The 57671-nt window shown below is 71.9% G+C and carries 45 protein-coding genes (2 of these 45 cut by a window edge); 23 read left to right on the top strand and 22 right to left on the bottom strand.

Going from position 1 to position 57671, the window contains the following annotated elements; genetic code table 11:
* Nucleotides 1–827 carry the 5' portion of a glucosidase gene (locus AB0C25_RS27205; RefSeq protein ID WP_357377024.1) on the bottom strand. Its footprint begins 1840 nt before the window's first position, so 827 of the gene's 2667 nt are visible here — the first part of the coding sequence; it begins with the start codon at nucleotides 825–827; its stop codon lies beyond the left edge, outside the window.
* An 81-nt stretch (nucleotides 828–908) separates the two neighbouring features.
* Between AB0C25_RS27205 and AB0C25_RS27210 the strand changes: the two genes are divergently transcribed.
* From AB0C25_RS27210 to AB0C25_RS27270, 13 genes are all read left to right on the top strand, one after another.
* The gene (locus AB0C25_RS27210; protein WP_357377025.1) at nucleotides 909–2849 is read left to right on the top strand and encodes an amylo-alpha-1,6-glucosidase; all 1941 of its coding nucleotides are present in this window, start codon (nucleotides 909–911) and stop codon (nucleotides 2847–2849) included.
* Between the two features lie 138 nt (nucleotides 2850–2987).
* Nucleotides 2988–4322 carry a glycosyltransferase family 4 protein gene (locus tag AB0C25_RS27215; protein WP_357248534.1) on the top strand — a complete coding sequence of 445 codons (1335 nt, stop codon included), beginning with the start codon at nucleotides 2988–2990 and terminating at the stop codon, nucleotides 4320–4322.
* Between the two features lie 84 nt (nucleotides 4323–4406).
* The gene (locus tag AB0C25_RS27220; protein ID WP_357377026.1) at nucleotides 4407–6305 is read left to right on the top strand and encodes a serine/threonine-protein kinase; all 1899 of its coding nucleotides are present in this window, start codon (nucleotides 4407–4409) and stop codon (nucleotides 6303–6305) included.
* A 119-nt stretch (nucleotides 6306–6424) separates the two neighbouring features.
* Complete coding sequence (locus AB0C25_RS27225) at nucleotides 6425–8047, top strand: serine/threonine-protein kinase (protein WP_357377027.1); 1623 nt, start codon at nucleotides 6425–6427, stop codon at nucleotides 8045–8047.
* Between the two features lie 103 nt (nucleotides 8048–8150).
* A complete protein-coding gene (locus tag AB0C25_RS27230) occupies nucleotides 8151–8960 on the top strand; it encodes a metal-dependent hydrolase (RefSeq protein ID WP_357377028.1) in 810 nt (269 codons plus the stop codon).
* Nucleotides 8961–9707: 747 nt separating this feature from the next.
* Nucleotides 9708–10739 carry a LacI family DNA-binding transcriptional regulator gene (locus AB0C25_RS27235; protein ID WP_357377090.1) on the top strand — a complete coding sequence of 344 codons (1032 nt, stop codon included), beginning with the start codon at nucleotides 9708–9710 and terminating at the stop codon, nucleotides 10737–10739.
* A gap of 77 nt (nucleotides 10740–10816) precedes the next feature.
* Nucleotides 10817–12121 (top strand): extracellular solute-binding protein, encoded by a 1305-nt coding sequence (locus AB0C25_RS27240; protein WP_357377029.1) that lies wholly within the window; start codon nucleotides 10817–10819, stop codon nucleotides 12119–12121.
* A 67-nt stretch (nucleotides 12122–12188) separates the two neighbouring features.
* Nucleotides 12189–13157 carry a sugar ABC transporter permease gene (locus tag AB0C25_RS27245; RefSeq protein WP_357377030.1) on the top strand — a complete coding sequence of 323 codons (969 nt, stop codon included), beginning with the start codon at nucleotides 12189–12191 and terminating at the stop codon, nucleotides 13155–13157.
* A gap of 1 nt (nucleotide 13158) precedes the next feature.
* A complete protein-coding gene (locus AB0C25_RS27250) occupies nucleotides 13159–14043 on the top strand; it encodes a carbohydrate ABC transporter permease (protein ID WP_357377031.1) in 885 nt (294 codons plus the stop codon).
* Nucleotides 14040–16271, top strand: coding sequence for an alpha-xylosidase (yicI, locus tag AB0C25_RS27255; protein ID WP_357377032.1), 2232 nt, complete (start codon nucleotides 14040–14042; stop codon nucleotides 16269–16271). The genes AB0C25_RS27250 and yicI overlap by 4 nt, the downstream gene beginning before the upstream one ends.
* Complete coding sequence (locus AB0C25_RS27260; RefSeq protein WP_357377033.1) at nucleotides 16268–17677, top strand: GH1 family beta-glucosidase; 1410 nt, start codon at nucleotides 16268–16270, stop codon at nucleotides 17675–17677. The genes yicI and AB0C25_RS27260 overlap by 4 nt, the downstream gene beginning before the upstream one ends.
* Nucleotides 17678–17836: 159 nt before the next feature.
* Nucleotides 17837–18790 (top strand): helix-turn-helix domain-containing protein, encoded by a 954-nt coding sequence (locus AB0C25_RS27265; protein WP_357377034.1) that lies wholly within the window; start codon nucleotides 17837–17839, stop codon nucleotides 18788–18790.
* Between the two features lie 42 nt (nucleotides 18791–18832).
* On the top strand, nucleotides 18833–19480 hold the full coding sequence (locus AB0C25_RS27270) for a DJ-1/PfpI family protein (RefSeq protein ID WP_357377035.1): 648 nt from the start codon (nucleotides 18833–18835) through the stop codon (nucleotides 19478–19480).
* Nucleotides 19481–19521: 41 nt separating this feature from the next.
* Here AB0C25_RS27270 and AB0C25_RS27275 read toward each other — a convergent pair whose 3' ends face one another.
* Nucleotides 19522–20721 carry an MFS transporter gene (locus tag AB0C25_RS27275; protein ID WP_357377036.1) on the bottom strand — a complete coding sequence of 400 codons (1200 nt, stop codon included), beginning with the start codon at nucleotides 20719–20721 and terminating at the stop codon, nucleotides 19522–19524.
* Between the two features lie 16 nt (nucleotides 20722–20737).
* Between AB0C25_RS27275 and AB0C25_RS27280 the strand changes: the two genes are divergently transcribed.
* Complete coding sequence (locus AB0C25_RS27280) at nucleotides 20738–21799, top strand: LacI family DNA-binding transcriptional regulator (protein ID WP_357377037.1); 1062 nt, start codon at nucleotides 20738–20740, stop codon at nucleotides 21797–21799.
* An 80-nt stretch (nucleotides 21800–21879) separates the two neighbouring features.
* Here AB0C25_RS27280 and AB0C25_RS27285 read toward each other — a convergent pair whose 3' ends face one another.
* The 4 genes from AB0C25_RS27285 to AB0C25_RS27300 form a co-directional block, all read right to left on the bottom strand.
* Nucleotides 21880–22638, bottom strand: coding sequence for a hypothetical protein (locus AB0C25_RS27285; RefSeq protein WP_357377038.1), 759 nt, complete (start codon nucleotides 22636–22638; stop codon nucleotides 21880–21882).
* Between the two features lie 57 nt (nucleotides 22639–22695).
* The gene (locus tag AB0C25_RS27290) at nucleotides 22696–23289 is read right to left on the bottom strand and encodes a nucleotidyltransferase family protein (protein ID WP_357248579.1); all 594 of its coding nucleotides are present in this window, start codon (nucleotides 23287–23289) and stop codon (nucleotides 22696–22698) included.
* Nucleotides 23290–23494: 205 nt separating this feature from the next.
* Nucleotides 23495–23986: a hypothetical protein gene (locus AB0C25_RS27295; RefSeq protein WP_357377039.1), complete on the bottom strand. Its 492-nt coding sequence runs from the start codon at nucleotides 23984–23986 to the stop codon at nucleotides 23495–23497.
* Nucleotides 23987–24136: 150 nt separating this feature from the next.
* The gene (locus tag AB0C25_RS27300) at nucleotides 24137–25846 is read right to left on the bottom strand and encodes a bifunctional 3'-5' exonuclease/DNA polymerase (RefSeq protein WP_357377091.1); all 1710 of its coding nucleotides are present in this window, start codon (nucleotides 25844–25846) and stop codon (nucleotides 24137–24139) included.
* Nucleotides 25847–25966: 120 nt separating this feature from the next.
* Here AB0C25_RS27300 and AB0C25_RS27305 point away from each other — a divergent pair, with 120 nt between their 5' ends.
* Together AB0C25_RS27305 and AB0C25_RS27310 are read left to right on the top strand one after the other, a co-directional pair.
* Complete coding sequence (locus AB0C25_RS27305) at nucleotides 25967–27694, top strand: ABC transporter ATP-binding protein (protein ID WP_357377040.1); 1728 nt, start codon at nucleotides 25967–25969, stop codon at nucleotides 27692–27694.
* Nucleotides 27695–27744: 50 nt separating this feature from the next.
* The gene (locus AB0C25_RS27310) at nucleotides 27745–29442 is read left to right on the top strand and encodes an ABC transporter ATP-binding protein (RefSeq protein WP_357377092.1); all 1698 of its coding nucleotides are present in this window, start codon (nucleotides 27745–27747) and stop codon (nucleotides 29440–29442) included.
* Nucleotides 29443–29446: 4 nt separating this feature from the next.
* On the opposite strand, the gene AB0C25_RS27315 is transcribed toward AB0C25_RS27310, so the two are convergent.
* The 5 genes from AB0C25_RS27315 to AB0C25_RS27335 are packed head-to-tail and all read right to left on the bottom strand — an operon-like array spanning nucleotide 29447 to nucleotide 34466.
* Entirely contained in the window at nucleotides 29447–30379 is a 933-nt protein-coding gene (locus tag AB0C25_RS27315) for a carbohydrate ABC transporter permease (protein WP_357377041.1), read from the bottom strand.
* Nucleotides 30379–31287: a sugar ABC transporter permease gene (locus AB0C25_RS27320; protein ID WP_357377042.1), complete on the bottom strand. Its 909-nt coding sequence runs from the start codon at nucleotides 31285–31287 to the stop codon at nucleotides 30379–30381. The genes AB0C25_RS27315 and AB0C25_RS27320 overlap by 1 nt, the downstream gene beginning before the upstream one ends.
* Before the next feature lie 16 nt (nucleotides 31288–31303).
* Nucleotides 31304–32740: an N-acetylglucosamine/diacetylchitobiose ABC transporter substrate-binding protein gene (ngcE, locus tag AB0C25_RS27325; protein WP_357377043.1), complete on the bottom strand. Its 1437-nt coding sequence runs from the start codon at nucleotides 32738–32740 to the stop codon at nucleotides 31304–31306.
* Nucleotides 32741–32766: 26 nt separating this feature from the next.
* Nucleotides 32767–33516 carry an SIS domain-containing protein gene (locus tag AB0C25_RS27330; RefSeq protein WP_357377044.1) on the bottom strand — a complete coding sequence of 250 codons (750 nt, stop codon included), beginning with the start codon at nucleotides 33514–33516 and terminating at the stop codon, nucleotides 32767–32769.
* Nucleotides 33513–34466, bottom strand: a complete 954-nt coding sequence (locus AB0C25_RS27335; RefSeq protein ID WP_357377045.1) for a MurR/RpiR family transcriptional regulator — start codon at nucleotides 34464–34466, stop codon at nucleotides 33513–33515. Before AB0C25_RS27335 ends, AB0C25_RS27330 begins: the two co-directional genes overlap by 4 nt.
* A 207-nt stretch (nucleotides 34467–34673) precedes the next feature.
* Here AB0C25_RS27335 and AB0C25_RS27340 point away from each other — a divergent pair, with 207 nt between their 5' ends.
* Together AB0C25_RS27340 and AB0C25_RS27345 are read left to right on the top strand one after the other, a co-directional pair.
* The gene (locus AB0C25_RS27340) at nucleotides 34674–35660 is read left to right on the top strand and encodes a BadF/BadG/BcrA/BcrD ATPase family protein (protein ID WP_357377046.1); all 987 of its coding nucleotides are present in this window, start codon (nucleotides 34674–34676) and stop codon (nucleotides 35658–35660) included.
* Between the two features lie 884 nt (nucleotides 35661–36544).
* On the top strand, nucleotides 36545–37441 hold the full coding sequence (locus tag AB0C25_RS27345; RefSeq protein WP_357377047.1) for a glutamate cyclase domain-containing protein: 897 nt from the start codon (nucleotides 36545–36547) through the stop codon (nucleotides 37439–37441).
* On the opposite strand, the gene AB0C25_RS27350 is transcribed toward AB0C25_RS27345, so the two are convergent.
* A complete protein-coding gene (locus tag AB0C25_RS27350; RefSeq protein WP_357377048.1) occupies nucleotides 37425–38246 on the bottom strand; it encodes a hypothetical protein in 822 nt (273 codons plus the stop codon). The two genes, AB0C25_RS27345 and AB0C25_RS27350, sit on opposite strands and share 17 nt — an antisense overlap.
* Before the next feature lie 32 nt (nucleotides 38247–38278).
* Nucleotides 38279–39142 carry a hypothetical protein gene (locus AB0C25_RS27355; protein WP_357377049.1) on the bottom strand — a complete coding sequence of 288 codons (864 nt, stop codon included), beginning with the start codon at nucleotides 39140–39142 and terminating at the stop codon, nucleotides 38279–38281.
* Between the two features lie 87 nt (nucleotides 39143–39229).
* Between AB0C25_RS27355 and AB0C25_RS27360 the strand changes: the two genes are divergently transcribed.
* A complete protein-coding gene (locus AB0C25_RS27360; RefSeq protein ID WP_357377050.1) occupies nucleotides 39230–40186 on the top strand; it encodes a hypothetical protein in 957 nt (318 codons plus the stop codon).
* Between the two features lie 7 nt (nucleotides 40187–40193).
* On the opposite strand, the gene murD is transcribed toward AB0C25_RS27360, so the two are convergent.
* Nucleotides 40194–41540, bottom strand: a complete 1347-nt coding sequence (murD, locus tag AB0C25_RS27365) for a UDP-N-acetylmuramoyl-L-alanine--D-glutamate ligase (protein ID WP_357377051.1) — start codon at nucleotides 41538–41540, stop codon at nucleotides 40194–40196.
* 82 nt (nucleotides 41541–41622) lie between these two features.
* Here murD and AB0C25_RS27370 point away from each other — a divergent pair, with 82 nt between their 5' ends.
* Nucleotides 41623–42969 (top strand): hypothetical protein, encoded by a 1347-nt coding sequence (locus AB0C25_RS27370; RefSeq protein ID WP_357377052.1) that lies wholly within the window; start codon nucleotides 41623–41625, stop codon nucleotides 42967–42969.
* Between the two features lie 253 nt (nucleotides 42970–43222).
* Here AB0C25_RS27370 and AB0C25_RS27375 read toward each other — a convergent pair whose 3' ends face one another.
* Genes AB0C25_RS27375 through AB0C25_RS27385 form a run of 3 tightly spaced genes read right to left on the bottom strand, consistent with a single transcriptional unit; the run spans nucleotide 43223 to nucleotide 47510 of the window.
* The gene (locus tag AB0C25_RS27375; RefSeq protein ID WP_357377053.1) at nucleotides 43223–45073 is read right to left on the bottom strand and encodes a PucR family transcriptional regulator; all 1851 of its coding nucleotides are present in this window, start codon (nucleotides 45071–45073) and stop codon (nucleotides 43223–43225) included.
* Between the two features lie 38 nt (nucleotides 45074–45111).
* A complete protein-coding gene (gene argG, locus AB0C25_RS27380; RefSeq protein ID WP_357377054.1) occupies nucleotides 45112–46563 on the bottom strand; it encodes an argininosuccinate synthase in 1452 nt (483 codons plus the stop codon).
* Nucleotides 46564–46610: 47 nt separating this feature from the next.
* The gene (locus AB0C25_RS27385) at nucleotides 46611–47510 is read right to left on the bottom strand and encodes an RNA methyltransferase (protein WP_357377093.1); all 900 of its coding nucleotides are present in this window, start codon (nucleotides 47508–47510) and stop codon (nucleotides 46611–46613) included.
* A 40-nt stretch (nucleotides 47511–47550) separates the two neighbouring features.
* On the opposite strand from AB0C25_RS27385, the gene AB0C25_RS27390 reads away from it, so the two are divergent.
* Nucleotides 47551–49398, top strand: a complete 1848-nt coding sequence (locus AB0C25_RS27390; protein ID WP_357377055.1) for a thiamine pyrophosphate-requiring protein — start codon at nucleotides 47551–47553, stop codon at nucleotides 49396–49398.
* A 115-nt stretch (nucleotides 49399–49513) separates the two neighbouring features.
* On the top strand, nucleotides 49514–50257 hold the full coding sequence (locus tag AB0C25_RS27395) for a hypothetical protein (protein WP_357377056.1): 744 nt from the start codon (nucleotides 49514–49516) through the stop codon (nucleotides 50255–50257).
* 67 nt (nucleotides 50258–50324) lie between these two features.
* Here the strand turns inward: AB0C25_RS27395 and AB0C25_RS27400 are convergent, their stop codons facing one another.
* From AB0C25_RS27400 to AB0C25_RS27415, 4 genes are all read right to left on the bottom strand, one after another.
* A complete protein-coding gene (locus AB0C25_RS27400; protein WP_357377057.1) occupies nucleotides 50325–52526 on the bottom strand; it encodes a transglycosylase domain-containing protein in 2202 nt (733 codons plus the stop codon).
* 421 nt (nucleotides 52527–52947) lie between these two features.
* Complete coding sequence (locus AB0C25_RS27405; protein ID WP_357377058.1) at nucleotides 52948–53715, bottom strand: hypothetical protein; 768 nt, start codon at nucleotides 53713–53715, stop codon at nucleotides 52948–52950.
* A gap of 171 nt (nucleotides 53716–53886) precedes the next feature.
* Nucleotides 53887–54993 carry an SPFH domain-containing protein gene (locus AB0C25_RS27410; protein ID WP_357377059.1) on the bottom strand — a complete coding sequence of 369 codons (1107 nt, stop codon included), beginning with the start codon at nucleotides 54991–54993 and terminating at the stop codon, nucleotides 53887–53889.
* Between the two features lie 5 nt (nucleotides 54994–54998).
* The gene (locus tag AB0C25_RS27415; protein WP_357078026.1) at nucleotides 54999–55472 is read right to left on the bottom strand and encodes an NfeD family protein; all 474 of its coding nucleotides are present in this window, start codon (nucleotides 55470–55472) and stop codon (nucleotides 54999–55001) included.
* Nucleotides 55473–55580: 108 nt separating this feature from the next.
* Here AB0C25_RS27415 and AB0C25_RS27420 point away from each other — a divergent pair, with 108 nt between their 5' ends.
* Nucleotides 55581–56894 (top strand): serine hydrolase domain-containing protein, encoded by a 1314-nt coding sequence (locus tag AB0C25_RS27420; RefSeq protein WP_357377060.1) that lies wholly within the window; start codon nucleotides 55581–55583, stop codon nucleotides 56892–56894.
* A 706-nt stretch (nucleotides 56895–57600) separates the two neighbouring features.
* Here AB0C25_RS27420 and AB0C25_RS27425 read toward each other — a convergent pair.
* On the bottom strand, nucleotides 57601–57671 hold the final stretch of the coding sequence (locus AB0C25_RS27425) for a DUF3097 domain-containing protein (protein ID WP_357377061.1). The gene runs 742 nt beyond the window's last position; only the last 71 of its 813 coding nucleotides appear in the window; its start codon lies off the right edge, out of view; the stop codon is at nucleotides 57601–57603.

The following is a 57671-nucleotide window of genomic DNA, read 5'->3' on the forward strand; positions in this document are numbered from 1 at the left end:
CCCCAGAGCCGCTCGGCGTTCGTGTCGTTGTCGCAGAGCAGCGGCACCGGGCCGCCGTCACCCTCCAGCAGCAGTTGGCCGAGCACGCGGTGTTCGCCGACGAGTCGGGTGCCCTGCCCGGTCAGCGTCGGGATGCGGTCACCACCGGGCAGGCCCCAGGCCCACGTGTTGCGGAACCACAGGGTGGGCAGGACGTGCAGGGTCGCCGCCCGGTCGCCCCGGTTGGCCACGGTGATCACCATGCACAGGTCGGTCGGTGACGCCTTGGCGTAGTCGACGGTCACCGCCCAGTACCTGTCGTCGTCGAAGATCCCGGTGTCGACCAGCTCGTACTCGGTGTCGTCGCGGCCGCGCAACGCGTTCACCGCGACGAGTTCGTCGTACGGGAAGGCGGCCTGCGGGTAGTGGTAGCGCCAGCGCATCCAGGAGTGGGTGGGCGTGGAGTCCTCGTACCACCAGTATTCCTTGACGTCCTCGCCGTGGTTGCCGGTGTCGCCGCCGAGGCCGAACATCCGCTCCTTGAGGATCGGGTCCTTGCCGTTCCACAGTGCGAGGGCGAACGCGAAGGTCTGCCGTTCGTCGCAGACGCCGGCCATCCCGTCTTCGTTCCACCGGTAAGCTCTGGACCGCGCGTGGTCATGGGGGAAGTAGTCCCAGGCCGTACCGTGCTCGCTGTAGTCCTCCCGTACCGTCCCCCACGCCCGTTCGGACAGATAGGGACCCCATGCTCGCCAGTCCTGCTCCCCCGAGTCGGCCTGGGCGAGCCGGAGCCGCTCAGCGTCGGGTGGCGAGGCGTCGGAGGACGATCGGTCAGTGATCACGTGCATATCTTTGACGTCGCCGCGGTACTTGACCACAGCGGCCATTCTCGTCGTGGCGTGTTACACCCCGCCGCCGGTGGAGGAAAGTTGATTGACATTCACTTCGGCCCGCAGCTTTGCGGCGATCTGACCAGCGCGGCCAGCCGGGAGTGGCTGGTTCCCGACGGTCTCGGCGGCTATGCGATGGGCACCGTCGCCGGGCTGCGGACCCGCCGCTACCACGGTCTGCTCGTGGTCCCCGGTGAAACCCCGGCGTCCCGTCAGGTGGGACTGGTCAGTCTGGACCCGGCGGTCACCCTGCCGTCCGGGGCGCGGGTGCGGCTCGGCGCGCACGAGTGGTCCTCCGGCGACGTGGACCCGCGCGGCTTCGAGCTGTTGGAGCGCTTCGACCTGGTCGACGGGCTGCCCCGGTGGCGGTGGCGGATCGGGTCGGTGGTGATCGAGCGGGAGGTGGCGATGCTGCCCGGCCGCTCCTGCGTGGCGGTGGTGCACCGGCTGGTCGCCGGCGGCCCCGTCCGGCTGGAGCTGTCCGCCGCCTGCACCTGGCGCGACGCGCACGGCGAGCGGCGGGCCGACGGCCCGACCCCGCAGGTCGAGTCGGTGGCCGGCGGCGCGGTGGTCGAGGGCGCGTACCGGTTGGCCGGGCCGGGCTGGACGCCCGAGGGGCAGTGGTGGCTGGGCGTGCACCACCGCGAGGAGGCCAAGCGGGGTCTGCACCCGGACGAGGACCTCTGGTACGCGGGGCGCTTCGTCGGCGAGTTGGAGCGCCCCGGCGACACGGTGTCGGTGCGGGCCTGGGCCGATCCGCTCGACCAGGAGCCCATGGCGGCGGAGGAGATCGTGGCGACGGCCCGGCGGCGCAACCGAGACGTGGTGGCGGCGGCGAAGCCGGCCGACGACGTGGAGGCCACCCTGGTGCTCGCCGCCGACGCGTTCGTGGTGCGCGCAGGCGAGGCGGCGGACGTGGTCGCCGGCTACCCGTGGTTCGGGGCCTGGTCCCGGGACACGATGATCTCGTACGAGGGGTTGTTCCTCTGCACCGGCCGGGCCGCCGAGGGGCGCGAGCTGCTGCGGTCGTACGCGGCGACGCTGTCCGAGGGGATGCTGGCCAACACGGCCGACACCGGTCGGGTGGAGTACAACACCGTCGACGGCACGCTGTGGTTCCTGCACGCGGTGAGCCGGCACGTCACGGTCACCGGTGACACCGATCTCGGCGACGAGTTGCTGCCCGCACTGCGTGCGGTGATCGACGCCCACGTGGCGGGCACCCGGTACGGGATCGCCGTCGACCCGGCCGACGGGCTGCTCAACCAGGGCGCCGCCGGCACCGCGCTGACCTGGATGGACGCCCGGGTGTACGGGGTGCCGGTCACGCCGCGTACCGGCAAGCCGGTCGAGGTCAACGCGTTGTGGATCAACGGGCTGGCCGGGCTCGCCGAGCTGACCGAGCTGGCCGGGCAGGACGCGGACGAGCTGTGGCGCCGGCACGGGCAGGCGACCGCCTCGTTCCGGGAGCGGTTCCCGGCGCCGACCGGCTGGCTGCACGACGTGCTGGACGCGCCCGCGCCGGCGTACCCGCTGGGTGGGGCCGCCCTGCACGACGACGACGCGCTGCGTCCCAACCAGTTGCTGGCCTGGTCTCTGCCGTTCGCGCCGTTGGAGCCGGACGAGGCGACGTTGCGCCGCGTCGCGGACGGGTTGTTCACCCCGCTCGGGCCGCGCAGCCTCGCCCCGGATTCGCCGGAGTTCGTGGGCCGGCACCGGGGTGGCCCCGCCGAGCGCGACGGGGGCTACCACCAGGGCACGGTGTGGCCGTGGCTGCTCGGCCCGTACGTCGACGCCGCCCGCCGAGGCAAGATGTCGGTCGATGACACGTTCGTTGGGATTGAGTCTCATCTGACCGAATATGGATTAGGCTCGGTAAGTGAGACGGCCGACGGCCTCGCGCCGCACGCCGCGACCGGCTGCCCATTCCAGGCGTGGTCGGTGGCCGAGCTGCTGCGGGTGCGCCGAAAGGGCCAGTAGCGCTTTACACGACCGCAACGGTGGTGTCGCCGCCGGTTATCTCGGTCCCGGCAGGATTGGCCCCGATCCAGACGCGACGGCGACATCGACTTCCGGTGTCGGTCGGCGCGCGCCCGGGGACAACTCAAAGGGGGCCGCATGTCACCCGACGCCCACGTGATCGACATTCACGCCGCCCGGCAACTGCGGGTGCTGATGCTGTCCTGGGAATATCCGCCGGTGCTCGTCGGCGGTCTCGGCCGCCACGTGCACGCGCTCTCCGTCGCCCTCGCCGCCGCCGGCCACGAGGTCACCGTCGTCACCCGCCACACCGACGGCGCACCCATGGAGGAGTACGCCGACGGCGTCCGCATCCTGCGCGCCCCCGAAGACCCCGTCGCCTTCCCCCTCGCCACCAGCTCCCTGCTGGCCTGGACCATGGCCTTCAACCACACCCTCACCCGCACCGCACTGCGCGCCACCCAGGCCGGCTCGTACGACGTCATCCACGCCCACGACTGGCTCGTCGCCCACACCGCCGTCTCCCTGGCCGAGCACCTGGACCTGCCCCTGGTCACCACCATGCACGCCACCGAGGCCGGGCGGCACCAGGGCTGGCTGCCGGAGGAGATGAACCGCACCATCCACGGCGTCGAGCAGTGGCTCAGCAACGAGTCCGGCCGGGTGATCGTCTGCTCCGGGTACATGCGTGAGCAGGTGAAGGCCCTGTTCGACGTCCCGGCCACCCAGGTCGACGTGGTGCCCAACGGGGTCGACGGCCGGGCCTGGCGGGCCCGTCCACGCGCGGTCGCGTCGGCCCGGGCACGGTTCGCCGGGGACGGCCCGTTGATCGGGTACGCCGGACGGCTGGTCTACGAGAAGGGCGTCCAGCATCTGGTGCACGCGGTGCCCCGACTGCGTGAGCGGCACCCGGGTCTGCGTGTCGTGATCGCCGGTGACGGCCCGTACCGGCCCGAGTTGGAAGCCCAGGCTCGACGGCTGGCGCTCGGCTCGACCGTCCGGTTCACCGGTTTCCTCGACTCCACCCAACTGCCGGCGATGCTCGGCGCCACCGACGCGACAGTGGTGCCCAGCCTCTACGAGCCGTTCGGCATGGTGGCGCTGGAGGCGGCAGCCGCCGGGGCGCCACTGGCGGTGGCCCGCACCGGCGGCCTCGCCGAGATCGTGGAGTCCGGCGTGACCGGAGTGACGTTCCCGCACAGCGACCCGGACGCGCTCGCCGGCGCGGTCGGTCAACTGCTCGACGACGAGGTCTTCGCCCGGCGGGTGGCGCGACGGGCCCGCACGATGGTCGGCGAACAGTACGGGTGGGCCACGATCGCCGCCCGCACGGCCGCCAGCTACGCCGCGGCCCGCCGGGAGCACGACCCGCTGCAGGCGCGGCGCGCCTCCGCCCGACTGGCTGGTGGACGTGCCCGGATCGCCATCCCGGAGGGCAATCTGCTGGCGCGGGTCGACCACGCCGCCTGCTGAGCCGAGTCGGACTACCGATAGGTGACTTCCGATCCGCTGGTTAGGGTGTAGCCCGGACCAGCGGCTGAGGAGGAGCGTGCGCAGGTGCTGATCGCCGGTCGGTACCGGCTGCTCGACCTGGTGGGGCGCGGGGGCATGGGTCGGGTGTGGCTGGCCCGCGACGAGATGCTGCACCGCGAGGTCGCGGTCAAGGAGATCGTGCCGCCGACGTGGCTGGCCGACCACGAACGAGCCGAACTGCGCTCGCGCACCCTGCGGGAGGCGCGTGCCGCGGCCCGGCTCAACCATCCCGCCGTGGTCCGGCTCTACGACGTCATCCCGGTCGACGGCAGCCCGTGGATCGTGATGGAGTACGTCCCGTCCCGCACGCTCCAGGACGTGGTGGACGCCGAAGGGCCACTGGAGCCGTCCCGCGCCGCCCGGATCGGCCTCGCCGTCCTCGACGCGCTGCACGCCGCGCACACCGCCGGGGTGCTGCACCGCGACATCAAGCCGCAGAACGTGCTGGTGGCGCACGACGGACGGGTGATGCTCACCGACTTCGGGCTGGCCACCTTCGACGGCGGCGACGGCGTGACGACCCGCCCCGGCATGGTCCTCGGCTCCCCGCAGTACGTCGCCCCGGAGCGAGCCGCCGAGGGGGCGTCCACGGTCGCCGCCGACCTGTGGTCCCTCGGAGCGACCCTGCACGCCGCGGTGGAGGGCCGCTCCCCGTACGCCCGCAGCACCCCGATGGCGACCCTGAGCGCACTGGCCGCCGGACCGCCGGACCCGGCCCCGCACGCCGGGGCGCTCGCGCCGGTACTCGCTGGGCTGTTGCGCCGCGACCCGCGCGATCGTCTCGACCACGAGGCGGCCCGCCGGTTGCTGGTCCGGGCGGCGACCGGCCACACCGATGCACCGCCGGCGTCGAGTTCGGGGCCGGGTTCGGGTTCGGGGCCGGGTTCGGGTTCGGGGCCGGGTTCGGGTTCGGGGCCGGGTTCGGGGCCGGGGCCGGGTTCGGGGCCGGGACCGGGGCCGGGGCCGGGTTCGGGGCCGGGGCCGGGTTCGGGGCCGGGACCGGGGCCGGGGCCGGGGCCGGGGCCGGGTTCGGCTACGGCGTCGGGGCCGGGGTCGGCGGGCCGGCACGGGTCGCCGACGGGAGACCCGACCGCCGGGGCCGACGGGTCGGCCGATCAGGAGCCGACCAGCGCGCCACTTCAGCCCGATCGGGCCGCGGGTGATGCGGTTGCGGTGCCCAGCGGATCGAAGGGGCGCCGCACGTCACGGCGGGTCGCGCTGGTCGCCGTGTCACTCCTGGTGGCCGTGGCCGCCGGCATCGGCACCGCGCTGGCCGTCACCGCTGACCAGCCCACCGACACCGTCGCACGGCCCTCCGACCCACCGCCGTACGCCCCGCCGAACGGCGGCGGCCGGGACGGCCCGTACGGTCCCGGCCCCGACCGACGCCGACCGCCACCCGGCGGTCCCGGCGTGGCCCCACCACCGTTCGCCTGCGTGCGCCCGGACATCGGCGGTGCACCGGTGGCGGCCCGCGCGCCGGCTCCCAGCGAGCGGTTCCGCCCGCCGCCCGGATGGGTCTGGCACGCCGACACCGCCGGCTTCCAGGTCTCCGTGCCGGCGACCTGGCACTACTCCCGCGACGGTGTGGTGGCCTGTTTCCAGGACCCGGCGACCGGCCGGGCGTTCAGCGTCGCCGCAGGTGGTGCCGCCGACCCGCTGGCCGCGCTGCGGGCGGTCCGCGACGCGGCGGCCGGGGGCGGGGCACTACCGGAGTACGACGAGATCCAACTCGCCGCGCGCGACGGTGGCGCGGAGTGGGAGTGCCGCTGGCGGGCACCTGACGGTCCACTGCTGCACGCCCGACAACTCGTCGTCGGCGCCACCCCCTGGACGCTGGGCTGGATCACCGCCGACGAGGACTGGGCGGCGGCCGACACCGACTGGTCAGTGGTGCGAAAGAGTTTCCGACCACCCCGCTGACCTGCACCGTACGGCCATGATCCGGACCACCGTCCGGCGTGGATCGAGGCCGCTCAGCGGATGAGAATGCCGGCAGCTGTGGCTATCGTGTAACCCGGGGTGACCAAGGGGGAGCGACCGTGCATCAGTTGCTGATCGCGGGTCGGTACCGGCTGCTCGACCTGGTCGGCACCGGCGGGATGGGTCGGGTGTGGCTTGCTCGCGACGAGATGCTGCACCGCGACGTCGCCGTGAAGGAGGTCGTGCCGCCGTCCTGGCTGGCCGAGGCCGAACGGGAGGAGTCGCGGCTGCGGACGCTGCGCGAGGCCCGCACCGCTGCCCGGCTCAATCACCCCAATGTGGTCCGGATCTACGACGTGGTGCACGACCGCGAGAGCCCCTGGATCGTGATGGAGTACGTGCCGTCCCGGTCCGTGCAGCAGATCATCAGCGACGAGGGACCCCTGAGCCCGCAGCGCACCGCCCAGATCGGGTTGGCGGTGCTCGCCGCGCTGCGGGCCGCGCACGCCGCCGGGGTGCTGCACCGCGACGTGAAACCCCACAACGTACTGGTCGCCGACGACGGGCGAGTGGTGCTCACCGACTTCGGGCTGGCCACCTTCGACGGTGGCGAGGGTGCGATGACCGGGCCGGGCACGGTGCTCGGCTCACCGCAGTTCGTCGCGCCGGAGCGGGCCCGCGAAGGGGTGTCGGATCCGCGTACCGACCTGTGGTCGCTGGGTGCGACGCTCTACGCGACGGTCGAGGGGCAGTCACCGTACGCCCGGTCCAGCGCGATGGCGACCCTCAGCGCGCTGGCCACCGACCCACCGGACCCGATGCGCCGCGCCGGTCCGCTGCGCCCCGCGCTCAACGGCCTGCTGCAACGCGACCCCTGGCGGCGGTTGACCGCCACCGAGGTGGAGCCGCTGCTCCGCAGTGCCGCGGCGGGCCACGACCAGCCCCTCGGGCCGACGCGGTCCTCGGCGGTGACCGCGGTACGCAGCGCGGGCCGGGCCGTCCGGCCCGTCCGGGTCGACCCGGACGCCGTACCCGACGATGTGCCGGCACCGCCGCGCACGACGGGCACCCGGCCCGGCCGGCGGCGTCTGCTCGTCCTGGGCGGAGCGGCCACCGCCCTGCTCGTCGCCGCGGGTGTGACGCTGGCACTTGTCGACCACAACACCGAGCGCACACCCCCGTCGGGGTCCGGAGGCAGCGCGCCGACCCCCCGGCCGGCCGCGTTCGCCTGCGCGGCACCACCGCCGACGGCCACTCCGGTGGCCTCGAAGTCACGCCCGGCGGACGCGCCGTACCGGCTGCGCGTGGGCTGGACCTGGCACGACGACCCGGCCGGGTTCCGGATCGCCGTGCCGGTGGGCTGGACACGCTGGACCGAGGGGGCGGTGACCTGCTTCCGGGAGCGCGACGGCGCCCGGGTGCTCAGCGTCGAGGCAGGGCCGGCGCGGGCCGACCCGGTCGCGTACTGGAAGGCCGAGGAGGCGCGACTCACCACCGGCGACGCGCTGCTGAACGGCTACCTCCGGGTGGACATCTCCGCGATGGACATCTTCGAGGGCGGGGCGGTCTGGGAGTGCGGCTGGAGGAACGCCGCAGGTGAACAACTGCACAGCTTCCGGTTGCTGGCCAACACCTCGGCCAACCGTTCCTACACCGTCTCGTGGATGACAAAAGAGTTCGACTGGCAGGTCAACGCGGCATACTTGCCGATGATCCGGCAGAGCTTCACCCCAGCTCTCTGACGCCGTCCGATGTGGACTCTCCGGGTGGTGCCCCTGCGACGCCGACGCTGACTACAGTGGCGTAGCTTTGGGCGCTCAAGATCCCTGGGGAGGGTGAGCCGACATGATGGGACCACAGCACGCGTTGTCCGGCGCGGCGGCGTGGTTGGCGGGGTCCTGGGCACTGGACCAGTTCGCCGACTATCACCAGTCGCCGCTCGCCTTGGCGGTGGGCACCGCGGTGTGTGCCGGCGGCGCGCTCTTTCCCGACCTCGACATGTCCGGCAAGGTGACCAAGAACCAGGGTGGCGCCACGGTGGCTCGCACCTTCGGCGTCTTCTCGCTCTTCGCCGCCGAGGTCATGGAGAAGATCTCACTCGGCGTCTACTACGCCACGAAGCTCAGCAGGGACCCCCGCCGCAACAACGGGCACCGGACGCTGACCCACACGCTGCCGTTCACCCTGCTGGTCGGCTGGGGCACCACCGCGCTCTGCGCCGCGTACGGCAAGTGGGCCGTCATCACCATCCTGTTCTTCATGTTCGGCCTGGCGCTACGCGGGCTGTTCGACGAGTGGGCCGAACGCGCCGGATGGGTGATCATCACCCTCGCGTCGGCCGGGGCCGCCTGGTTCACCTTCGCCAACCTGCCGGGAGGTCGCGGCTATCCGCTGATCGGCACGGCCCTGGGCGTGGGCTGCTTCGTGCACATCCTCGGTGACATGATCACCAGGGCGGGCGTACCGATCCTCTGGCCGATCCCGATCAAACGGCGGATGTGGATGATGATCGGCCTACCGAACAGCATCGCCCTGCGGGTCGGCAGCAAGGCCGAGGTGGTCGGGATGCGCATCGCACTGACCGTCGTCTCGGCGCTCGCCACCGTCGGCCTGATCGCACCCTCGGTGCTGAGCCGGTTCGACATCGACCTCTGACCAGCCTGGCCCCGCACACTCCCCGCACCGCGCACCGCGCGGGAGCCCGGCGAGCGCGGCGAGCCCGGCACGCGCGGCGAGCCCGGCACGCGCGGCGAGCCCGGCACGCGCGGCGAGCGCGGCGAGCAAGATCCGCTCAAGATCAGGGATGTTGCTGCCTCCCGCGCGCCAGAGGCAGCAACATCGGTGAAGTTGCGCGGATCTTGGCAGGCGCCGGGGCGCGCGGTCCGCGGCGCACGGTCCGCGGCGCGCGGTCCGCGGCGCGCGGTCCGCGGGTACGGGGTACGGGGTATGCGGCGCGCGGTGCACGGTACTCGGTGAGGTGCGGGGTGTCTGGGGGCGATGCCGCCGCGCCCTTGCCCTTGCCCTTGCCCTTGCCCTTGCCCTTGCCCTTGCCCTTGCCCTTGCCCTTGCCCTTGCCCTTGCCCTTGCCCTTGCCCTTGCCCTTGCCCCCAAGATCGTGCTCAATCCTTGTTGTAGTGGCCTCCGTGCGGGCCGAGGGGACTACAACCAGGATCGAGTGCGATCTTGAAAAGCGCGCCCCCTCCGGGACCCACCAGCGCGGCCCGAGGCGCCGTGGACGGGCGGGCGCGGGGCCTCGCGTGACCGCTGAATTCTTTTCGACATCCGCTATTGACGTCGCCGTAACAGGTGGCCTAGCGTCCTGTCGAACCGCTTCGACGAAGCGGTTCGACGCCCCGGCGGGAGCGATCCCAACCCCGGCCTGAGGAGGTACGCGTGGCAACCATGCACGATGTCGCCCGCCTCGCGCAGGTCTCGGTCAGCACCGTCTCGTACGTGCTCACCGGCGCCCGGCCGATCTCCCAGGCCACCCGGGACAGGGTGCTCGCCGCGATGGCGGAGCTCGACTACCAGCCCAACGCGATGGCCCGTGGTCTGGCCAGCCGGCGCAGCCGGATCCTCGGCCTGCTGATGCCGATGGACGAGCGTGGCCTCGGCGCCACCGAAACCGCCTTCGTCACCGGTGCCGCCTCGGCGGCCAGCGCGGCCGGCTACCACCTCGTACTCTCGCCGGTCGGCGGTGGCGACCTCGACGACCTGCGGCGGCTGGCCACCCAGCGGATGCTCGACGGCGTCGTGCTGATGGAGGTCCAGCTCGCCGACGAGCGGGTCACCGTGCTCCAGGAGGCCGGCGTGCCGTTGGTGTTGATCGGTCGGACCGGCGACACCAGCGCGCTCTCCTACGTCGACATCGACTTCGACCAGACCGTCCGGGAGGCCGTCGCGCACCTGGTCGGTCTGGGGCACCGGCGGATCGTCTACGTCAACCACTCGGCCGCGACGCTGGCCAGCGGATACGGCCCCGCACTGCGTACCCGGGATGCTTTTGTCGCGGCGATGACCGGACACGGTCTGGACCCGCTGATGATCACCGCCGAGGACAGCGCCGCGGGCGGCCGTGCGGCCCTGGCCGACGCGTTCGCGCAGGCCCCGGAGCTGACCGCGGTGCTCGCCATGAACGAGACCGCGATCTTCGGCATTCTCGGCGAGTTGACCGGCCGTGGGTTGTCGGTGCCCGACGACGTCTCCGTCGTCTCGATGGTCACCTCGCCGCAGGTGGCCGAACTGGCGACGCCGGCGCTGACCGCGATGACGTCGCCCGGTTCGGCCCTGGGTCGGATCGCGATCGAGGCGCTGGTGCGCCACCTGGACGGTGCCGGCAATCGGCTCCACCAACAACTGCTGCCGTGCTCGCTGGAGGTCCGGGGTTCGACAGCCGCACCACGAAGCCGCCAACTCATGGGGGCTGACCAGTAGAAACGGCCCGCCGCCGCGCGGCAACGCGACGACGGGCCCGATGCAGTACCGCTAGATACTCAACGAGGAGGATAGTAATGCAGCGATTCCGCCGGATCGTCGCCGCGCTCGCCCTGGCGGCGACCGCGACGACCACCGTGGCCGCCTGCGGCGGTGGCGACAACGGGGACGACAGCGACGCCAAGGTTCTCAAGCTCTGGCACTACGAGAGCGCGAACAGCGCCATGGGCGTCGGTTGGAACCGGGCCATCGAGCTCTTCAAGAACGAGCACCCGGGCGTCGAGGTGCGCTTCGAGCGTAAGGCGTTCGAGCAGATCCAGCAGAACGCCGGCATGATCATCAACTCGTCCGAGGGCCCGGACATCATGGAGTACAACAAGGGCAACGCGACCGCGGGCCTGCTCTCCACCCAGGGCCTCCTCACCGACCTGAGCGGCGAGGCCGACAAGCGCGGCTGGGCCGGCAAGCTCAGCCCCAGCCTGCAGACCACCGCCCGGTACAGCGACAAGGGTGTGATGGGCTCGGGCAAGTGGTTCGGTGTGCCGAACTACGGCGAGTACGTCACGGTCTACTACAACAAGGACCTGTTCCAGAGCAACGGCGTCAAGGTGCCGACCAGCATGGCCGAGATGACCGCCGCGATGGACACCTTCGTCGGCAAGGGCATCACCCCGCTGGGCATGGCCGGCGCCGAGTACCCGGCCGGGCAGCTCTTCTATCAGCTCGCCCTCTCCAAGGGCGACCGGCAGTTCGTCGACAACTACCAGCTCTACAAGAACCCGGTGGACTTCAAGGCCGACCCGCTCAAGTACGGCGCGGACACCTTCGCCCAGTGGGTGCGGAAGGGCTACGTCGCGAAGAACTCGGCAAGCCTCAAGGCCGAGGACATGGGCACCGCCTTCATCGGCGGCAAGGTCCCGATGATCGTCTCGGGTAGCTGGTGGTACGGCCGGTTCAAGACCGAGATGAAGGCCAACTGGGACACCTTCCTCTTCCCCGGTAACACCCTGCAGGCCGGCTCCTCCGGCAACCTCTGGGTCGTCCCGGAGAACAGCAAGGCCAAGAGCCTGGCGTACGACTTCATCGACATCACCCTGCGTCCGGAGATCCAGGACCTGATCGGCAACAACGGTGGTGTCCCGGTCGCGGCCGACGCGTCGAAGATCAGCGACCCGAAGGACCGCAAGCTGATCGAGGACTTCAACACGGTCAGCAAGGCCGACGGGCTCGCCTTCTACCCGGACTGGCCGGTCCCCGGCTACTACGACGTGCTGGTCTCCGGTTTCCAGGGCCTGATCAACGGGTCCAAGTCTCCGGACCAGGTCCTCGACACGATCGCCAAGCCGTACGCCGATGGCGTCAAGGAGATCACCGGCAAGTGACACGGCGAGCGGCGGGCGTGACCGGCACGACCGGCGCGCCCGCCCGCCCCGCCGGGAAGGATCTTCCATGGCAGTCTCCGAGACCGTCGCCGCCACACCGCCGGCCGCGACGCCCACCCCGCCCGTGCCCAGCCGCAGACGCCGCGGCCGCGACGCGGCGTACTGGCTCTACCTGCTCCCCGGAGCGACGCTCTTCGTCCTGGTCATCGGCGCGCCGCTGATCGGCACCCTCTACCTGTCGCTGACCAAGTGGTCCGGCATCGGCGACCCCCGGTGGGTCGGCCTGGACAACTACCGGCAGTTGCTGCAGGACGACGTGTTCTGGGCGTCGTTCCGCAACACCGTCTGGATGCTCGTCGCGATGGTGGTGGTGCCCACCGTGCTCGGGCTGCTGCTCGCCGCGGTGCTCTTCGACGTCATCGGCCGCCGGTTCAAGCCGCGTACCGCCGCCGCGCTGCGGGCCGCGTTCTACCTTCCGCAGGTGCTGCCCGTCGTGGTGGCCGGCATCGTCTGGGGCTGGATCCTGCGCCCGGACGGGGCGTTCAACAGCCTGCTCGACGCGGTCGGTCTCGGCGCGCTGCGCCACGACTGGCTCGGTGACCCGGGCACCGCCCTGCCGGCCGTGATGGCGGTGATGATCTGGGTGCAGATCGGCTACCCGGTGGTCGTCTTCATGGCGGCGTTGCAGCGGGTCGACCCCGAGTTGTACGAGGCGGCCGAGGTCGACGGAGCGAACTGGCTGCACCGGTTCCGGGCGATCACCCTCCCGCAGATCCGGCCGGAGACGTTCGTGGTGGCGCTGACCTGCACCATAGCCGCGCTGAAGGTGTTCGGGCCGATCTTCGCCCTGACCCGGGGCGGCCCGGACAACGCGACAAACGTCCCGTCGTACTTCGCCTACTACACGTTCTTCAAGAAACTGCAGGTCGGCTACGGTTCCGCGATCTCCACGGTGCTGACGTTGATCATCGTCGTCGTGGCCGTGGTCTTCATCTGGATGCAGGCCCGCAGCGAGCGCCGGGACCGGGGGTTCTGAGATGGCCGTCATCACTCCGACCGCCGCCCCGGTGACGCCACGGCGGCCCGTACCCGATCGCCACCACCGCGGCGTCAGCCGCTGGGTGGTGCTCGCCCTGGTCGTCGTCGGCGCGCTGGTCATGCTCGTGCCGTTCGCGTTCATGCTGCTCAACGCGTTCAAGTCGCCCGGTGACTACTCGTCGGGTGGCCCGCTGAGCTGGCCGAGCGAGTTCTACACCAAGGGTCTGCGCACGTACTGGACCGAGGTGAACTTCCCGCTCAAGCTCTGGAACTCGGCGCTCATCGCCGGTTCGGTGGCGGTGCTCGGCGTCGCCGTGTCACTGCTCAACGCGTACGCCCTGGGCATCGGCCGGGTCCGCGGCCGGCTCTGGATCGTCGGGTTGTTCCTGCTGGCCAACATGCTGCCGCAGGAGGCGTTGATCTACCCGTTGTACTACGCGGCCAAGGAGGTCGGGCTCTACAACACCCGACTCGCGGTGATCATCATCTTCACGGTGATCCAGAGCGCGTTCGGCACCTACCTGCTCGCCTCAGTGCTGGGGACGTTCCCCCGCTCGCTGTTGGAGGCGGCGGCGCTGGACGGCGCCGGCAAGTGGACGGTGCTGTGGCGGGTGGTCTTCCCCAACCTGCGCCCCACCCTCTCGGTGCTGCTCATCTTCTTCTTCATCTGGACCTGGAACGAGTTCCTCATCCCGCTGGTCATGCTGATCGACAACCAGACGCAGACCATCCCGGTGGCGCTCGCGTCCCTGCAGGGTGACCGGCTGATGGACGCTCCGACCACGAACGCCGGCGCCCTGATCAGTCTGGTGCCGGCCATCCTCTTCTTCCTCATCTTCCAGCGCACCCTGGCGCGCGGCATCACGGCAGGAGCCGAGAAGTGAAGTTCACCGACGGGTACTGGCAACTGCGCCCCGGTGTCAGCGTCCTACGCCCCGGCGCCGTCGAATCGGTCGAGCCGGACCAGCGCGGCTTCACCGTCTTCGCGCCGGCCGGCCAGATCACCGGTCGCGGCGACACCCTGAACCGGCCCGTGGTCACCGTCCGGTTCTTCTCCCCCGCGCCCGGCGTCATCGGGGTGACCATCGCCCACCACACCGGTGGACTGCCCCGCGAGCCGCACTTCGGGCTGAGCACCGACGAGACGCACCCGGTCACCGTCGACGTCACCGGGCTCAGCGCGACGCTGACCACCGGTGAGCTGACCGCGCGGGTCGCGCTCGTCGACGGGTGGCGGGTCGAGTTCCTGCACGGCGACCGGCTGGTCACCGCGTCCACCGCGCGCAGCATCGGCGTCGTCACCGACGCCGAGGGCCGCCCGCACGTGCACGAACGGCTCGCCCTCGGGGTCGGCGAGACGGTGTACGGGTTGGGCGAGCGCTTCGGCCCGTTCGTGAAGAACGGGCAGACCGTCGACATCTGGAACGCCGACGGCGGCACCGCCAGCGAGCAGGCGTACAAGAACGTGCCGTTCTATCTCAGCAGCGCCGGCTACGGGGTGTTCGTCGACCACCCGGAGCACGTGTCGTTCGAGGTCGGCTCCGAGGTGGTCGCGCAGACCCAGTTCAGCGTCGAGGGGCAGTCGCTCACCTACCACGTCATCGACGGCCCCACGCCGAAGGACGTGCTGCGCCGCTACACCGCGCTCACCGGCCGCCCGGCCCGGATCCCCGCCTGGTCGTACGGGTTGTGGCTGTCCACCTCGTTCACCACCTCGTACGACGAGAAGACGGTGACCGAGTTCGTCGACGGGATGGCCGAGCGCGGGCTGCCGCTGTCGGTGTTCCACTTCGACTGCTTCTGGATGCGCCAGTTCCACTGGGTCGACTTCGTCTGGGACCCGGCGACCTTCCCGGATCCGGAGGGGATGCTGCGCCGGTTGCACGAGCGTGACCTGAAGGTGTGCGTCTGGATCAACCCGTACATCGCGCAGCGCTCGTACCTCTTCGAGGAGGGCCGCGAGGCCGGCTACCTGGTCCGTAACCCGGACGGTTCGGTCTGGCAGTGGGACAGGTGGCAGGCCGGCATGGCGCTCGTCGACTTCACCAACCCGGACGCGGTCCGCTGGTTCACCGGCAAGCTCAAGGCGCTGCTGGACATGGGCGTCGACTGTTTCAAGACCGACTTCGGCGAGCGCATCCCGACCGACGTGGTGTGGCACGACGGTTCGGACCCGCAGCGGATGCACAACTACTACTCGTACCTCTACAACAAGGCGGTCTTCGAGCTGCTGGAGACCGAACGGGGCAAGGGCGAGGCGGTGTTGTTCGCGCGCTCGGCCACCACCGGCGGGCAGCAGTTCCCGGTGCACTGGGGTGGCGACTGCGAGTCGACGTTCGTCGCGATGGCCGAGTCGCTGCGCGGTGGGTTGTCCCTGGCCGCGTCCGGCTTCGGCTACTGGAGCCACGACATCGGCGGCTTCGAGGGCACCCCCGATCCGGCGGTGTTCAAGCGGTGGGTCGCCTTCGGGCTGCTCTCCTCGCACTCGCGGCTGCACGGCTCCGGCTCGTACCGGGTGCCGTGGGCGTACGACGAGGAGTCCGTGGACGTGCTCCGGCACTTCACCCGGCTCAAGCTCGGCCTGATGCCGTACCTGGCGGCCGCCGCACAGGAGGCGCACCGCGACGGTACGCCGGTGATGCGCCCGATGTTCCTGGAGTTCCCGGACGATCCGGCCACGGCGCACCTGGACCGGCAGTACATGCTCGGCCCGGACGTGCTCGTCGCACCGGTGTTCAGCGCCGACGGCACCGTCACCTACTACGTGCCCGCCGGCACCTGGACGCACCTGGTCAGCGGTGCCCAGGTCACCGGCCCGGCGTGGGTCACCGAGAAGCACGCGGTCGACAGCCTGCCGGTGTTGGCCCGGCCCGGCGCGGTCATCCCGTTCGGCTCCCGCACCGACCGACCGGACTACGAGTGGGCCGACGACGTACGGCTGCGGCTGTACGCACCGGCCGAGGGGCAGCGGACCCGGGTACGGGTACCGTCACCCGGGGACGGGCCGGGCGCCGAGTTCGACGTGCGCTACGAGGCGGCGACGGCCAGTGTCGAACTGGTCGCCGGTACCTCGACGGGCTACAGCTGCGAGATCCAGGGGACGGAACGATGACGCGACACCACTTCCCGGAGGACTTCGTCTGGGGGTCGGCGACGGCGGCGTACCAGATCGAGGGTGCGGTCACGGAGGATGGCCGCGGACCGTCCATCTGGGACACCTACAGCCACACACCGGGTCGGACGTTGAACGGCGACACCGGCGACGTGGCCGCCGACCACTACCACAGGTGGGCCGACGACCTCGGTCACATCGCTGACCTGGGGCTCAGCGCGTACCGGTTCTCCGTCTCCTGGCCGCGGGTGCAGCCGGGCGGCTCGGGCCGCTTCAACCAGGCCGGCATCGACTTCTACGCGCGGCTGGTGGACGGTCTGCTGGAACGGGGCATCCGTCCGGTGGCCACCATGTACCACTGGGACCTGCCGCAGGAGTTGGAGGACGCCGGCGGCTGGGCGGCGCGGGAGACCGCGCTGCGCTTCCAGGAGTACGCGGCCGGCATCGTCGGTGCGCTGGGCGACCGGGTGCACACCTGGACGACGCTCAACGAGCCGTGGTGCTCGGCGTACCTGGGCTACGCCTCCGGCGTACACGCTCCGGGTCGCACGGAGCCGGCGGCGGCCCTGGCCGCGGTGCACCACCTCAACCTCGCGCACGGGCTGGCCGGTCGGGTGGTCCGGGAGTTGGCTCCCGCCGCCGAGCTGTCGGTGACGTTGAACCTGCACGTCATCCGAGCCGCGTCGGACTCGGAGGCGGACCGGGACGCGGTACGGCGGATCGACGCCCTGGCCAACCGCGCGTTCCTCGGCCCGATGCTGGACGGGGAGTACCCGGCCGATCTGCTGGCCGACACCGCGTCCGTCACCGACTGGTCGTTCGTCCGCGCGGGTGACGAGAAGCAGATCGCGGTGCCGCTGGACGTGCTCGGGGTCAACTACTACTCGAGCACCCTGGTCCGGGCCTGGGACGGCGTGTCGGCCCGCTCGGACGCCGACGGGCACGGTGCGTCGACCTCGACGCCGTGGGTCGCCGCCGACACCGTCGACTTCCTTCCGCAGCCCGGCCCGTACACGGCGATGGGTTGGAACATCGACCCGCCGGCCCTGACCGAGTTGCTGCTGCGCCTGCACCGCGAATACCCCAGCCAGCCGATGATGATCACCGAGAACGGCGCGGCGTTCGACGACGTGGTGTCGGCCGACGGCCGGATCCACGACGACCGACGGATCGACTACCTGCGTCGGCACATCGGTGCCATGGCCGATGCCCGCGCGCAGGGCGCGGACGTGCGCGGTTACTTCGTCTGGTCGCTGCTTGACAACTTCGAGTGGGGCTACGGCTACGACCGTCGCTTCGGGATCATCCGGGTCGACTACGACACCCAGGTCCGCACCTGGAAGGACAGCGCCCACTGGTACCAGCGGCTCGCCGCCACCGGGAAGTTGGACCAGGCGCAGGACTGACCGGGCCTCGGTTCCCGACCTGGCGTCGGTGGGTCCAGGACCTTCCCTGGACCCACCGACGCCGGCTGTCAGCTTCTCGAACAAGACGTCACGCGCCGTGTCATATTTCGTGGGTACGGCGTCATGGCGCCACGATGACTCCGCCGACAGACTCAGGGCATGGTCGAGCGCGTCACCGTCGTCGCCTTCGCGGGCATGCAGTCCCTCGACGTCACCGGGCCGTGGGAGGTGCTGGCGGGAGCGAACCGCTACCGGGCGGCACATGGTGAGCGCCACGCGTACGAGCTGAGGCTGGCGGGCGCGGAGGCCGAGGTGGTGTCCGAGAGCGGCCTCGTCCTGGTGGCCGACGCGCTGGGAGAGCCGGTCCGGGCCGGCACCCTCGTGGTGCCCGGCGGCCGAACGGCAGCCCGGGATGGGCACGCCGACCTCGTCGCCTGGTTGCGAGAGTGCCGCCCCACCCGATTGTTGTCGATCTGTTCCGGGGCGTTCCTGTGCGCGCGGGCCGGGTTGCTCAGCGGTCGTAGGGTGGCCACCCACTGGGCCCTGTCGGGGGACCTCGGTCGGCGATTCACCGACCTCACGGTCGACCACGACGCCCTCTACGTGCACGACGGCCCGGTCTGGACGTCGGGTGGTGTCACGTCAGGAATCGATCTGGCGCTGGCCGTCGTGGCGGCCGACCACGGAGCACGAGTCGCCCAGGAGATCGCCCGCTGGCTCGTGATGTTCCTCCACCGGCCCGGCCAACAGGCGCAGTTCTCCGGCCCGGTGTGGTTGGAACGTGCCACCGAGAAACGGGTGGCTGCCGTGCAGCGTGCCCTGGACGCCGATCCGGCCGCGAAACACCGCGTCGACGACCTTGCCGCGCGGCTCGCCCTGTCGCCCCGGCACTTTCAACGTCTCTTCGTCCGTGAGACGGGGCTCACCGTCGGGCGGTATCTCAGCGAGCTTCGCCTGGAGTCCGCCAAACGTCTCCTGGTGCAGTCCGACCTCGCCCTCGACGTGGTGGCGGCCAGGTCCGGGCTCGGGTCCGCCGAGTCGCTCCGACGTGTCTTCGGCGAACGGCTCGGCACGACCCCGGGCGCCTTCCGCGCACGCTTCTCGATGCTCTGACCGCCTTCGACAGCCCGTCACCGTGAACCGAAGGGACCTCCGTTGACCCACGTCGTCATCCCTCTGTACGAGCGTTTCACCGCGCTGGACGTCATCGGCGTCTACCAGCCGCTGGCCCTCACTCCAGGTATCGACGTCGTCCTGGTCGCCGAACGCCCCGGTCCCGTCCGGGACGACTGCGGGATGCTCTCCCTGGTGGCCGAGATCGCGCTCGAAGACGTGGAAGCGACAGACGTTCTCGTCGTCCCGGGAGGACCAGGGACCGTTCAGGCTCTCACCGGGCCGCTGCCGGGCTGGATCAGACGGATCCACGAGACGACGACGCTCACGACCTCCGTGTGCTCCGGATCGATCCTGCTGGGGGCCGCCGGGCTGCTTCGGGGTCGACGGGGCACCAGCCACTACCGCGCGGTCCAGGAGTTGGTCCGCTTCGGCGCCGAGCCGACGGACCAGCGGGTCGTCGAGGAACCGGACGCCCGCATCATCACGGCGGCGGGCGTGTCGAGCGGCATCGACATGGGACTGAGACTCGTCGAGCTCCTCACCGACCGGACGACCGCCGAGGCCGTCCAGCTCTGGATGGAGTACGACCCGCAGCCGCCGTTCGACAGCGGCCACCCGTCCCGCGCGACCCCCGAGGTGCTCGCCCGAGCGGCGGCGTACGACAGCGCGGCCAGATTGGCCAGGTGACCTGTCGGGCACGCGGCTCGTCGGCGCGGCGGGCGTTCGGCTCACGTGCTGGCGCGGCGGGCACGGAGCCCGCCCCACAGCAGCAGCACACAGCAGCCGATCAGCACCGGCTCCAGGGCGAAGGCGGTGACCAGCCCGTACCGGTCCGCCAGGCCGCCGAGCAGGAAGGGGGACACGCCGGCGACCACGCCGAGGATCAGTTGCGAGCGGGCATTGGCCCGGTCCTCCTGTCCGCCGGCCGCGCCGAGGGTGAGCGAGAGCGCGAGCGGATAGAGGTTGGCGATGCCCACCCCGCACAGGAACAGCCCGAGGACGGCGAGGGCCGCCTGGTCGGTCAACCAGAACAGCACGAAGCTGGGGCCGGTGACCGCCAGCGAGGCGTACAGCAGCGCCACCGCGCGACCGGGACGGCGGGTGAGCCGCGCGCCGAGCAGGCGTCCGATCAGGATGCCGAGGTAGTTGCTGCTCAGCGCGGTGCTGGCCGCGGCGGCGGACATGCCGGCGTGGATGAGCAACTGGGGACCGAAGTACACCAGGCAGAACTCGATCGCCGAACTGACAGCGGTCAGCATGGCGAACAGCCAGCAGGCCAGCGGTAGGCCCCCGGTCTTCTTCGCGGTGGCGGGTCGCGGCGCCGCCGGTAGCGGTTGGCGGCGGTGACGCAGGTAAAGCAGCACGAGGACGACGGCCGGCAGCACGAAGGTGGCGCGCCAGCCCACCGCGCTGGCTGCCAGCGCGCCGAGGACCAGCGGGGCGAACACCGCGGACGCGCCGGCGCCCACGTTGGCCTCGGTCAACGCCCGGTCGCGCCGGTCGCCGTGTCGGTCGGACAGCACCGCCTGGACCACGGTGAGCATCGTGGTCCCGGCCAGACCGAACACGACGGCTCCGAGCAGGGTGGGCGCTGTGCTGCCGCCCAGGGTGAACAGGCCGGCACCGACCGCGGTGGCGAGGGCCGAGCACCACAGCAGCGCACCCCGGGCCAGGCGGCGAGCCGCCCAGACGAACCCGACCGCGGACAGCGCCGCGCCCCCCGCCCACAACAGCTCGTAGACGCCGAGCAGCGTGTAGGAGAAGCCCAACTCCGCCCGCAGGAGGGTCAGCGCCGGCCCGAAGGCGTACAGCCAGAACGTCCAGCAGGCCAGGACGGCGTACGCCAGCCTGGTCGGCGCGTCCCGCACGAAGGTCTCGGTCCCCGGGCGTGACGTGGTCGGCCGCTGCCGCGTTGTGTATCGATACACAGATAGAGTCTGTGCCATGAACCGCCCCGCGGACAACCCCAGGCGGCCGACTCTGCGCCAGGTGGCGACGGCCGCCGGTGTCTCGCCGATGACGGTTTCCTACGCGTACTCCCAGCCGGGGAGGGTCTCCGCCGAAGCTGCGGCGAAGGTGCGCGCGGCGGCGCGCGAGCTGGGCTATCCCGGGCCGCACCCGGCCGCCCGCTCGCTGCGTCGCGGGCGCACGGGCACGCTCGGCGTCGTACTCGGAGAGCGGTTGAGCTACGCCTTCGACGACCCGCAGGCGGCGCGCTTCCTCGCCGGGGTATCCGACGTGTGCGCGGCTGAGGGCGTCGGACTCACCCTGATACCGATCACCGGCGCACCCTCCGACGCCCAGCGCGTCGCGCAGGCGGCCGTGGACGGCTTCGTCGTCTGGACCACCAGCGACGACGATCCCGTCCTGGACGCCGTGGCCGACACCGGCCTGTCCGCGGTGGTCCACGCCGGCCCGCACCGACGGGAGCTGCCGGTGATCGGCATCGACGACCGGGCTGCCGCCGCTGCGGTCGGACGGGTGGCGTTCGCCGAGGCGCGACACCCGCTCGTGCTCGGCTTTCCGCTCGACCGGAGTCGCGCCCGCCGACTGCTCACCGGCGACCAGGAACCCGCGGTGAGGTTCCCGGTGACCCGGCACCGGTGGGAGGGATTCCGGGACGCCTGGACACACGCGGGTCGGCGGGCCGCGGACCTGCGACTGGCAGTCTGCCCGGTCAACCACGTCGCCGAGGGCGAGACCTTCGCCGCCGAACTGCTGCGGGGCACCGACCCGCCGGACGCCATCGCCGCGATGAGCGACGAACTCGCCCTGGGCGCCCTGCGCGCCGCGGCGAGCGCCGGCCTGCGCGTTCCCGACGACGTCGCGGTGACGGGCTGGGACGACGCGGACGCGGCCGCGGCCGCCGGCCTGACCACCCTGGCGCAGTCACTGCGCGAGCAGGGCGCGCACTGCGCCCGTGCGGCGCTCGGAGGCCCCACCATGGCATCGACGCACCACGAATGGCACGTGGTGGTGCGCGCGAGCACCCGTCGCCAGCCCTGATCCGGGCCGTGCCCAGGCAGTGCTGGGGAGGGTGTTGGCCGATCGGCTCGGCCCGGAGTCACCGGAGAAGCTGACCCCGATCACGGCCTGGGCAGGTCGGCGCAGAGCTTCCTCGGGAAGGCCGTTGCGGTGGTGTGGACACGTCCGCAGCCGGCCTCCGTCGAGCTGGCGATCGTCTCCCAGCCGCCCGGGCCGGCCCACCGCAGAAAGTAGCGGCGCACGTTTACCGACGCATCGCAGCCGGGCCGTGCCTCGACGCCGCACGGCACCGGATCGAACGGCACCGTCATGACCAACCAGGTGCCGTCGCAGCCCTCGACCGAGCCGACCGAGTGCCGCGACACGTCCATGCCGCGGACCACGACATCGACCCACTTGTGGTCGCAGTGGTCCTTCGGCATCGGACCGCAACCGAACGTCGGGTCGCAGCGGTCGTACTCCGCGCCGTCGAGTTTCCACGGCTTCTGGTTGAGCACGACGGTCCGGCCGGCGATCGGCCCCGGCGCCGTCAACGTCACCTCGCCCGGTGTGTGGGTGGGGCAGGCCCCGACCACCGCGGACAGGCGCGAATCCTGCACCACGTTGGCGTAGATGAGGTTGTTCTCCTCGACGAAGTATTCGACTCGTGGGTTCCGGGAGCAACCGTCCGCGTCACCCGGCAGCGCCACGGTCAGCACGAGCGAGCGCGGGTCCTTGCTGACCGTGACGGCCGTGACATCGGCCTGGTAGGTGCTCCAGTCGGTGTCCGCCGGAGGGCCGTCCTGCACGGGCGTTTCGCCCGGCCTGGCGCAGCCGACGAGCGTGGCCAGGCACAGCAGGGCGGTGGCGAGTCGACGCATGGCAACGAGTATCGCCGCTGGGCGGCCCGGCACATCGGTACGGATACTCAGTCCACCTCAGACTCCGACGCGCTGGGGTGGGACGGTCAGGCCGTACAGCGCCATCAGCTCGGGGGTGTCGACCCGGCTGCCGTCCGCCACCGAGTCGCAGGCGATGTCGACGATCTGGTCCTTGTGCGCCAGCAGGTACGGCCGGGCACCCACGTCCGCGCTGGCGAGGGTCGCGATGCCGGGCCAGTGCCGCCGGCCGAAGAGCATCGGGTACCCGCGCAGGCCGTCGTAGGTGGCGCAGACCAGCACGTCCGGGTACGGCAGCGCGGCCACCCGTCGGACCGCGACGGCGGTCAGGCCCGGCATGTCGACCGGGACCACCACCACCGCCTCGATCCCCTCGTCCCCCATGGCGGCCAGGCCGGCCCGGATGGACGAGCCGACCCCGGTGCCCCACGCCTTGTTGATCACGACGGTGGCCCGGCCCAGGTCGGCGGTTTCCCGTACCTGCTCGGCGGCGGCACCCAGCACGACCACGATCTGCTCGCAGCCCGCCTCGGTCATCGTGTCGATCATCTGGTTGACCAGCGGCTTCTCGCCGTGGTGCAGCAGCGCCTCGGGACCACCGATCCGTCGTCCCCCGCCCGCGGCGATGATCATTCCTGCGATCCCGTTCAGCTGCGCCCCCTCAAGCATGGGAGCGACCGCGACCGATCCGCCCCCTCCTACGGACACTGCAACGAGGACGGCGGGCCGAGAGTAGCGGGGCGAAAAGGAGAAATAGCACAACCGTTACACGCCCGGCATCTCTGCCGTCACCCCGATGCGGTCCGCCACGAGGGCGACGCCGAGCGGCGAGCGGCGGTCAACCCACCTCCGGGGACAGCGGGACCGCCGAGCCGCCCCACTGCCGGGGCACCCGTCGGGCCACCCAGCCGACGCCGCGCGCGGTGAGCGCGTACGACACGACCGGAGCGAGCACGACGAGCGCCGCGATCGCCGCGACCAGGGGCACATATTCGGCGGGCACCTGCGTGGCAACCGCCCCGGCCACGGCGTACGTGGCGGCCAGCACGACCGCGACGGGCGCGGCCACCGCGACCACCCGGCCGGTCCCCCGCCGTCGACCGGCGGCCTCCCCGACCGCCACCGCCGGCAGGAAGAGCAGCGGAAGCAGCGCCACGCCGAGCACCGCGGCGATCACCACGAGCACCGGCCCGGCCAGCGGGCCGCCCACGTCGGACCCGGTGGCCACCGCGTACGCCAGCAGACCGAGGTAGCCCACGACCGCCTCGGCGACGAGGACCAACCAGGCGACGGCCATTCCGGCCAGGTGACGGGCGATTCCGGCGACCATGGCACACCTCCCCGTTGCGACAACCACGCGACGCGCGCCAGTGAGGCTAACCGAGCCGGTGTCCCGGCGCGGTCCCCTTGTCGCGCGGTGCCACCGATCCATCCGGGGGGCGACGGCGCGGACGCCCGGCGGCCCGCGCCCCGCCGTCGGTCAGGTCGCGTCGGCGTAGCAGTCCACGATGGACACATCAAGCGGAAAGCGGACCGGCGTCGCACCGAAGAGCAGTGCGGAGGCCCGCTCGCCACACCGGTTCACGGCCTCGGCGACCGCATCCGCCTGCGCGGCGGGCGCATGCACGACCACCTCGTCGTGCTGGAAGAAGACCAGCTCCGCATCGGTGCCGACCAACTCGGTACGCAACGTGGCCAGCAACGTGGACGCCCACTCGGCGGCTGTCGCCTGGATGACGAAGTTGCGCGTGAAACGACCCCTCGACCGCGCGGCCCGCGCCCGGGGACCCTGCGGATCGGCCCCCGCGTCCGGGTCGGAGGGCGCGTCGTCGGGATCACCGAACCCCACCGCACCGGGCGGACACGTCCGCCCCAGCCACGACCGCACCAGCCCACCCGCCTCACCGGTACGCGCCGCCGCCTCCACGAAGGCGAACGCCGTCGGGTAACTGCGCTTCAGCACCGCCAACGCGGGCACCGCCGCACCGCCGGTCTGCCCGTACATGGCACCGAGCAGGGCCACCTTGGCCTTGGCCCGGTCACCGCCGAACGAGTCGCGCGCCAGCGCCGCATAGAGGTCACCGGCCCCGCCCGCCGCCGCCAGCCGCGCGTCGCCGGACACCGCCGCCAGCACCCGCGGCTCCAACTGGCCGGCATCGGCGACCACCAACCGCCAGCCCGGATCGGCCACCACCGCCCGACGGATCACCTTGGGAATCTGCAACGCGCCACCACCGCGGGTCGCCCACCGGCCGGAGACGACACCGGCCGGCACGTACTCCGGTTGGAACCGGCCGCCCCGCACCCACTGATCGAGCCAGCCCCAACCGTGCGCCGTCCAGATCCGGTAGAGCTCCTTGTATTCCAACACCAGCGGCACCGCCGGATGGTCGACCCCGCGCAGCACCCAGGCCCGGGTGTTGGGCAGCTCCACCCCGACGCGGGCGAACGCCTTGAGCAGCTCCGTCGGGGAGTCGGTGTGCAGGCCGCGGACGCCGAGCGCGTCGGCGATCCGGGCGGCCAGCTCGGCGAGTCGGCGGGGCGGACCACCGACCGGAGACGCCTCGCCGAGCAGCTCGTGCAGGATCTCGTTGTGCACGTCGGCGCGCCAGGGCAGCCCGGCGGCACCCATCTCCGCCGCGACCAGCGCGCCGGCCGACTCGGCGGCCACCAGCAACCGGAACCGGCCGGGGTGCTCGGTCGCGGCGATGCGGGCGAGCTGGTCGGCGTACACCCGGATCAGTGCGTCGATGCCCGGCCCCGACGGGCCGGGCATCGTGTCGAAGAGCGCGCCCTGGCCGTGCCCGGGGGGCGCGGCGGCGCGCGGCGGTGGGTCGGGCGGCACCGGCGCGCCGCTCAACCGCGCCCAGGCCGCGGCCAGCGAGCGGGGCTCACCCCAGCGGCCCGCCTGCCCGAGCAGCAACGCCTCGGTCAACTCCACGTCGTGACACCTGTCGACCCGGACGCCGGCACGCAGCAGCGGCGGGTAGACGGAGGTGGCCGTGGACCAGACCCAACGCGGGTGCTGGGCGGCCTCGCGGGCAGCGACCGCGGCGACCAGGTCGACGACGACCTCGGGCGGGCCGGCGGGCTGGCCGCCGGCGCCCAGAGGGCACAGCACTCCCCCACCTCGCTCGTCGGACACCACCGCCACCAGCACGAACGTGATTCTGCCTCTCCCTTGCGACAGAAACGGAGGCGCACCTCACCGGTGTCGGGCCGGTCGGGCGTCGGAGGCGCTCGGTAGCGTGGTCGAGTGCCCCCGCAGATCCCCCATTCCGATCCTGGCACCCCCGACACCCGGGGACCGATGCGATACCTGTGGTGGCTGGTCCGCTGCCAACCCTGGCGGGTGCTGCGCGGCAGTCTGCTCGGCACGGCCTGGATGGTCGGGCTCTCCGCGCGGCCCTACCTGATCTACCGCGCCGTCGACGACGGGCTGCGCACGGCAGACACGCGCGCCCTGGTGTTCTGGGTCGCGACGATCGTCGTCGCGGGGGTGGCCCTGTCCTACCTCGGCATCATGCGGCACCGCACGATGACCTTCATCCGGGAGGACGCCAAGGCGCGCTCGGCGGAGGTGCTGCTGCGCCACCTGTCCCGGATCGGCGCGGTGCTGCCGCGCCGGGTCGGCGCGGGCGAGGTGTCCACCATCGGCGGCTCCGACATCGACTGGGCCGCGCAGGTGCTGACGCTGACCGGGCCGGGCGTCGGCGCGGTCGTCGCGTACGTGATCATCGCCGTGGTGCTCTGGTCGATCTCCCCGCTGCTGGCGCTCTGCGTGCTGCTGGGAGTGCCGGCGGTCGGCCTGGTCGTCGGGCCCCTGCTGCGCCGCCTGGAACGGGCCGAGTCGGTCTACCGCCGGCAGCAGGGTGCGCTCACCGCCCGCTCCGGGGACATCGTGGCGGGGCTGCGGGTGCTCGCCGGCGTGGGTGGCCGGGACCTGTTCGCCAGGCGGTACGCGGCCAGATCCCAGGACCTGCGCGCCGAGGGCTACCGCGTCGGCGCGGTGAACAGCTGGATCGACGCGGCGACCGTCGCCATCCCCGGGTTGTTCCTGGCCGCGGTGGTGTGGCTGACGGCCCGGATGGCGGTGACCGGCGCCGTCACGATCGGCGAACTGGTCGCCGTCTACGGCTACGTGGCGACCCTGATCGTGCCGGTCTGGTTCCTGCTGGAGGGCAGCCACCAGCTGATCCGGGGACGCGTCGCCGCCCGACGGATCGCCGACCTGCTCAACGTGACCCCGGACGACGTCGGTGGCCCGGGTCGTCGGTGGTCGGGCTCGGTGCCCGGCGCCCGCCGGCCGGATGCCCTGGCCGCACCGCTCGGCCCGGCCGACCTGCACGACCCGGAGACCGGCCTGACCGTGCCCGCCGGGCGGCTGACCGGGGTGGCCGCCGACGACCCGGCGGCGGCCGTGGCGTTGGCCGACCGGCTCGGCCGGTACGCAACCAGCGACACCACCTGGGGTGGCGTGCCGTTGGCCGGGGTCGCCCTGGACGAGGTCCGCTCCCGGATCATGGTCGCCGACCACGACTCGTACCTGTTCGCCGGGACACTGCGGGACGTGCTGTGCCGCGGGGGCGACGACCAACGGATCCGGGCGGCCCTGCGGACCGCCTCGGCGGACGACATCGTCGACGCCCTGCCCGGCGGGCTGGACACCCCGCTGGACGCCCGAGCCCGGACCCTCTCCGGCGGTCAGCGCCAACGGGTCCGCCTGGCCCGGGCGCTCCTCGCCGAACCGGAGGTGCTGATCCTCGTCGACCCGACGTCGGCGGTGGACGCGCACACCGAGGCGCGGATCGCCGAGCGGCTGCGGACCGCACGGGCCGGACGGACCACCGTGCTGCTCGCCACGTCGCCGCTCCTGCTCGGCCGGGCCGACCTGGTCGCACACCTGAGCGCCGGCCGGATCACCGCCACCGGCAGCCACGCCGACCTGATCGACTCCGACGCCGGCTACCGGCACCTGGTGGCCCGGGGCAGCGCGGATCTGGACAGGCCCACCGACACCGAGGAGATCTACCGGTGAGCCGGCTGCCGGTGGCCGACCGGAGCACCGTCCGTCGCGCCCTGCGGGACATGATCAGCCGGCATCGCCGGGCCGTCGGTGTCGTGCTGGCGCTCAACGGCGCGGCCGCGGTCGCCGGGCTCGCCCCGCCGTGGCTGCTGGGCACCATCATCGACCGGGTCACCGCGGGCGCCGGGGTGGCCACCGTGGACCGGCTGGCGCTGGCCATCACCGGCTGCGTCCTGGTCAGCGCGCTGCTGTCCCGCTACGCCCAGTACGCCGGCCACCGCTTCGGTGAACGGGCCGTCGCCGAACTGCGGGAGGAGTTCGTCTCCCGGACCCTCGGCCTGCCGGTCTCGGTCGTCGAGCGTGCCGGCTCGGGCGACCTGGCCACCCGCAGCTCGGTCGACGTGTCGACGGTCGGGACCACCGTGCGGGACGTGGTGCCCACGATCGTCATCGCCTCGGTGCAGTTGACCTTGCTGTTCGGGGCGATCTTCCTGTTGCATCCGCTGCTCGGCCTGGCGGCGCTGGCCGGGCTCCCGTCGATCGTGGCGGCCACCCGCTGGTACCTGCGCCGGGCCAGTTCCGCCTACCTCACCGAGGGCGCGGCGGCGGCCGAGTTGACCGAGACGCTGACCACCACCGCCGAGGGCACCCGCACCGTGGAGGCGCTGCGGCTGACCGACGACCGGATCCGGCACGGCACCAACCGGGTCGCCCGGCTGTGGCAGGCCCGCCGGGTGACCCTGGCGCTGCGTACGGTGTTCTTCTCCGTCGTCGAGGCCAGCTATCCGCTGCCGATCGCCCTGGTCCTGCTCGTCGGCGGCAACCTGCTCTCGCGGGATCTGGTCAGCCTCGGCGCGGTGGTCGCCGCCGCGCTCTACCTGCAACAGGCGATCGACCCGATGGACCGGCTGTTGCAGTGGACCGAGCAGGCGCAGCGCGGTTTCGCGTCGTACGCCCGGGTGCTCGGCGTCGGCATGGTCCCGCCGGAGCAACCCGGTCGGGCGGCCACGTCCCGGGGCGAACGGGTCGTCGTCCGCGGGGCACGGTTCTCCTACTCCGGCGGGCCGGACGTGCTGCACGGCATCGACCTGGAGGTGCAGCCGGGTGAGCGGCTGGCCGTCGTCGGTCCGTCGGGTGCCGGCAAGTCCACCCTGGCCCGGCTCCTGGCCGGGATCGACGCGCCACGCCACGGCGTGGTCAGCATCGGTGGCTGCCCGGTCACCGACCTCGACCCCGCCGAACGGCGGCGGCGGATCGCCCTGGTCACGCAGGAACACCACGTGTTCATCGGCTCGGTGCGCGACAACCTCTCCTTCGCCGCGCCGGACGCGTCGGACGAGCAGATGCGCGCCGCGCTGGCGAGCGTGGGCGCCGACTGGTGTGCCGAGCTGCCCGACGGGCTGGACACCCAGCTCGGCGACGGTGCCCGGCAGCTCGGCGCGGCCGAGGCACAGCAGCTCGCGCTGGCCCGGTTGGTGCTCGCCGACCCGCACACGCTGATCCTCGACGAGGCGACCGCCGCACTCGACCCGAGCACCGCCCGCCGCACCGAACGGGCGCTGGCCGCCGTGCTCGTCGGGCGGACCGTCATCGCGATCGCGCACCGGCTCAACACCGCGCACGACGCCGACCGGGTCGCCGTGCTGGCCGACGGCCGGATCACCGAGATCGGCAGCCACGACGACCTCGTGGCTGCCGACGGGGCGTACGCGGCCCTCTGGCGCTCCTGGCACAGTCCGGCCGACGAGCGCCCGAGGTGACCGGTTACTTGACGGCGCCTGCCGTGAGGCCGGCCTGGATCTGGCGTTGGAAGACCCCGTACACGATGATCATCGGGAGGATGGCGATGGTCAGCGCGGCGAACAGCCCGGACCAGTCCGCCTCGTAGCCGGCGTTCACCGAGATGTTCGCGATGCCCTGGGTGAGGACCCACTTGTCCTCGTAGCCGCTGGGCAGCAGCACCAGTGGCAGCTGGTACTGCGCCCACTGACCGATGATGTTGAAGATCGCCACGCTGATCAGGCCCGGCTTCGCCATCGGCATCATGACCTGGAAGAACAGCCGGGTGTGCCCGCAGCCGTCGATCATCCCGGCCTCGGCCACCGAGGTCGGCAACGTCTTGAAGAACGCGGCCAGGAAGAACACCGTGAACGGCAGCGAGTACGCGGTGTAGACCAGCACCAGCCCGGTGTGGGTGCCGAGCAGACCCAGGTTCTGCACCACGAAGAACAGCGGTACCAGGGCGAGGAAGACCGGGAAGGCCAGCCCGGAGACGAACAGGTAGTAGACGGCCCGGTTGCCGACGAACTTGTACCGGGCCAGCACGTACGCGGCCATCGAGCCGAAGAGCATGGTGCAGAAGGTGCTCGCCCCGACCACCAGCACGCTGTTGAGGAAGTACTGGCCGACGTGCGCCTTGGTCCAGGCCCGACCGAAGTTCTCCCAGCGCAACTCGGCCGGCAGGGTCCACGGGCTGCTGAAGATCTCGGTGGTGTTCTTGAACGCGGCCAGGAAGGTCCACAGGATCGGCACGATGACGATCACGGCCCAGCAGACGAGGGCCAGGTGACCGAGCCCGGCGAAGAGGCGTACCTCGGACCGGGGTCCCTTCCCCGGACGGCCGCCGGCGGCCTTCGGACCCTTGGTCGGCGGGGGCGGTGTGGCCGCCGTCGGCGGCAGCGTCGTCTGCGGGTTCATCAGTACTCCACGCTTTCCCGCTTGGTGAGCCGCAGCGTCAGCGCCGCGAACGTGATGGTGAGGAAGAAGAGCGCCACACCCATCGCCGAGGCGTAGCCGTACTTCTGGTAGGTGAACGCGTTGCGGTAGATCTCCACGGCCAGCACCGTGGTCGCGCCGTCCGGACCGCCCTGGTCGATGGAGAGCACCGCCACGACGGCGAACGCGTCGAACGCCGCGATGCCGAGGTAGACCCAGGCCACCTGGAGCGTGTCCCAGAGCAGCGGCAGGGTGACCCGGAAGAACAGGGTGACCCTGGTCGCCCCGTCCATCTCGGCGGCCTCGTAGATCTCGCCCGGGATGGAGGCCATCCCGGCCGAGAACAACACCACGTAGAAGCCGACGCACTGCCAGACCAGCACCCCGATGATCGACCAGAGCGCCAGGTTCGGGCGGATCAGGAACAGCACCGGGTCCAGACCGAACTTCATCAGCACGCCGTTGATCAGGCCGGACTCGTCCGGCCGGTAGACCGTCTGGAACAGCACCGCGATGATGGCCACCGCCAGGATCTGGGGGAAGAAGAACACCACCCGGTAGAACTTCGACCCCCAGACCCCCCGGCGTTGACCGCCGCTGCTCTTGCCGCCCACGTTGAGCAGGAAGGCGAAGAACAACGCGATGGCAATGGTGATCAGCGGCAGGGCAAGCAGCAGTACGCCGTGGTGCTGGACCGCCTTCCAGAAGGCGCCGTCGTCGAGCAACCTCCGGTAGTTGTCGAAGCCCACCCACTGCGGAGCCGACAGGCCCCGCCAGTTGGTCATCGAGATCTGGAACGCCTGCGCGTACGGCGCGATCACGAAGGTCACGTACAGCGCGACCGGGACGATCAGGAACCCGATCACGAATGGATACTTGCCGTGCCGCATGACCCCTACGCTCCGATCAGCGCTTGAACTTGGTGACGGAGGAATCCTTCTTGATCGCGTCGGCGCGCTTCTGGATCCGCTCCACGAAGGCGTCCGCGTTGATCCGGCCGAACATCAGCTCGTTGGTGGCGGTCCGCGCCTCCGTGTCGAGCTCCTTGTACCAGCCGTCGAAGTACAGGTTGAACACGTCCTGGCCGGCCGCCTTGAGCGCGGCCTGCGAGCTGGCCACACCGGGCGGGAAGGAGAAGCCCTCCGAGCCGGCGGTGACCACGGTCGGGGCCTTGACCACCTCGGTGAAGCCCTTCGCGCCCGCCTTGGACAGCATCTGGCGCATGTACTCCAGGCCGCCCTTGGGGTTCTTGCTCTTCGCCGAGACGAAGTAGCCCTCGCCCGCGGTGGCGCGCAGCGCCGTGGCCGGCAGCTTGTCCGACGCGGTCAGGCTCGGCACCGGCATCAGCTGGTAGTCGAAGCCGGCCGGGGTGTCCTGCTTCTGCTCGCCCTCCAGCCAGTCACCGCTGGGGTACAGGGCCACCTTGTACTGGTTCTGCCGCAGCTGCACGTCGGTGTGCTTGAGCCCCTCGAAGCTCTTGTCGCTGAACTTCGCCCCGACCTCGGCCCACGCCGTGGCCGCCTGCTTGATGGCGTCCTGCTTCCAGGCGCCGTCCTCGAGGTTGTCGATGTTCTTCAGCACGTCGGTGCCGCCGATCTTGGCGGCCTGGGTGAGGATCACGTTCCACTGGTAGTAGGCCGCGTTCGCTCCGGCGTAGCCGTACGGGGTGATGCCCTTGGCCTTGATCTTGGTGAGCAGGGCGATGAAGTCGTCCCAGGTCTTCGCCGGCGCCCAGCCGTTGTCCTTGAACAGCTTGGACGAGTACCAGATGCCGAAGACGGTGGAGACGTAGTACAGGACGTACGGCTTGCCGTTGAACGAACCCGCCTCGACGGTGCCCGGCACGACCGTGTCGCGGACCTTCTTCGCCGGGTCGTCGACCGACGGGGCGTCCCACAGCTCGGTGAGGTCCTGGAGCTGCCCGTCGGCGACCAGCGCGCCGAAGTCCATCAGCTTCTCGCCCGAGTTGTTCACGAACTCCGGCGGGTTACCGGACGCGAACCGCGGCTGGAGCACGGTGGAGACGGCCTGCGTGGCCTGGTGCTTGATCTCCGCCTTGGGGAACGCCGTCTTGTAGAGCGGCTCGTGCACGTCGGTGGCGTACTTCTCGCCGTAACCGCCGTTGAAGATGACCACCTCGATCGCGGCGTCCTCCTTGACGCCCAGCGGGTTCTTCTCGCTCTTGGTGCCACCGGCGACCTGCTCGTTCTCCTTGTCGCCGCCGCTCGTCGCGCAGGCGCTGAGCAGCCCGATGGCCGGAGTGGCGAGCATGCCCACGGCGGCGGCGCGACGCAGCACCGTGCGACGGTCGAGCGCGGCCGGGTGTTCGGGGGTAATCGACATCGTCGTCTCTCCTTGTGGAATTCGGGTCAGGCGGTACGCCGGAGACGCCCGGCGTACCGCGACTCGAGGGCGATGTTGTGCTCGTCCCCTCCGGGGACGTTGGCGGAGAGGTAGATAGGGGGCACCTCTCCGGCCTGGTGGAACCGTCGTACGACCTCCGCGGTCAGCAGCTGCGCCAGCAGCGCCGTGGTGACCGAGGAGACCGCACAGACCGCGCCGCCGCCCTCGAGCGGCAGCAGTGCATCGCCGTACGGCGCGCCGTTGTCCAGCACGACGTCGGCGAGGTCGGCGAGCCGCTGACCGGACGGATGCCGCGGAGCGACCCGTGCCGTGTGCTCGACCGAGGTGACCGCGATCAACGGGTGACCGCGCTCGGTGACCAGCGCCGCCAGCTCTACCACCGAGCCGTTGATGCCGGATTGGGATGCCACCACGAACACGTCGCGCGGCTGGGGCGCCGCGAGCGCGTAGATCTGGTGGGCGATGGAGGGATCGCGTTCCAGCTTCGGGTCGGCGAGCACGTCACGCGGGGCGTCACCGTGCAGCACCAGGTCCCGCACCGAGAGCCGGTTGGTGGGGACCAGCCCGCCGGCCCGGGCCACCAGCTCGGCGGCGAACGCCTCGGAGTGCCCGGCGCCGAACGCCTGGAGCACCCCGCCGTCGCGCAGGCTGTCGGCGATGAGATCGGCCGCCCGGGTGATCCCGTCGGCCTCCGAGTCGAGCAGTCGGTCGAGCACCGGGCGAACGGCGTCCGCGTACCCCTGGGCGCTGATCATGAGACGACACCTTTCGCTGCCTTGTGCCCGTCGACGGCCTGCGCGGTCCGCCGGAAGGCCGCGTGGGCGCGGTCGTGCGTGCGTTGGGCGACGGCGATGTAGAGCAGGTCGAGCACCACCAGTTGCGGGTGCCGGGCGGAGAGGGCGTCCGGCCGGAAGGTGGTGGCCTGGCTGGCCGTGAGCAGCACGATGTCGGCCAGCTCGGCCAACGGTGAGCGGGGGAAGCCGGTGAGCGCGATCGTGGTGGCGCCCCGGCTGCCCGCCTCGGCGAGCATCTCGATCGTCTCCCGGGTCTGCCCGGTGTGCGAGATGCCGAGCGCCACGTCTCCACCGCGCAGCAACGCGGCGCTGGCCAGTCCCTCGTGCACGTCGTTCCACGCCCACGCGGCCACACCGATGCGGTGCAGGCTGAACTGCATCTCCTCGCCGACGAGCGCGCTGCCGCTGGCGCCGAAGATGTTCACCCGGTTGGCCCCGGCGATCGCCACGGCGGCCCGTTCCACCTCGCTCAGATCGAGCAGGGTGGCGGTGTCGTGCATGGCCCGGGTGTCGGCGGCCATGATCTGGTCGAGCACCCGGGCGAGCGGGTCGCTCGGCTGGATCTCGCGTCCGATGTCGACGGTCCAGCCGGCCGAACGGGCCCGACCGGTCTCCGAGGCGATGCCCAGCCGCAGGTCGGCGTACCCGTCGAAGCCCATCGCCCGACAGAAGCGGGTGATGGTCGCCGGCGAGGTGCCGCTGCGCTCGGCCAGCTCGACGATCGTGGATCGGGCCGCGGCCTCCGGGTCGCTCAGCACATGTTCGGCGACGCGGCGCAGCGCGTCGGTCAGCTCGTCGAGCCCGTTGCGGACGCGGGCCAGCACCCCGTCGGAGGCTGAGCTCCTTCGATCGATCGCGTCGGCGTCGACCACCGCGGTCCCCGCGGCGGTGTCCACCTCGTGATCAACCATGGGTCGCCTCACCTTTCCGAAAAGCTTGTTTACTGTTAGTGGTAAAAGTTCTTACTAACCGCCCCTCCGTGTCAAGACTGTGGGCGAAGTTTTCAAACTGTTACCTGGCGCACAGCCCACCGCAGCCGCCGGAACTTGCCCCACAAGACGTCGCCGACCAGCATGAACAGGCCCGATTCACCGCACCGACCAAGGAGCCCCGTGCCGATGTCCGACGCCCTCGTGATCGGTCTCGATGTCGGAGGCACGTCCACCCGGGCGACCGCCCTGACCCTCACCGGGGATCGTGTCGGCACCGGCCGCGCCGGTGGTGGCAACCCCACCAGTCACGGCGCCGAACGGGCCGCCGCCGAGCTGTTGACCGCGCTCCGCGAGGCGCTCGCCGACCTCGACCCGGCACGGGTGGTCGCCGGCACCATCGGGCTGGCCGGGGCGGGCCGGTTGCTCGCCGACCCCGCCGGCCGGGCAGCCTTCGACCGCGCCTGGCACGACGCCGGCCTGCGCTGCCCGTACGCGGTGTACGGCGACGCCCTGGTCGCCTACGCCTCCGGCAGCGCCGCACCAGAGGGAACCGTGCTCATCGCCGGCACCGGCGCGATCACCGCGCAGGTCCACGACCTGCGGCTCGACCGGATCGCCGACGGTCACGGCTGGCTCCTCGGCGACACCGGCTCGGGCTTCTGGCTCGGCCGCGAGTCGGTACGCCGACTGCTCGCCGACCTCGACGCCGGGCGTGCGCCCGGCGCGCTGGCCACCACGGTGCTCACCAAGCTGCTGGGCAGCCCCGAGATCGCCGCCCGCCCCCGGGACACCGTCGACGCCACCATCCAGGCGGTGACCCGTCGACCCCCCATCGAGCTGGCCCAGCTCGCGCCCCTCGTCGTCGACGCCGCCCACCACGGCGACCCGGTCGCCACCGCGCTGATCACCGAAGCCGCCGCACACCTGGCCGAGAGCGTGAGCCGTATCCGGCCCACGGGGGCGGTGACCCCACTCGTGCTCGGCGGCGGGCTGCTCACGGCGGACACCCCGCTCGCCACCGCCGTCCGGGTCGAGATCACTCGACACTGGCCGGACGCGCCGCTGCGTACCGCCGGAGACGGGGCCGCCGCCGCGGCCTGGCTCGCCGCCCGCGACCTGCCCGAGGTGACCGACCCGGCCGCCCTGCACGCGCGCCTCTTCCCCATCCCCTGACCCCCGCCAGGCGCCCGACGGCCCCAGGGGCCACCCGCACCCGCCGCGCCCGCCCGCGCCCGCCCGCCGCACCCGCCCGCAGCGCCAAGATCTGCACACTTTCGGTGAAACTGCTGCCTCACGAGCCGATGAGGCAGCAGTTTCACCGAAGTTGCGCGGATCTTGGGGGCTCATGGCACTGATCAAAACCGGTCGCGCCATCGACAGAACCCCCGGGGAGTAGAGCCGGAGCTGAGCATCGCGGCCTCCACGCGGTCAGGGAAGAACACGTGCACAGGCAGGGAGGAGCCGGCCTACACGAGGAGCAACCCGAGCCAGGGGTGCCGACCAACGGCTTTCGCTTGTGGAAGCGAATGATGCTCGCCGCACTGCCCGGCACATGCCGCACTGCCCGGCACATGCAACCGGCGGTCGTCTGTCAATCTTGGACACTTTCCGTTTCGCGCTAACGGAAAGTGTCCAAGATCTGCGATCCGGGTCCGCCAACTCGCCCGCCGACCGGTGGGACCGCCGCCGGAACCATCGCGCCGAGCGCGGCGTGGACCGCCGGACAATGCGCACCGCGAGTCACGTGCGAACGTGCCAGCGTTGCGGTCCAGAAGATGGTCACAAAACATCAGGCCGCCGGCGAACGGGCGACCGTACCCGGTGACGACTACGCGGCGGCGGCGAATCGAAGGGCCTGATCCAGAATGGTCACGGGTTCCCGATCCGGTTCCCCGGCGCGCCGCGCAGACGCTCCCCGACAGCGCCACGCCGAACAGCACGCCGAACAGGCCGATGGTGAGCCGGACCGTGCGCCATCCGAGCCGGGTCGGGGCGGGCGGCGCCCTGGCCGGGCACGGCTACCCTGGGTCGGTCCCCTGGCGCCGAGGAGGCCCACGGTGCACATCGAACAGACGATCGCCGAGCTGGAGCGCGTCGCCGCGCGCGAGGTGGGCCGGGGCAGCGAGGCGTTGGCCGCGCCCGCCGCCGGCGGACTGCTGGCCGCCGCCCGGTCGCTCGCCTCGGCCACCGCGCCGGACGCCGCGGTGTTCACCGGGTTCTTCATCCCCGGCGCCGAACCGCCGGCCGCGGAGACCGACGGCCCGCTCGGCGCGGTCCAGATCGCCGCCGCGGTGCGCCTTCTCGGCGGCCGGTGCCGCCTCGTCACCGACGAGCCGTGCGCCCCGGTGGTCGAGGCGGCCGTGGCCGTGGCCGCGCCGGGTCTGCCGGTGGACGTCGCGCCACTGCGGGGGTACGAGGAGTGGGCCGCCGCCCTGCTCCCCCGCTACGCCCGACTGACGCACCTCATCGCCTGTGAGCGCGTCGGCCCGGGGGTGGACGGTCGGCCCCGCAACATGCGCGGGGAGGACATCAGCGCGCACACCGCACCCCTGGACCGGCTCTACGCCTCCGGGTCGGCCTTCCGGATCGGCATCGGCGACGGCGGCAACGAACTGGGCATGGGCCGACTGCCGGCGGAACTGGTCGGACGGGTGGTCGCCGCGGGCGAGCGGATCCGGTGTGTGGTGGGCGCGGACGCGCTGCTCGTCGGCGGCACCTCGAACTGGGCCGCCGCCGCCCTCGTCGGCGCGTTGTCGCTGCTCCGGCCCGAGGTGCCCGCGCTTCGTACGCTGCTGGAGCCCACCTGGTCGTACGACCTGCTGGCCGCGATCGTGCGCGCGGGCGCGGTGGACGGGGTCCGCCGCCGCGCGACGCTCAGCGTGGACGGTCTCGACTGGCCCGCGTACGCCGAACCCCTCGCCCTCGTTGCCGAGCTGGTCAGGGCAGGCCGGTAGGGGCGGGTGGCTCGGCCGCCGGCCGCAGTGACCTGGGCGGGGGGCTGGCCGGGCGGGCATGCGCGGCACCGCGGGCGCGCGACGGCAGGTGCAGGGCGACCGCGACCACCGCGAAGGCCGCCCAGCCGGCAACGAGTGCCACGGTCGGGGAGATGTCCTGAACGTAGTGGTACGCGGTGAGGAAGCCGACGAGCCCGAGGCTGTTGCGGGCGAAGTGCCAGCTGAACTCGGGCAGCTGACGACGGGCCTCGACGGCGACCAGCACCCCCGAGTACGGGAAGGTCACCACCATGCCGCGCAACACCGCGCCGAGCAGCGTGGTGAGGATCGCCCCGACGAAGATCACTACCAACTTGAGCAGCACCGGCAGCCCGTCCGAGCGCGCCTCGGCGCCGGCGTCCGCGTCGGTGTCGGCGGCGATGTCGGCGCGCGGGTGGGCGACACGACGGCGCAGCAGCAGCATGGCCGCCAGCCAGAGCGCGAGCGTGCCGGCGAGGGCCGCCTCGAACGGGACACGGACGGCCAACAGCCCGGCGCTGAGCGCCACGTAGACGGCGATCCCCGCGCCGTCGGCGAGCAGGATCGGCCAGCGCAACCGGTGATGGGTCACGGCCACCGTGACGAAGAAGAGGTTGAGCCCGAGCACACCGAGCAACTGCGCGCCGTCCACCCGGTGGTCGGTGCTGACCAGGGCGAGCGTCATCGGCAACGGCAGGCTGTAGACCAGCGCCCGGAGTCGGACCGAGCGGATCACGCTGACGGCCCAGACCACGGCCGTCACCAGCAGGACCCCGCTCACCGTCATGGCTCACCCGTCTCCGCCCCGGGGTGGGGCCGTCAGTCCTGGAAGGTCGCGGCGTTCGCGCAGAGGTCGAACACGCGGGTGAGCCGGGCGACGTCCGTACGGTTGACCGAGAACTGGTTCTCGCCGATCTCGCCGTGCGCGGTCATGTGGGCCTCCCAACAGCTCGACCCGTCCCACAGTGCCAAATTGACGTGCAGGTGCGGACTGACCACACCGAGGGGCAGCAGGCCCACCCGCGCACCGGCCGCGCGCTGCTGCCGCACGAGTGCGGTCAGCTCGTCGCTCAAGGTGGCGTGGACGAAGACCCTGGTGATCTGGACACCCCGCTCCAGCGCCTCCAGGTTGGCCTCCCAGTAGCGCCGGCCGATCTCGCTACGCCACCAGCTGAGCTCCCCGCTCACCCGGGGCATCACGTTGGTCAGGGCGTCCAGTCGGCGCACGCAGGTGCGGGTCGCGCCGACCAGGTCCTCGTCCTCGTCGCCGCGCCGGATGATCCGACCGTCCGCGAGCTGCTCGGCCTCCAGCCGGAACTGCTCGTACCGCCGCTCCGCCTCCACCGCGACCCGGGTGCCGGCGTGCTGCTCGGCCGCTGCCCGCATGGCCCCGGCCAGCTCCGTGGTGGAGCGGACCAGCCAGGGCGGGCCGTCCAGCAGGGTGCGCAGGTGAAAGCGGCGCTCCGCGCGGGCCAGTGAGTCGACCAACAGCGAGATGGTGATGCCCATCAGGCCGGCCAGCAGCGACTCCACCCCGGAGGCGGCGTCGCTGAGGTCGAGCACGATGCTGAGGGTGATCGACAGCGTGATGCCGACAAGTGCCACCGGGTCGGTGTGCGCCACCAGACGAAGGAAGCCGCCGCCCTGGTCCCGTAGCCGCTGGCGGGCCACGTCACGGGTCATCGAGATCCCCCAATCAGCCGCTCCCGCCAGCGTAGACAGCAGCCACAACCAGCGGCCCCGCCGCAGCGGGCCGGTAGCATCCGGCGGGTGCAGAGAGCCGACGCGGCCCGGTCGACCGGAGCGGACGCCGAACGGATCGCGGCGGGGATCCGGTCCTGGGTGTGCTCGGCCCCGCTCCGCGACCTGGTCCACCGGTTCGGCGGCGAGTGGCCGGCCGGTGACCTCGACGAGGTGCTGCGGTTCCTGGACGACTTCTCCGCCCGACACTGGGACTTCCGGGGCGGGCGGGAGCGACCCGAGGCCCGGGAACCCGACCTCGACCCGGCCACCGCGGCGCTGGTCCTGGACGCGGCTGCCGCGCTCGGGTTGATCCACCCGATGCCGCCGACCCGGCCGGCGTACGCCCACCTGGTGGTGCTCGGCGGCCTGGCGCACGCCTGCGTACGACGCGTCGGGTACGCCGCGCACCTGCTCCGCGCCGGCCTTCCGGTGAGTGGCGAGGTCGCCGTCCTGGGCAGCTTCCGGCCGCTGTCGGAGTGGGAACGCCGGACGCTCGCCGACGCGGGCCTCCCGGCCGACGACACCGAGGTGGACGTGCTGGACACCGCCGTCCGGCGGGTGTTCGGGGTGGCCGACCCGGCGGAGCAGGCTGGCGTCGACGCCGGCCACCCACACCACTCCTGGTCGTCACGGACCTACCGGCCGGACGGGCTGCCGCCGATCCGGGTGCTGGCCGCGCCGTCCAGCGAGCCGGACCGGCGGCGGGCACACACCGCCGACACCCAGCGGTTCTGGGCCGGCCACGTCCGGCTCGCCGCGGGCGACGAGGTGCTGATGGTCACCGCGCCGATCTACGTGCCGTTCCAGCACTCCGACGCGTTGCGCACCCTGGCCCTGCCCTACGGGTGCGGCATCGAGACGGTGGGGGTGGACCCGACGCTCGCCGACCTGGCGGTGCTGCCCGAGCAGACGCTCACGCCCGGCCGCTACCTGCAGGAGATCCGCTCGGCGATCCGCTCGATGCGCGCCCTGCACACCGCCTGAGCCTCGCTCAGCCGGCGGTGTCGGCGACGGCCTGGGCGAAGACCTCGGAACGGTGCTCGAAGTTGCGGAACCGGCCGTAGCTGGGCGCGGCCGGCGACAACAGCACCACCCCGCCGGCCGGGGTCAGCTCCCGGGACAGCCGGACCGCGTCCACCAGGTCGTCGACCAGTTCGGTACGCACCTTCGGCAGGCCGGCGAGCACCTCGACGATGCGGGTGCCGCTGTCCGGAATCCCGATGACGGTCAGCTCCCGCTCGGCCAGGTGCTCGGCCAGCGGGGTGTAGTCCAGACCCCGGTCGTTACCCCCGACGATCACGGTCAGCGGCCGCCCGTCGTACGCGTCGATGGCGTGCATGGCCGCGTACGGGCTGGTGGCCAGGGTGTCGTCGACGAACGTCAACCCGGACGGGTCGATGATCTCGGTGAGCCGGTGGGCCAGCCCCTGGAACTCGGCGACCGCGACGGCGAGGTGATCCTTCTCGGTCACCACGTCCATGCCGAGCGCGGCGAGCACGGCGAGCGCGACGCACAGGTTGCCCTCGTTGTGCCGGCCCACCAGCGGTAGTACGGCACGCGGGAACAGCGGCTGGTCGCCGAGGTGGAACCAGGGCGTACCGTCGCCGCCGGCGGTGACGTGGACGCTGTCGGGACGGCCGGCGCGGATGGCCGGCAGGTCCCCCAGCTCGGCGGCGAGCCGCGGGTCCCCGCCGTTGACGACGATCGTCTGCGGGTCGTGGGCGAGCAGGTTGAGCTTGTCCCGGTAGTACTCCCGCTCCCCACCGTGCGCGTCCAGGTGCTCGGGGAAGAGCGCGGTGACGACCGCCACGCGGGGCGAGTCGGTGAGATCGCTGCACTGGTAGCTGGACAGCTCCAGCACGTACAGCTCCGCCTCCGGCAGGTCCAGGGTCGGCACCCCGATGTTGCCGCCGAAGACGTTCGGCCGGCCCGTCGCGATGAGCAGATGGCTGATCAGGCTGGATGTGGTGCTCTTGCCCTTGCTGCCGGTGACCCCGACGGTGCGCGCTGCGTGGTCGGCCATCCACAGCGCGGTGCCCTGGGTGACCAGGACGCCGCGTCGGCGCAGCTCGACGAGCCACGGGTGGGTCTGCGGCACGCCCGGGGAGCGGACCACCACGTCGGCGGCGGCCAATCGTTCGAAGCCCGCCTCGCCGGTGACCAGCGGCGCCGCCTCGGCCAGCGGGCCGTCCCAGGGCAGCGACAGGAAGTTGGCGCTGTCGTCGACGGCGACCAGCTCGGCCGGGCCGTGCGCGGCGATGGCGGTCACAGCGGCCCGGCCCTCCCGGCCGGTGCCCCAGACGGCGACGGTACGTCCGCGCAGGTCAGACAGGCGCACTGGGCTCTCCTCGGGGATCGCAGCGGCGGCAGGGCGGGGCCGGTCCGGACACGGCCGGACGAACCAGGGCCTAGTATGGCGTGTGCCCAACGAGCAGCTCCGGCGGATGGACGCCTTCACCTTCCCGTCCTACTCGATCGACTTCGCCACCGGCGAGGTGTTGTTCGACTACGCCCTGACCGGTCCCGCCGGTGAGCAGCGGTTCACCGAGGTGATCACCCTTCCGCTACCGGCCGAGCCGCCGTCGGACGAGACGGTGGCGACCCTCGGCCGGGTGCTGGAGGTCCTGCACCTCGTCGCCGGGGTCAGCTACTACAAGACCGCCGCGCCGCCCCGGCTCGTACTGCCGGCGCCGCTGGGCGCGGCCACCGTCGACTACGTCACGGCCGTCTACACCAAGGGCCTCGCCGAGTACGCGTACCGCAACCAACTGCCGCACGTGCTCCAGCTACGCCCGGAGGTGCCGGCCGGCTCGCCGGAACCCCCGCGCGTGTACGACGACTCCGACCGTCGTCCGCTCTCGGCGGTGGGTGGCGGGAAGGACTCGATCGTCAGCCTGGAGGCGCTGCGCCAGGCCGAGTTCGACCCGGTGCCGTTCTCGGTCAACCCGAACCACGTGATCGTCTCGGTGAACGAGGCGTCCGGGCTGATCCCGCTGGCCGCCCGTCGGCGGATCGACCCGGTGCTGTTCGACCTGAACGCGGCCGGAGCGCTGAACGGGCACATCCCGGTGACCGCGATCAACTCGCTGATCGCGGTGGCGACCGCGGTGCTGCACGGCCTGGGACCGGTGGTGATGTCGAACGAGCGCTCGGCGTCCGACCCGAACCTGGTCTGGGACGGCCACGAGATCAACCACCAGTGGTCCAAGGGTGTCGAGGCGGAGGGGCTGCTGCGGGCGTCGCTGGCCGAGCACGCCGGCCTGACCGAACCGTACTTCTCACTGCTGCGCTCGCTGTCCGAGCTGCACATCGCCCGATTGTTCGCCGAGTTCACCAGGTACGACGACGTGGTGACCAGCTGCAACGCCGCGTTCAAGCTGCGGAACGCGAGCGAGCGCTGGTGCCGGGACTGCCCGAAGTGCCGGTTCGTCTTCCTGGCCATGGCACCGTTCATGCCGCGTGAGCGGATCACCCACATCTTCGGCGGCGACCTGCTCGCCGACGAGTCGCAGATCCCCGGCTACCGCGAACTGCTGGGCCTGGACGGCCACAAGCCGTTCGAGTGCGTGGGCGAGGTCGAGGAGTCGGTGGTGGCCCTCGGCCTGCTCGCCGAACAGGACCAGTGGCGCGACGCCCCGGTGATCCGAGCCCTGGTCGACGCCGTACCCGCGACAGCCTGGTCCGCGGTGGCCTCGTCGGACGTCTTCACCCCCGGCGGCCCCAACCACATCCCCCCCACCTACGCCAAGGCCCTAACTCGGAAGTAGACCCACTTCCTCCCGATTAGGGCCGCTTCGCGCAGCGGAGCGACAGCGACTAACCCCCCTCCTCTAACCCCACCCCACCAAACCCCAGCCCCGCCCCAGCCGCGTTGATCATGAGGTTGTAGCCACCCCGACCGGCGTGTCGTGACGATAACTCCATGATCAACGGGGTCGGGCGGGCGCAACGGGGTCGGGCGGGGGCAACGGGGTCGGGCGGGGGCAACGGGGTCGGGCGGGGGCAGTGGGGGCCGGGGGTTTAGGGGGTTCGGACTGCTTTTAGGGCCAGTAGGGCTACGTGTAGGGAGAGGGTGGCCTCTACCGAGTCGAGGTCCACGTCGAGGATGCGGGCGATGCGGGCCAGGCGCTCGTAGAACGCCGGCCGGGACAGGTGGGCGGCAGCGGCGCCCGCGGTCTTGTTGCGCCCCTGCTCCAGGTACGCGCGCAGGGTGTCGAGCAACTGCTCCCGGGGGTGGCGGGCGTCGTACTCCAGCAGAGCGCCGAGTTCGCGTTCCACGAAGGTCTGCAACCGAGGCTCGTCGCGCAGCAGGTGCAGCAGCCCGGCCAGCCCCACGTGCGGTAGCCGGAAGATCGGCAGGTCCCGCCGGTCCTGCCGGGCCGCCTCGGCGATCTGCCGCGCCTCGACCAGCGACCGTCGGGCCTCGCGCAGGCTCCCCACCCCGGACCCGGCGGCCACGATCACGGCACCCGGACCAGCAACCCGGTGCGGATCGGCAGCGAACGGTTCGGGAGCGGCCGCCGACCGGGGCGCGGCCGGGGCGCGCCCAGAGCGAGACGCGTCCGCACCGGTTGGGGTCCGGGACGGATCAGCGCCCGACGTCGCCCGCCCCGCGCCGGAGTCGAGGCGTACCCGACGCAGTGCGCTGGCGAACGCGGACAGCGCGCGGTCCTCGGCGGCCGGGTCGGTCAGGGCCAGCAGCACACCCACCGAATTGTCGTCGACCGCGCTGGCGAGCCCGGTCAGCTTCGCCTCGCGCAGCGTCTGGCCGACCGCCTCGGACAGGTCCCGCAGCCGGGCCTGCGCGGCCTCCGGGCCGCCCTCCCCGCCCGGGTCCTCAGCCCGGTGTCGGACCATCACGCCCACCAGGTGCCGACGGTCGAGCACCACGCCGAGCGCCTTGGCCCGCAGTGCCACCTCGTCCACCGGTCGGGAGTGGTCGAGGAGCGCGGTGAGCAGGGTGCGGTGGATCTGCCGTTCCAGCCCTTCGGCGTCGCGGCGGATCAACCGGCCCAGTGCGAGGGTGGACGCGGCCCGCTCGATCAGGATGGTCAACCGGGTGGGCGGGCCGGCGATCGGCTCGCTGGACTGGGCGCTGGGCACGTCGCCGCTGGCCGGCCAGCGCAGCAGCAGCCGCCCCCAGTCCTGCCCCCGGGCGCCGACGGCTGTCACCAGCCAGCCGCTGTCCGGGTCGTACGCGGTCCGACCGGCTGGTCGGATCCGCCGCGAATGTTGCTCCCAGCTGTCCAGCAGCAGCTCGGCGCTCTCCCCCGCCGGGTCGTACCCCAGCACCTGACGGGACAGGTTCTCCAACACCACCGGGCAACCGGACAGCTCGGCGGCCTGCCGGATCACCTCGGCGGCGTCGGCGCCCTCGACGGACAGGTCGTTGAAGCGCTGGTGGATCTCCTCGGTGGCGCGCAGCTCGGTGAGCTGCGCGTCGACGATCAGTGCGTGTACCGCCTCGGTGATCCGCACGAACGGGGTGGCACGGCGCAGTTCCACCAGCGGCAGCCCGCGCCGCTCGGCGGCGGCCACCATCACCCGGGGCACCCCGCTGACGTAGCGGCGGCCCAACTCGACGACGAGCCCGGAGACGCCGACGTCGGCCAGGTCCCCGATGAACGCGCGGAGCCCGGCGTCGTCGCCGGGTAGGCCGATGCCGGTGGTGAGCACCAACTCGCCGCCGCCGAGCAGGGTGGCGATGTCCGGCACCTCGGCGACGTGCACCCAGCGGACCGGCCGGTCCAGTCCGGCGTCCCCGGCGACCACGCGCGGTGCGCCGTGGCGGACCGGGTCCAGGGCGAGGACCTCACGCACGGTAGGGAACACGGCCGACACGCTACCCTCCGTGACGTCGGATCTCGACATTCGTCGGGCGACGTCACGGAGGGTCAACGCGGTTTCGCTCAGTCGACGCCGAACTCCATGGCGGCCCGGTCGAGTGCCTCGTCGTCGGCGGAGGCGACACCCCGGGAGGCGATCGCTTCCGCGCCGCCCTCCGGCATCGCGCCGATCAGCCCGGTCGAGGCCGCCTGCGCGGCGCCGACCATCCGCTGCGGGGTCCCCCCGCCGACCATGCCGAGGTTGGCGTACTGCTCCAGCTTCGCCCGCGAGTCGGCGATGTCCAGGTTGCGCATGGTGAGCTGGCCGATCCGGTCCGACGGGCCGAACGCCGAGTCCTCGGTACGCTCCATCGACAGCTTGTCCGGGTGGTAGCTGAAGGCCGGGCCGGTGGTGTCCAGGATCGAGTAGTCCTCGCCCCGACGCAGCCGCAGGGTCACCTCGCCGGTGACCGCCGTGCCGACCCAACGCTGCAACGACTCGCGCAGCATCAGCGCCTGCGGGTCCAGCCAGCGGCCCTCGTACATCAGCCGGCCCAGGCGACGGCCCTCGTTGTGGTAGTTCGCCAGGGTGTCCTCGTTGTGGATGGCGTTGACCAGCCGCTCGTACGCGTAGTGCAGCAGCGCCATGCCGGGCGCCTCGTAGATGCCGCGGCTCTTGGCCTCGATGATCCGGTTCTCGATCTGGTCGGACATACCCAGGCCGTGCCGGCCGCCGATGGCGTTGGCCTCCAGCACCAGGTCGACGGCGTTGCCGAACTCCTTGCCGTTGATCGTCACCGGGCGGCCCTGGTCGAAGCCGATGGTGACGTCCTCGGTCGGGATCTCCACCGCCGGGTCCCAGAACCGGACGCCCATGATCGGGCTGACCGTCTCGATGCCGGTGTCGAGGTGCTCAAGGGTCTTCGCCTCGTGCGTGGCGCCCCAGATGTTGGCGTCCGTGGAGTACGCCTTCTCGGTGCTGTCCCGGTAGGGCAGGCCGCGTTCGAGCAGCCACTCCGACATCTCCTTGCGCCCACCCAACTCGGTGACGAAGGCGGTGTCGAGCCACGGCTTGTAGATGCGCAGCATCGGGTTGGCCAGCAGGCCGTACCTGTAGAAGCGCTCGATGTCGTTGCCCTTGAACGTCGAGCCGTCGCCCCAGATCTGGACGTCGTCGGAGATCATCGCCCGAACCAACAGGGTCCCGGTCACGGCCCGACCGAGCGGGGTGGTGTTGAAGTACGCCCGGCCGCCCGAGCGGATGTGGAAGGCCCCGCAGGTCAACGCTGCCAGGCCCTCCTCGACGAGGGCGGCGCGGCAGTCGACGAGTCGGGCGACCTCGGCGCCGTAGCTGAGCGCGCGGCCGGGCACCGAGGCGATGTCAAGCTCGTCGTACTGGCCGATGTCGGCGGTGTAGGCGCAGGGCACGGCGCCCTTGTCGCGCATCCACGCGACCGCGACCGAGGTGTCGAGGCCGCCGGAGAAGGCGATGCCGACACGTTCGCCGGAGGGCAGGGAGGTGAGAACCTTGGACACGGGGAAAATTATGCAACAGAGCGCATGGACATGCAAGCCGGAGTGAATTAATCGTTCTCGCCCAGCGGGTCGTCGCGACCCAACTCCCAGAAGGCGACCGCCGCGGCGGCGGCGACGTTCAACGAATCCACCCCGCGTCGCATCGGGAGCCGCACCCGTACGTCACTGGCGCTCTGCGCCGCGCCGGTCAATCCCGGACCCTCGGCACCGAACAGCAACGCCGCCCGCGCCCGCTGGTCCGGGGAGAGCCGCTGCATCGGCAGCGCCTCCGCCGCCGGGGTCAACGCCAGCACCGTGAAGCCGGCCTCCCGTACCTGGTCCAGGCCCGCCGGCCAGCGGCTGAACTTGGCGTACGGCACCGCGAAGACCTCGCCCATGCTGACCCGGACGCTGCGCCGGTAGAGCGGGTCGGCACAGGTCGGCGACAACAACACCCCGTCGATGCCGAGTGCGGCGGCGCCCCGGAAGACGGCACCCAGGTTGGTGTGGTTGTTGATGTCCTCCAGGATCACCACCCGGCGCGCGGCGGCCAGCACCTCGTCCGCCGTCGGCAGCGGCCGGCGGTGGAACGACGCCAGCACCCCCCGGTGTACGTGGAAGCCCGTGGCCCGTTCCAGCACGTCAGGCGTCGCGGCGTAGACCGGCGCGTCGTCGGTGTCCAGGTCGGCGAGCTGGTCGATCCGCTTGGCGTCGACCAGGTACGACCGGGCCGGGTAGCCGGCCCGCAACGCCCGGCGCAGCACCAGCTCCCCCTCGGCGATGAACAGGCCGTGCGGCGGCTCCCAGCGGGTGCGCAGTTCGACGTCGGTGAGCGCACGGTAGTCGGCGATGCGGTCGTCGTCAGGGTCGGTGATCTGGTGGACGGGCACCCGACGATTCTGCCGGACGGCGCACCTCGCCCACCGACGCCCGCCCGCCGGAGTGGTTTGTCCGAAGAAGAAGGGCAATGACCGGCGCAGCATCGGGCCGGCCGGAAGGATCAGCCAGGTGAGCGCAGACCACACCACCGCAGGTGCGGCGGGGGCCCTGCCCCGGCACCCGACCGTCGCGGACCACATCGTGTCCCGGCTGGCCAGCTGGGGCGTACACCGCTACTTCGGCTACCCCGGCGACGGCATCAACGGCCTCACGTCCGCGCTGCAACGCACAGATGGTCGCGCCCAGTTCATCCAGGTCCGCCACGAGGAGACCGCGGGCTTCGCCGCGTCGGCACACGTCAAGTACGGCGGCGGTCCGCTGGGCTGCGCCCTGGTGACCAGCGGCCCGGGCGCCATCCACCTGCTCAACGGCCTGTACGACGCCAAGCTCGACCACCAACCGGTGATCGCCCTGGTCGGGCACACCGCGACCACCGCCGAGGGCGGCGGCTACTACCAGGAGGTCGACCTGCTCGCCCTCTACAAGGACGTGGCAGCGGCATTCCTCGCCCAGCTCGACCACCCGGCGCAGGTACGCCACCTGGTCGACCGGGCGTGCCGCACCGCGCTGGCCCGACGTACCGTCACCGCCCTGATCCTCCCCCTGGACATCCAGGACGAGCCGGCCATCCCGGACCCACCCCACGCGCACGGCTACTACCAGACCAGCAACGTGCCGAGCAGCACTCCCACCGTGCCGCCGGAGGCCGACCTGCGCCGGGCCGCCGAGGTGCTCAGCGGTGGGCAGCGGGTGGCCATGCTGGTCGGGCAGGGCGCGCTGGGCGCGCAGGAGGAGGTTCGCGAGATCGCCCATCGGCTCGGCGCCGGGGTGGCCACCGCCCTGCTCGGTTTCACAGTCGTCGACCATCGCGAACCCTGGGTCACCGGGGCGATCGGACTGCTCGGCACCCGGCCGAGCTGGCAGCTGATGACCGGCTGCGACCGGCTGCTGATCGTGGGCAGCAACATGCCGTACTCGGAGTTCTACCCGCCACCCGGGCAGGCCCGCGCGGTGCAGGTCGACCTGGACGGCACCCAGCTCGGGTTGCGGTACCCGACCGAGGTGAACCTGACCGGCGACGCCCGCCCCACGTTGCGGGCGCTGCTGAACGAACTGGGACCCGGACCCGGGCCGACCGCCTGGCGGGCGGAGATCGCCGAGGCCACCTCCGCCTGGCGACGCGTGCAACGCGACCTGGCCGAGCAGACCGCCGACCCGGTCAACCCGCAACTGCTCTTCCACACCCTCAACGAGCGGCTGCCCGACGACGTCATGCTCGCCGTGGACTGCGGCACCACCACCGCCTGGTACGCCCGCCACCTCCAGGTCCGCCCCGGGATGCTGGCCAGCCTGTCCGGCACCCTGCTGTCCATGGGCGGCGCCATGCCGTACGCGCTGAGCGCCAAGTTCGCCCACCCCGACCGGCCGCTCGTCGCGCTGATCGGTGACGGCGCCATGCAGATGAACGGCGTCAATGAGCTGATCACCGTGGCGAAGTACTGGCGCGGGTGGGCCGACCCACGATTCGTGGTGCTGGTCCTGAACAACCGGGATCTGGCGTTCGTCAGCTGGGAGCAGCGTTCCTCGGAGGGGACGCCGATGTTCCCGGACAGCCAGCAGTTGCCGGACATCGCCTACCACCAGTGGGCGCAGGTGCTCGGGCTGCACGGTGAGCTGGTCGACTCCCCGGAGCAGGTGCCGGCGGTCTGGGAGCGGGCGCTCGCCGCCGATCGACCGGTGGTCATCAACGCCCTGGTCGACCCCGCCGAGCTGATGCTGCCGCCGCACTTCACCGTCGAACAGGCCCGCAAGACCGCGGCGGCGGTGCTGCGCGGCGACACCGACTGGGCCGGCATCATCCGGCGGGGCATCCCGTCCACTCTCGCGAGCTACCGCCCCCGCCGCCGCAAGGGCTGACCCAAGGACTTCCGTACCGATCCGGGATCTCCGACACATCGAGGGATTGCCCGCGATCGATCATGGGTACCTGGCTGTCTGCTCACCCACGGGGGGTGGCACAAGGGAGCCGACGATGAGATCGACGACAATCAGACGAGGCATGGTCGCCGTGGTGGCGATGGCGTTGCTGGCCGGCTGCGGCGGCGGCGACGGTGACGGTGACGGTGACGGCGGAAAGCCGGCATCGAATGCCCCCAAGGACAACGGTGTCGCCGCACTCGAACCGACCGAGGCGCTTCAGCGCGCCACCACGGCGGTGCAGAACGCGAAGTCCTACCGCCTGGCCGGTGACATCGCCACCAGCGGCCAGAAGATGACCCTCGACTTCAAGATGACCGGCAGCGACCTGACCGGTCAGATATCCACGAACGACGGCACCGTGGAACTGCTCTCGGTGGGCGGCCAGCAGTACATCCGCCCGGACGCGAAGTTCTGGGCGAAGAACACAGGTGCCGAGGCATCGGGCGAGATCGTGAAGCTGATGGGCGACAAGTGGGCCAAGGTCTCCCAGAAGGACGAGTTCACCCAGATGTTCGACGTCGCCAACGTCGACGGGCTGCTCAAGCCCGACGGCACCATCACCAAGGGTGAGGCCAAGGAGATCAACGGCGTGCAGACCATCGGCCTCGTCGACGGCAAGAAGGAGGGCACCCTCTACATCGCCACCACCGGCGAGCCGTACCCGGTCCGGGTGGAGGGCAGCAACGCGGACGGGGCCAGCCAGATCACGTTGAGCGATTTCGGCGCGACCTTCGACGAGCTGAAGGCGCCGGCGGCGGACCAGATCGTCGACTTCGACCAGTTGAAGCGCAAGTAGCCCACCCACACTCCGCGGCCGGCGCCTCCCCACCCGTTGGGTGCGGAGGCGCCGGCACGTTGCCGGGTCAGCCTCGGCGGTCGAGCCATCGTTGCAGGGGCGAGCGGGGCTCCTCGGTGGTGGGCGGCTGTGGCCGGTCCGGGACCGCGGGGCGCTGCACCGGGCGGTGCGCGTCGCCGGCCAACTCGTGGCTGGGCGCCGCGAACGGCTTCTTCGGCTGTCCCTGCACGGCGGTGGCGATGACCCGGGCCACCGCGTCGATCACCTTGCCCTGCACCGCCGAGCCCACCGAGTCGGCCGGGTCGTCCGGGTTGGCGGCGATGCCGGCCACCGCGACCTGCGGGGTGAAACCGACGAACGTCTCGGTGGAGTTCTGCTCCGAACTGCCCGTCTTACCGGCCACCGGCCGACCGTCGAGGATGTCGTTCACACCGGTGGCGGTACCGCCGTTGCACTGCCCGAACGCCGACTGCTGACCCACTGGGCAGCGCGCCGCGTCGGTCGCGGCACGGGCGACGTCGGGGTCGAGCACCCGCTTGCAGGAGGGCTGCCCGACCGGCACCTTCGTGCCGTCCGCGGCGGTCACCGAGACCACCGGCACCGGGGTGCAGTAGGTGCCCTCGGCGGCCACCGTGGCGTACGCGTTGGCCAGGTCCAGCGGAGTGGTGGCGGCCACGCCGAGGGTGAACGAACCCCAGTTCGCGGCGTTGTTCTTCGCGAAGGCGGCGTCCGAGTCAGCGCGGAACGTGATGCCGAGCCGCTGTGCCATCTCGACCACCTTGTCCTGGCCGACCTGCTCGGCCAACCAGACGAAGTAGGTGTTCACCGAGCGACCGAAGCCGTCCCACATCATCCGGTACCCGTCCATCCAGTCCGGGTTGGCGTTCGCCGGGCACCAGTGGCCGTCGCAGCTGCCCGGCCCCTCGGCGGCGTACCGGGTGGGCAGCTTGGCGGGCGCGTCGAAACCGGTGGAGAGGGTACGGCCCGACTCCAGTGCGGCGAGCATGGTGAACAGCTTGAACGTCGAACCCGCCTGGTACCCGTCGACGCTGGCTCCGCCGGAGATCAACGGGTTGACGGTGTTCGGGTAGTTCGCCTGCCCGGCCGGGTTGTCGCCGAGGCTGTAGTGCCGGTTGACCGCCATCGCCAGCACCTGCCCGGTGCCCGGCTGGACCGCCGCGATCGGCAGGGCGCGCTTGTTGTCGTAGGAGTAGACCTTGGTGGCCTGCTTCTGCGCGGTGGCCTGGATCTTCGGGTCCAGCGAGGTGACCACGGTGTACCCGCCCGAACGCAGCGCCTGCTCACGCTCCGCGACGGTTGCCCCGAAGGCCGGCTGGGTCAGCCACCACTGGCGCAGGTAGTCGCAGAAGTAGCCCCAGTCGTCGTGGCCCTGGGAGACGGCGGTGCAGCCGTTGGGCTGGGCGGTGGGGTGCAGGTTCAGCGGCTCCGCCTTGGCCTGGGCGGCCTGCTCGGCGGTGATCGCACCGGTGGCGACCATCGAGTCCAGCACGTACGACCGGCGGGCCAACGCGTCGTCCTTGTCACCGCTGATCGGGCTGTACGCGTCCGGCGACTGCACCAGGCCGGCGAGCAGGGCCGACTCACCGAGGGTCAGCTGCGCCGGCGGCTTGCCGAAGTAGCGCTGGCTGGCCGCGGCGACCCCGTACGCGCCGGAGCCGAAGTAGGCGATGTTCAGGTACCTGTCGAGGATCTCGTCCTTGCCGAGGCTCTTGTCCAGCGCGCTCGCGTACCGGATCTCCTGGATCTTGCGCCCGACGGTGGGGTCGGTGGCGGCGGCCCGCTCCTCGGCGGTGCGGGTGGGGTCGGTCTTGAGGACGTTGCGGACGTACTGCATGGTCAGCGTCGAGCCGCCCTGCTCGGTGCCGCCGCCCTTGACGTTGGCGACCAGTGCGCGGGCGAGACCGCGCAGGTCAGCCCCGCCGTGGTCGTAGAAGCGCCGGTCCTCGGCCGCCACGATCGCCTGCCGCATCACCGGGGCGATCTCCGACAACGGGACGTCGGTGCGGTTCACGTCGTAGAACGTGGTGATCAGCGTCTTGCCGTCGTTGGCGTAGAGGTACGAGCGCTGCGGAGTCGCCGGGGTCTTCAGCGAGGCCGGCAACGCGGCGTACGACCCGAGCGCGGAGCGGGCGCCGAGGCCGAGCAGCAGGTTGCCCGGGAGCGCGGCGACGGCCAGGACAAGCCCGGCCAACACACCGGCGAGCAGCACGGTGAACAGCCGCGACAGCGGCGAGCGGGAGGCGGCCATGCTCCCCAGGATTGCCACGAAAGCCGCCAACCGACCACCCCCGCCCCGCAATTGTCAGCAACTTCACGCCCACCCACCAGCCAACTCCCACCCCACCCCACCCCACCCAGGGCCGGCCCCCTCCCGCCCCGACCCCCCGGTGATCATGGGGTTAGCGGGAGGTTTGATCACGGAATCACCCGCCAACCCCATGATCACCGGAGTGGGGCCGAAGGTCGGGCGCGGCCCGGGCGATTGACCTGCGTTGATCATGGAGTTGTTGCCATGACACGCCGAGGCCGAGCGCTATAACTCCATGATCAACCGGGGCGGGGCCGGATGGGCCGGATGGGTGGGTGGGTGGGACGGGGTGGGTGGGACGGGGTGGGTGGGACGGGGTGGGTGGGACGGGGTGGGACGGGGTGGGTGGGTGGGAGCCGGGTTAGGGGTTTGGGGTGCTTAGGCTGGCGGTGGCGGCGTCTCGTGCGGTTTCGCGGGGCATCAGGCGGCCGGAGCGGTAGCCGATGCCGATGCCGGCGATCAGCACGAAGATCGCGCCGAACGTCTGCAACGAGCCGATCAGGGCACCGCCCAGGCCGAGGAGGGGCGCGGCAATGATCAGCATGACGCCGTCGCCGAGGCTGAAGGTGCCCGAGCGGGCGACCGCCCACCCGGTGAGGAACCAGCCCACGCTGTAGAACGTCGCGCCGAGCAGCACCAACGCCCGCGCGGTGGTCCCGAAGACCGGCGTCTGCTCGGCGAGCCCGGCGAAGGGCAGCATCAGCACGGTGCCGGCGATGCTGACCAGCAGCCCGGCAGCGGCCACCCGACGGCTGCGGGTCGCCGCCAGCAGCCCGGTGAGGGCCAGCAGCGCGAGCAGACCGAGCCAGACCGCGGCCACCCAACCGATCAGGTACACCGCCCGGCCGTCGGCCGGATAGGGGTCGTTGCCCACCCCGCCGTCGCTGGCCATCGCCACCGCGCCGTAGAGGATGGCGTACGCGGGCAGCAGCCACACGGCCGCCCGCGCGAACCGGCGTACCGACCAGGCCCAGCTGGCGTTCGTGGCCGGGCCACCCGCGGTTGGCTCGTCGACGAACGGCAGTACGCCGAACCCGCCACCGGTGCTGCGGGACCCCAGTGGGGCGACCGGGTCGTGCGCGCCGGGCACCGGGGCCGAGGACCACATCCGATTCGCCGGATCCTTCATGCGTCACCTCGCTCGTCCGCGAGTGGTGCGGAACGCGCCGGGGCGCCCCGATTGCCTGGTCACCACCCGTCCTAGGACCGATCGTGGCAGGCCTCGGAGCGCCCCATGAGGCTTTCTCGCATTCAGGGCTGAGTCACCGGCCCCGGCCGACCGGGCGGCCGGCGTCCTGGATCAGCCGCGCTCGCGCTGGTCCGCCGGGTCCTCGGTCAGGCTGGCCGCAGACACCGGCTCCGGCGCGGGCAGCCCCTGCGGCTTGTTGCCGCCGGTGGCCTGCGCCTCGGCGACGCGTACCTCGTCGTGGATCCGCTGGGCGGCGTCCGCCGCGGCCTGCGCCGCCTCCGCGGCCTCGCGCTCGACCTGGCTCGCGTGTTCGGCCGCCTCCGGTGCGGGCAGGTCCCCCACCATCTGGCTCAGTCCGCCGAGCGCGCCACCCATGCCCTCCAGGGCCTTGGTCAGCTCGGCCGGGACGATCCAGACCTTGTTGGCGCTGCCCTGGGCGATCTGCGGCAGGGCTTGCAGGTACTGGTAGGCGAGCACCTTCTGGCTCGGGTTCGCCTGGTGGATCGCGTCGAAGACCGTCCGGATCGCCTTCGCCTGACCCTCGGCCTGCAGGATCCGGGCCTGCCGGTCACCGTCGGCCCGCAGCACCGCCGACTGCTTGTCACCCTCGGCGGTGAGGATCACCGACTGCTTGTGGCCCTCGGCGGTCAGGATCGCCGCGCGACGGTCCCGCTCGGCGCGCATCTGCTTCTCCATCGAGTCACGGATGCTGGCCGGCGGCTCGATCGCCTTGATCTCGACCCGGGTCACCTTGATGCCCCACCGGCCGGTGGTCTCGTCCAGCACCCCGGAGAGGTGCCGGTTGATCTCGTCCCGGCTGGTCAGCGCGCGCTCCAGATCGAGCGAACCGATCACGTTACGCAACGTGGTGACGGTCAACTGCTCGATGGCCTGGAGGAAGCTGGAGATCTCGTAGGTCGCCCGGACCGAGTCGACCACCTTGAAGTAGAGCACCGTGTCGATCGAGACCACCAGGTTGTCCGAGGTGATCACCGGCTGCGGCGGGAAGCTGACCACCTGCTCCCGCATGTCGACCTTCGTACGCACCGCGTCGATGAACGGCACCAGCAGGTTGAGGCCGGGGCTGAGGGTGCGCTTGTACTTACCGAGCCGTTCCACCACGTCCTGGCGCTGCTGCGGCACGATCCGCACCGCCTTGGCCAGCGTTATCACGGCGATCAACGCCACCGCGATCACCACCACCCCGATTAAGGTCATCCCGTTCACCCTCTCGCTTCCGGCAGCTCACCAGCGGAAGAAATATCGTCCTGCCACACCAGGGCTGTCGCGCCCCGGACTTTGATCACCCGAACCCGTTGACCAGGGTCGAACGTCTGCGTCGTGTCGTACGGGCGGGCACTCCACAGCTCACCGTCGATCTTGACGAGGCCGTGGTCGGCGTCCACCCGTTCCAGAACCAACGCCGTGGAACCCTCGATCGCTTCCACGCCGAACGGCTGCTCGCCGCTCTCCAGCGACGAACGCTGGTGCCGCCGGAGGGCCGGCCGGGCCACCAACAGACTCAGCGCCGACACCACCGCGAAGACAAGCGCCTGCACCGCTACCGGCGCGCCCAGGGCGGCAGCACCGCCAGCGGCGAACGCGCCAGCCGCGAACATGATCAGAAATAGCGTCGTCGTGAAGATCTCCGCGACGGCCAGCAGCACACCCAATACGATCCACACCACGGCGTCCACACCACGATCGTGACACGTATATGCACGCGCGGCCTCCCCAGGAAGATCAGTAGGCTCGGCGAATCCCTTTCCGACAGTGATTCGGCGGCCCGACCCGAGGAGATCCCGTTGACCCTGCTGCCCGAGACCGCCCGACAGATCGACGCCCAGGTCGCCCAGGCGCAGCTCGACGGGCACGCCCCGTCGGTGGTGCTGGGCGTGGTCCGCGACGGCGCGCTGGTCCACCTGGCCACCGCCGGCGAGCACCCCCGCCCGGACGCCGACCTGCAGTACCGGCTGGGCTCGATCAGCAAGACGATGACCGCGACCCTGATCATGCAACTGCGCGACGCCGGCCGGCTCGCCGTCGACGACCCGCTGGAGGAGCACCTCCCCGGCACCGGCGTCGGCGCGCTCACCCTGCGCCAGCTCCTCGGGCACGCCAGCGGGATCCAGCGCGAGCCCGAGGGCGACTGGTGGGAGCGGACCGCGGGAGTCGACCTGACCACCCTGCTCACCGGGGTCACCCCCGACAAGATCGCCTATCCGCCGCACGCCACCTACCACTACTCAAACCTCGCGTACGGGCTGCTCGGCGGCGTCCTCGAACGACTCACCGGGACACCCTGGGTCGACCTGCTCGGCGATCGGATCCTCACCCCGCTGGGCCTGCGCCGCACCACGTACGCGGCCACCGAGCCGTTCGCCCGCGGCTACGTCGTCCACCCCTGGCACGACACGCTGCGCGAGGAACCGCGGACCGACACCGGTGCGATGGCCCCCGCCGGGCAGCTCTGGTCGACGATCGAGGACCTGGGTCGGTGGGCCGCGTTCCTGGCCGACCCCGACCCCTCGGTGCTCGCCGCCGAGACGCTCACCGAGATGTGCTCCCCCGTCGTGGTCAGCGACCTGGAGTCCTGGACCCACGGGCACGGCCTCGGGCTGGAACTCTTCCGGGAGGGCAACCGGGTGTACGTCGGCCACGGCGGCTCGATGCCCGGCTACGGCGCCTCCCTGGCCGTGCACCGACCCACCCGTACCGCCGTGGTCGGCCTGGTCAACGCGTACACCCTGCGCAGCGTGCACCTCGGCGCGCTCGGACGACAGCTGCTCACCCAGGTGCTGGACGCCGAACCCGCTCCGGTCACCCCGTGGCGGCCGGCCGCCGCCCCGCCGCCCGCCGAACTGGCCGAGCTGACCGGCCGCTGGTGGTGGATGGGCACCACAATCGAGGTGTACGCGGACACCGCAGGCGACCTGCACGCCGGCCCGGTCGGCGCGCCGAACCTCCGCTTCGTCGCCGAGGGTCCGGACCGCTGGCGGGGCCGGGCCGGCGTCCAGGACGGCGAGATCCTCACCGTGCGCCGCGACGAGCAGGGCCGAGCGGTCGCGCTGGACATCGCCACTTTCGTCTACACCCGCACCCCCGACCAGGAACCCTGAATCGCCCGGCGCCCCGCGCGTCCCCGCACCCCCGCGCCCCGCCCCCCGCTCGCCGCTCGCCGCGCCCCGCTCGCCGCGCCCCGCGCCCCGCTCGCCGCTCGCCGCTCGCCGCTCGCCGCGCCCCGCTCGCCGCTCGCCGCGCCCCGCTCGCCGCGCCCCGCGCCCCGCTCGCCGCTCGCCGCGCCCCGCGCCCGCCTTCCGATCTGATGATTGCGCTCGATCCAGGATCGAGTGGCCTCCACGGCTGGCGAGGCCACTACATCCTGGTTCGAGCGCGATCTTGCGAGGTCGAGCGCGAGTTTGCGCGGCCAGCAGGCTCTGGGCCGTCAGCAGGACAAGGCACCGTCAGTCGCCCGGCACCCCGACAAAGAGCCTTGCGCCGCGCGGCGCCCCGCTCCGGGACGACCTCGCCGTCGCACACATCAGTCCCAGCGACCCCGCCAAGATCCGCAGGCGCATCCCAAGATCCGCGCAACTTCCCTGATGTTGCTGCCTCAGGTGCCCGGGAAGCAGCAACATCGGTGAAGTTGCGCGGATCTTGAAGTGGGAACGGGCGGGCGGGGGCGGGCGAGCCGACGGGCGAGCGACGGGCGGACGGGCGGGCGGACGGGCGGACGGGCGGGCGGGCGGGCGCGGGAGTGGGCGCGGACATCGCGGCGGTTGGTCGGTGGATGCGCCGGTGCGGACGTCGGCGGGGTCGGGTGGGTCAGGCTGGTTCGGTGACGAAGTCGATCAGGCGTTCCATCGCGTTGATCAGAGGTGTCTCCACGTCGGCGA

It is taken from the genome of Micromonospora sp. NPDC048839, from assembly GCF_040649915.1.
Taxonomy (GTDB): Bacteria; Actinomycetota; Actinomycetes; order Mycobacteriales; family Micromonosporaceae; genus Micromonospora.

Excerpts from the sequence above, each read along its gene's own strand:
- AB0C25_RS27240 (WP_357377029.1), top strand. The coding sequence starts at position 10,817 with ATGCAGCGATTCCGCCGGATCGTCGCCGCGCTCGCCCTGGCGGCGACC.
- AB0C25_RS27230 (WP_357377028.1), top strand. The coding sequence starts at position 8,151 with ATGATGGGACCACAGCACGCGTTGTCCGGCGCGGCGGCGTGGTTGGCG.
- AB0C25_RS27335 (WP_357377045.1), bottom strand. The coding sequence starts at position 34,466 with ATGGTTGATCACGAGGTGGACACCGCCGCGGGGACCGCGGTGGTCGAC.
- AB0C25_RS27405 (WP_357377058.1), bottom strand. The coding sequence starts at position 53,715 with ATGAAGGATCCGGCGAATCGGATGTGGTCCTCGGCCCCGGTGCCCGGC.
- AB0C25_RS27400 (WP_357377057.1), bottom strand. The coding sequence starts at position 52,526 with ATGGCCGCCTCCCGCTCGCCGCTGTCGCGGCTGTTCACCGTGCTGCTC.
- AB0C25_RS27250 (WP_357377031.1), top strand. The coding sequence starts at position 13,159 with ATGGCCGTCATCACTCCGACCGCCGCCCCGGTGACGCCACGGCGGCCC.
- AB0C25_RS27320 (WP_357377042.1), bottom strand. The coding sequence starts at position 31,287 with ATGCGGCACGGCAAGTATCCATTCGTGATCGGGTTCCTGATCGTCCCG.
- AB0C25_RS27260 (WP_357377033.1), top strand. The coding sequence starts at position 16,268 with ATGACGCGACACCACTTCCCGGAGGACTTCGTCTGGGGGTCGGCGACG.
- AB0C25_RS27395 (WP_357377056.1), top strand. The coding sequence starts at position 49,514 with ATGAGATCGACGACAATCAGACGAGGCATGGTCGCCGTGGTGGCGATG.
- AB0C25_RS27245 (WP_357377030.1), top strand. The coding sequence starts at position 12,189 with ATGGCAGTCTCCGAGACCGTCGCCGCCACACCGCCGGCCGCGACGCCC.
- AB0C25_RS27280 (WP_357377037.1), top strand. The coding sequence starts at position 20,738 with ATGAACCGCCCCGCGGACAACCCCAGGCGGCCGACTCTGCGCCAGGTG.
- AB0C25_RS27265 (WP_357377034.1), top strand. The coding sequence starts at position 17,837 with ATGGTCGAGCGCGTCACCGTCGTCGCCTTCGCGGGCATGCAGTCCCTC.
- AB0C25_RS27350 (WP_357377048.1), bottom strand. The coding sequence starts at position 38,246 with ATGACGGTGAGCGGGGTCCTGCTGGTGACGGCCGTGGTCTGGGCCGTC.
- AB0C25_RS27315 (WP_357377041.1), bottom strand. The coding sequence starts at position 30,379 with ATGAACCCGCAGACGACGCTGCCGCCGACGGCGGCCACACCGCCCCCG.
- AB0C25_RS27295 (WP_357377039.1), bottom strand. The coding sequence starts at position 23,986 with ATGGTCGCCGGAATCGCCCGTCACCTGGCCGGAATGGCCGTCGCCTGG.
- AB0C25_RS27375 (WP_357377053.1), bottom strand. The coding sequence starts at position 45,073 with ATGTCGAGATCCGACGTCACGGAGGGTAGCGTGTCGGCCGTGTTCCCT.
- AB0C25_RS27330 (WP_357377044.1), bottom strand. The coding sequence starts at position 33,516 with ATGATCAGCGCCCAGGGGTACGCGGACGCCGTTCGCCCGGTGCTCGAC.
- AB0C25_RS27235 (WP_357377090.1), top strand. The coding sequence starts at position 9,708 with ATGCACGATGTCGCCCGCCTCGCGCAGGTCTCGGTCAGCACCGTCTCG.
- AB0C25_RS27355 (WP_357377049.1), bottom strand. The coding sequence starts at position 39,142 with ATGACCCGTGACGTGGCCCGCCAGCGGCTACGGGACCAGGGCGGCGGC.
- AB0C25_RS27215 (WP_357248534.1), top strand. The coding sequence starts at position 2,988 with ATGTCACCCGACGCCCACGTGATCGACATTCACGCCGCCCGGCAACTG.
- AB0C25_RS27340 (WP_357377046.1), top strand. The coding sequence starts at position 34,674 with ATGTCCGACGCCCTCGTGATCGGTCTCGATGTCGGAGGCACGTCCACC.
- AB0C25_RS27285 (WP_357377038.1), bottom strand. The coding sequence starts at position 22,638 with ATGCGTCGACTCGCCACCGCCCTGCTGTGCCTGGCCACGCTCGTCGGC.
- AB0C25_RS27410 (WP_357377059.1), bottom strand. The coding sequence starts at position 54,993 with ATGACCTTAATCGGGGTGGTGGTGATCGCGGTGGCGTTGATCGCCGTG.
- AB0C25_RS27290 (WP_357248579.1), bottom strand. The coding sequence starts at position 23,289 with ATGATCATCGCCGCGGGCGGGGGACGACGGATCGGTGGTCCCGAGGCG.
- AB0C25_RS27305 (WP_357377040.1), top strand. The coding sequence starts at position 25,967 with ATGCGATACCTGTGGTGGCTGGTCCGCTGCCAACCCTGGCGGGTGCTG.
- AB0C25_RS27310 (WP_357377092.1), top strand. The coding sequence starts at position 27,745 with ATGATCAGCCGGCATCGCCGGGCCGTCGGTGTCGTGCTGGCGCTCAAC.
- ngcE (WP_357377043.1), bottom strand. The coding sequence starts at position 32,740 with ATGTCGATTACCCCCGAACACCCGGCCGCGCTCGACCGTCGCACGGTG.